Raw genomic sequence first — 57,671 nt, 5'->3', positions numbered from 1 at the left:
GGACACCGCAGCCAGGATATCCAGATCCGGCTGATTAAGCGCAGTGGCGTTATCAACCAGTATCGTCTGGGTGCATGGCTCCAGCCCAACCCCCTGCCCCAGGCTGAGGGTTTGCAGGGTGTGTTCCCTGTCGTAAGCAAACAGCGGCTTGAAACTCGCTGCTCGCCGATAAACCTTATCGCTGTGATCGTAATCCAGGTTCTGAGGTGCCAGCTGACGGTACAGCGTGAAGTCACGAGTGGCGTTGGATAATGCAATGGCGAAGCGCTGTACCAGATCCTGCCGGGTGACCTGCCCACGGAAACGGGCCAGAAAATCGATCTGCCACAGGCGTTCGCGCTGGTTGGGTGAAGCTTCCTGTGGGGGCATCATCGGTATTCAGCAAAGTCCTTGTCTACATCGCCAGGAAAGTCATGCTAAAAATGATGATAACAGCGAGGCTGATCTGGTTCTATAGCTCGCCACACTTACCTTGAGGAGCAACGAAAAGAATGAATAACAGGCCACACATGTGGCCTGCCTCCTAGTACCCGGCTATAAGAGGATCAGCGGGTATGACATTGAGGACTGCAGTGTGCGCATCCGTCAGCCCGGGAGTAGTACATTCTTGCCGCCTGAACTGCAGGGTAGCAGTTGGCGTGGTAGCCAACTGACTGCCGTGACAATGGCATCCATGAGCAACCCTCCCGATGGACTTCGTGATCACCATTGGGCTGAGCGAGGGTGTTAACAAAATACTGTTTCAACATAGGGATACCTCAACGTTTCTCGGTTTGAGTTGTGCGCGGGTTTCTCCGCACCGTTTTCTCGGTAACGAACCGTCCAGTAATAGAGCTCCGGTGTATGGTTCGCTTGGAGTTACCGCTTTTCTTCGCAGCCATGAGTTACCTCGACTATCAAGACAGCTAGCAGCGACTGGCCGAGAGACAGATCAAACCGATGCAATACGCTTGCGTAAGCTGCGATTGCCACGATATAGTCCCAAGCCCAGCTTCTGCCTAGCAGTCGTTGGGGTTAGTCCTCTGGCCTTGGTTTTGCGGCCCGACGCCAGAGAGACCATGTAGCTCCGGCCTCTCAAAGAGGGATCGGAGCTTTTTTATGGGCGTTTTTTACCCATGGCTGGATTTATAGACAGTCATTTCAAAGAAGTCAAGCGCAAGACACCACATACCGGGTTAACCCTGCCTTTCAAGCGCTACATATAGTGCCTGCGCAATTTCAGACTATGACTGGGAGAGCGTGAAACCAGCACCGCGCGCGACCATCATTCTTGTTGGAGCAACTCCAAGACGGCGCAGGTGGGCCACAATTGCTGGAAATGAGCGTCAGCATCATTGGAATACGCCCTTAGCCTCAGCTAGCCGCGAACGCCAGCGCCCATCACCATAAGACCTGGTAGCGGCCTTGCAAGGACAGCTGGCACGATAGAACAAGTCCGGCTGTTGAACAAACCAGGCTACTCAAGCTATCCAGTGCTATCTCATTCCGCTATTATTTCCTACTTCCCCCCATGCCATGATGCTGCTGCCCATAGTGCTTAGTAGCTGACTTGCAGAGATAACTGGCTCTATGAAACAAGCTTGATAAAGTCCTAGTAAAATCGTCCGCATTGCTCCTAAGGCGCCATGTCGCATTTGCAGGAAACTCTACCAAGCCCGACACATCATGAAGTTCCAGCCCCAACGCGCTTGCCCACGCCTCATCCAAACGCCTGACCATATTAACCCTATCAGATCCAAGGCGACCAACAGTATAATAGGCATCCATGTTGAGCAAAATTAAAACATGATAGTGCTGAACGTTTCCGGTAGACACCTCTCTAACCCAAAAGTATCTGACTTTTGTGTCATGCGCATAAGTTGCAGCAACCCTTGCTCTATGCCGGTCACTTTCTATCTTTGCCTTAAATGACTCGAAGAAACGACTGATAACTTTATTAGTATTAAAGTCATCAGCAAGCCCCAGCCTAGTGGGAATACGAAGATCTACTCTGAATGCTAGAACTCTTGAATAATCAGCCAATGCTGAGTTAATCACCCACCGAAGTCTTTCGAGATACTCCAAAATGAATGGTCCTTTATCAACCATTACTGGAAGACCATAAAAACTATCAACATTAGCAACAGTCAGATTTCTATTCACCAATGAATCAACCATGCATCACCCATACTTTAAATACCACTATTTGATTACCCATAAAGCATATTACCCACACCGAAGAACACACTTCATAATTGCGCCAGCAACTACTGAGCCGCACGAGAAAAAAGATCAATATTTCACTCCTGAAAAATAATCAACAAATATAAAACTGACAGACTCATCCTCTTTTGGAAATCAACATTTCAATCCAATCGTCTACCTCACTTTCAACCCATCCCACGCTGCCTTCCCCTAACTGAACAGAAACCGGAAAGCGTTTCTCAGCCATGTATTTGTATACAGTGGAACGTGCAAGCCCGGTTTTATGCATTACCTCTTTAAGACGAATTATTCGCATGAAGACGACCTCTGGTATTGGTTCAGAGGATTCGGGACATGGGTATATTTTTCCGAGGCTTTCTGCCCCGAGTGTGAGATAGCCGAAGGCGCCCTGGTAACCAGCACTGAACTACCAAAAAAGCGCCCGCCCAATGCTTGATAATGCCTGCATAAAATGCGATAAACAGGGAGGCCGTGTTACGAGTAACGAAACATGTAACGTTACCTAATAACGCGACAGGTAACGTTACAATGTAACGGGAAACTTACTACAATTCATAGGCGGGCTTGGTGAAAAACTTCGTTAAATACAAAGCTTTATTCAAATGGATCCATAAGCTTTCGGAAAAAGATCAGGAATGGGCCCTTAAATACCTATCGGACAAAGGATTAAAGCTAGGAATAGAATCACCAATAATATCAATGCCAGTTCCCGACACTGCAGAAAACAGAGAACTTAATATTAAGCTAAAGAACGCTTTCAGACAGCGCAAAATAAGAGAGCGAAGAACAGGAAAGAAAGCGTACAGCATTGTGCTTTCAAACACGGCAATAAAAGACTTGAATAAAATATCTAACCGAATGGCCAGATCTAGAACAGATACTCTCGAATTTCTGATAACCAAAGAAAAAGAGCTTACATCACGAGAAAACGAAATCAAAAAGCAAGGGAACATACGGGAGGAGTTGGAAGCCAACATCCAGATCAATAATTTATTGAAAAAAGAACTTTCGTTTGCATTAACACGCCTGGCAATTCATCAACTGCACGAGCAGAGCCCAGCAAGCCAACATGTTCCTCTGGCCGAAAAAAAAGACGACATAGAAGTCAAATTTAAAGAATTATTGGAAGAATCAAAAAAAAATATGAAACCATTTGAACCAGCAATAAGTCTATATCACACACTCTTTGATTCAGCTTGGAGCAAGCTAATTAACCTGCAGCCAGAAAGCAACCCCCAAAACAATACGAATAACGACAGCAACACCCCGAGCGGAGAAGCGGATTATATATACTTCTTCAATCTTGATGACCAACCTTGAATCCGGACTACCTTTAATGAATAAGAAAGCTTAGCGACGAGCTTAATAAGGATTCATCCTATTCCACTCTTCTTGTCATCGATACAAAGGTGGGCTATATAGCCGATGCGACTGAAGACATCAATTTTCAGCTATTTAAGACACCAAGGATCTGCTAATAACACCTTGACGAGGCTGATCTGCTTCGTGCTGCGTAATACACTGCCAGCCGGGGTCGCACTGTTAGCTACAAAGGTGCGATGAACCGGCTCGCGCCCCTAAGCGCAGATCGTTTTCTCAGGCCTTTGTAAGTGAAGCGCTCCCCAAGGCTAAAGAGCCGAAATACGAGAGCGAGCTTACCGTCCCGTACTGCCCGGTGCGCCAGAGAAAACGACCTTAGTCGGATGATGCGGATACAACCGGTAGATGACCTTAACTGACTTAGCTCACCAAAAAGTACACCAAAACAAAATTGAACCGACATCTTCACTTTTAAATCAATATGTTAGGAGTCCTGTTCAGAGGACCCCGGCTCCACCATTTAGAAAAGACAAACCCGTCTCTCTGGGGTCATTCTCCGGGGTGACGGGTTTTCTTTTTTCCCTTGTTTCTAAAGGGTTTGCGCCCGTTTCACATCTTTCCAAGGCACCTCTCCGCACCATCGATTCTCCTCATCTTCCAGCCTTTCTTTCTCTGTTTGGCCCCTGATTCTCTGTTTTCTCCGGACCAAGTCCGAAGCTCGTCCGAAAAGCTACATCCTTGATTGATATGGGTTTGCGGCTCGTTGCCGTTTTTAGCGGCTGTCTTAGGTCATCGCTTGACGCCGCAACCGGACGTTTTTTCGAACTCGCCTGCATCGGCCGTGAAAAGAAGCGTGGTCAACTCCAGTTTCCAGACCCCCAAAGTAGAAAAGCCGACTCTGATGGTCGGCTCTCTGGGGTGGTCTCCGGTCCGGTCGTCAGTCGGTGGCGAAGCCGAACTGGCGGCGCTGCTCGGCCCAGTCCTCGGGAAAGGTCTGGGTCAGCTTGGCCAGCGAGAGTCCGTTGGGTTCCTCGCCGTTGATCAGGGCTTCGACGATGTCGGGGGCCAGGGTCGCCAGCTTGAGGATGCGGGCCACATACGAGCCATCGACGTCGAGGGTACGGGCAAGCTTGCTGATTGACTTGATCTGGCCGGATTCGAGGATGTCGGCCCAGGAAAAGGCCCTTGCCAGTGCCTGGAGGACGGCTGACTGTACCGGCTCCTGCGCCCCGGGGATATCTCCATCCAGTGCCTGGGGAGCGATCACCGTCTTGCGGTCGCGCATGCGCCGGATCAGCATCGGGATGTGGATCTGCAGGTTGCCGTTGTCGGCTACGGTAATGGTCGGCTTCATTTTCATCGGTTTGCCCTCCGTTCAGTCACTTCGCATGCCAGACCGGCCAGCTCGGCTATGAGCGTTGTCAGCCCGTTGGCGCGAGCTGGAAGTGCCGCCCATGACCATGCTCACCATCCGCCACGAGGATGTGCGGGCTATCGAAAACAGCGAATTCCGCTTCATATCCCAGGAGCGCAAAGGGATACTGCCCGAAAGAGTGAATGCATGAACATTGGAGACACCGCGAAGCTGACAAATCCGCAGGACAGCGGATTTGGACGCACTGAAAGTGCGCCCGCAGGGCGAGGACCAGGGACGGCCCGAGTCAACACAAACCCGGAATACAGTCCCGAGACCATCCTCCGACTCTTCGTCTACGGCACCCTGAAACGGGGCTACTGGAACCATCAACGCTTCTGCGCCCAGGCTCGCAGCGTCGAACCGGCCGTGGTCTGGGGCAGGCTCTACCATCTCCACGCAGGGTTCCCGGCGCTCGAAATGCCGGAAGGGCTGATCCTGTCTCAGGGCACCGCGGATCCACTGGCCGACGCCCGCAGGCAGGAGGATATCGGCACACCAAGCTTCGGCCGCCCGACCGGCGACTGGGATCTGACCCATGGTGAATTGGTGACCTTCATCTACCCGCTACGTGACCTGCCGCCCATCGACCGGCTGGAAGGATTTCGGCCCGGCGGACACAGCATGTACCAGCGGGTGATGGTGGCGGTGCTACGCGGGCGCACCTCGATTCCAGCTTGGACCTATTGGATGCCATGCCCTGCTTACGGGGAAAGAGTGACAGAGGGTCAATGGATATCTCCTTGAGTCGCCTTTTGCGGTCTTATGCCGGTAAAACCATTTGACAATCGGCCCCTGCCTAAATATATTAGAGGATGTTTTAAGTTGGGGAAGCTGTGCCCGCATCCCTTTTGTCGCCTCTGGCGTGGCTATTAACCCAATCGCCCATGAGGAGCTAGAGAAATGGCCGAGATGGAAAACCGTTGGTTATCAGTAGACGAGATAGGCAAGTATCTCGGTGTCAGCAGTGACACCGTGTACCGCTGGATAGACAAGCACGGCATGCCCGCTCATCGAGTAGGCCGACTCTGGAAGTTTAAAAAAGAACAGGTCGATGCTTGGGTCGAGGCTGGCGGTGCTGCAGCAGACAAAAACAAAAACAATGAGGACTAAATGACAGGCGGCAATTTCAATGGATAAGCAGTTTTCAACTATCGGATACGGATTGCTTCTGGAAGAGACTCTCATGCTGCTCGACGCCGCATTGGAGAGCAATGACGCGCAAGCTGTGCGTGACTCCTGTATCCAACGTTGGCCTCAGAAGTCCGAGTCCAACAAGGAAAAGCTGTGGCAACACATGAAATATCGCTTCCTGGAAATCGAGAACAACTCGATCAAAAACACTTCATTCCTGAAGATGTTTCGAAAGATTCGCAGCAATGATGAAGCGGTTCAGGATCTGGTGTTTTTCCAGCTATGCATTACTACTCCGATTCTTTTTGAAACCCTTTCACTTTTGGTTACAGACAGCTTCCTGAATACCGGCGAGGCCGTTTTCTCTCGCTACCACCTTGACCAGCTCCTGGAACGCAAATACGAGCGCATGCCTCAGTCAACTCGAGATCGAGTGCGGTCGATCCTCGTTAAGGCTGGACGCCTGAAGCTTTCGAAATCCAATTACTCGGTGACCACTTACTGCCCAACCGAGGCCGTTTTGGGCTACGCGCTCTATCACGACGCATCAAAAAACGGTTGGCGGGCACCATCGACAGCCACAGTCATCAACGAAGGGACCATAGCTCCCATCTTCATGTGCAACCGCGCCTTGCTGATTGCCGGGGTCAACAAACTCGCAACCAAGGGACATTGTGAATATCACCGGCACGGAAGCACGGACCAAGTTCAACTGATTCATCAATCGCTGGAGGAGTATGTCGATGCCTGGAGATAACAAAACGACTCCAGCTCAGGCCAAGGCGCTCAATGAGCTTATAGGATTGGTCGGCGAAAGCCACGTTGGCGGACGGACTCTTTGCTGCCTGATTGGCCGTCAAGGTTCCGGAAAAACATGGCTTGCGGAACACATGGCATCGCTGGGCGATTTTGGGCAGGTCCGATATGTGAGCGTGAATGACATCGTTCTCGACCTTCTGGCTAAAGATCCCATGTTTGCCGAGGTGTTCGATTTCAATGCTACGACCGTCCCGGCGGATCTTAAACGCTACGGAAACAGACTTCGGAAGGCGGTACACGACCTTGTAGCCGAACAGCTATTACCAGAGGGACTGACCATCCTCGATCACCTGGAACTGGTTTTCGCGCTCGGCATGGACCCCATGACCACTTGGTACAACGATGCCGTGGGAAAAAGAAGAATTTTACTGGTGCTGACAGGACGAATGGCTGGTCAGCTTTGCCGCTGCGGGCGGTACACCCTAACTCGCGGAGATCAACCAATTGTGGAGCTGGAGGCCTGATATGCCACTCATGAAGGATATGTTTGATTTCACGCCCGTCAGTAGCTGGGTGGAAAACTTCAACGAGTCGACTCACGATTCGGCCAGCAGGACGCGGATTTTCGAAAGCTTCGTCATGCTGCCCGAGGTTGAGGAGTCGGCCCGAATTATCCTGGACCGAATTCACCGTAAGCAAGGTCGCGGCTTCTTCATCACCGGTCTATACGGTTCCGGTAAGACCATCTTCATGGCATGGCTTTCCGCCATTCTGACCGAACCGACGCTGCGCAAACAGCTCCTCGATACCAAGCCTGAATGGGGCATGGATGCGCTCGCACCACGAAAATTTCTCACGATCAACTTTACCGCCATTGAAGTGCCTGACGAGACCCTCGAGCAGGCTTTCTGGAACTCGGTTACTGACCACTTGCGCCACCTCTCGCCGCCAGTAACGGCGACTCTGTCCAACACCGACGCCTATCTGGATACCTTTTTCAATCACACCGCCAGCGGTACCCGCAGCGATGTCGAGAACTGGATTCGTGACAACCGGAGTCTCTCCGTCGATCAGCTTCGCTCCTATGACAAGGAATATCAGAAGACCATCATTGAGCAGGCTGTTGCCGCCCTGAACATTCAACTCGTCCAGGACCGCACCACGGTCACAGAAAAGGTCAAGAAGCTGGTCGAGATCGCCAAAGAACGCGGCTATGAAGGCGTCCTGGTCTTTATTGACGAGTTGTATCTTCACCTGATCCAGAGCGACGAACACTTCAACCGGGGCACTGCTTTCCTTGGACAACTGGCCGAAGCTGGACTGGCCGGGGATCAACCGTTCTGGATTTTTGGCGCGGTCCAAGAGGAAATTCAGGCCATCGCTCGCCAAGCCGGGCGCAATTACGATACAGAGCTGATGGGCAAGCTTTCCGGACAATCCGGCCGCTTCCAGTCCATCAACATCCCGGTCACGCAATTTCATCGCATCTACAATCACCGGCTGTTTCGTGAAAACTCCAAATGCGTTCACAAGCTCGCCGATGCCTTCAAGGCTGAAATTCAGCCGCATTTCCGGGGAGCCTTTACTGACTTCCTGAAACGGTACTTCCGCGAACGCGAACCCATCACCGACGAGGCAAAACACTTTGCCGACGTTTATCCGATGCATCCCTTCGGGCTGTACTGCCTCACCGCGATCACCAACCGGGGCGGCAGATCCCGTGGCGCACTGGGATTTGTCCAGGAATTCATTGAAAGACGCCTGCAGGATACCAGCGACTGGAAACGAATCGCGGTGCTCGACGATGTGTTCGACTACGAGGACCTGCGTAACAAGATCATCCAGGACGATCCTGAGATGGCCAAGTATTACGGGATGTTTGAGCGCTTCTGCAGCACGGCCAGGGACGAGGTCCTATCCCGCGTGCCCTACAAACGCTGGTCGGACGCCGATCAGGCGGCCGCCAAGGTAGCGAGCGAGCGCCTGATCAAAGCATTGATCGTCCTCTCCATGGTCAAGGAAGAACTCACCGTTTCGAAGCTGAATGACGCGCTCTTGCTGAGATGGCCCGGCAAGGAAAGTGACCCCGCTGGAAGCGACCAGGAAACGGCCCGAATCCTGGAAAAGATTGCCCAAACATTTCCGCCCCTACGTCAGAAAGGCAGCGGGGATAATCTGAGCTTTTTTCTCTCGGTTGAAGGTGACGGGGGCGAACGCGAAGAGCTGTTGGTTGAAGTCGAGCGGGTCAAGAATGGGTTCGCACCGGATATTCAGCTTGAGAGCGCCTACCGCTCCCATCTTGAACTGTTCCTCCGCTTCCCGGGCAGTCCGCTGGGCGGCACTGTGCCGCCACAGCATGGTTTCTCGACCCAGGTGGATGTGGATTGGCAGCGAACCCGCCGCTCCCTGGACTATCGGCTTGAACCGGTGACGGCGCTCACCAACGACCATGCAGTCATCGGCTTTGTTAAGGACGTGCCCGCCACTAAGGCGTTGCACCTGGCCGTACTCTACCCGTCAGCCTCGCCGCTCGATGTCGAGATGGACGCAGTCCGTCATGGCAACGGACGGACCCTCGTATGGCTACCGGCCACATTGCCAGCCCAGGATATCGATGAGCTCAAACGTAGCATGGCTTTGGTCAAACTCTTTGGCGACTACCAGTCCCAGGTTAACGCGGGCGGTGCTTCGCAATCCGTCCGTCGCAAGCTGGAGCTGCTGGGCGAATGGATTGACCTTCCCGCCGGAACCAAATCGGCCCAGCCTGCCCGCAAGGCCACGGAGATTTTGCTCGAATCCTTTGTGAACGGCGAAATCCGCCAGTGGAATACCAAGGACCAAGCCTGGGAAATCCTCTGCGAGCCCGCAGAACTGCTTTCCCTCTACCACAGCATTCCGCAGAGTGAACGCTCTCTGGAACGGCTCCTGGAAAAGGTCGCCACCAAGGCTTTAGCCAAGGTCTTCCACTTCCACCCGGATTTCCGGGAGGCCTATTCCTTCAGCGCGGACTTGAGCAATCAGATGCGCAAACGCATCCTCGAAGCCATCTGGAAAGGCCGCGTGACCGACGGGGATGGGACTGCCAAGGCCGATCTTGAAAAGCACCTTGCGCCGCTTGGTTTGCTCAACACCGGTGTGCCCGGGGAGGTCTCGGTCACACTGGCCGCCAGCAGCGTGGAAGCCTTCAAAAAGGCGAAGGAGCGGATTCGGGACAATATCCGCAAGGCCAACCCGCCTGCCACCAGCATCGCGGAAACCCGCAAACGGCTGAAAACCACGGACCTGGGATTGACCGACACCTGGGTGGATATCCTGATCACGCTGCTCATCAGCACCGGGGAGATCAGCGGCTTCACCATTCACGGCAAGACGGTCTCTCAGGATGATCGCACCATTGGCAGCCCGGTTGACTGGCTCCAGGAGCTGGATGAACTCCGTCCCGGGACGCGTCCGGATGAAACCCTGTGGCACGACCTGACCGAGTCGCTTCACGCCCTTGGCCTTTGGAAAGAAGGCACCGGTTACAGCCCGGCAGCCGCCGAGCGCCTTCTTGACCTCTTGAAAGAGACGGAAACCCGTGCCCGGCACGAGTTCCGCCAGGCCGAACAGGCATTGCAAACCTGGCCCGGAGCCTCGGTTCCCGACCCCATTTCCGAATGGGCCGACATCTTTGCGCTGCCCGAGGATGGTAGAGAAAGCCGGGTTGCCTGTTATGCCTCGGTGCGTGGTGCCCTGCGCGACATGCTGGGGCTTGCCGAGGACGACGATATCGAGGCGGCCAACCGTTACACCTGTGTCGAGGAATTCGCCCACCGCGTGCGGGAAGCCCGCGATTTCCTGGATCGCATTTCCGAGCTGGCGAGTCTTACCGGCAAACTGCGCGAATTCAAAGCACTGGGCGCCCCGCCCACCATTGAAAAGCCATGCCAGGAGCTACTCGACAGCATCGAGACCTACGTCAAATCCGCTGGCGCGTCCGGTGAAATGAGCCGTATTACCGCCGAATGGAAGGATCTGCACGAGCTCTATCTCAACCAGTACCTGAGTGAACACGCGGGCCTGCACAAAGATCTGAAAACCCTCCGTGATGCCGTGCTCGGCAGCCCAAGCTATCAGGTGCTGAAGGACCTCTCACGGGTGGAAGGGCTTAGCGCCCATTTCAGCCCGACCTTTATCGAAGCCCAACTGACCGATCTGCTGACTCAGGTTGGTGTGCAGCAGGTTTGCGAACAGAGCCTGGATGACGTGAAGAGCGACCTGTCCCACGGCTGGGTGTGTTCCGCCTGTGGCTACAAACCAGGCAAGCGTCTGGAACTCAAGTCTGACCATTTCCTAGGGTTGGTCGAGCGCGGCATCAAGGAATACCTAGATCATGTGCAAGGCTGCGAAGCCGAGCTCCGGGATTACGTCAGTGACACGCCCGCCGCTAATCCTTTGCTGGGGTTGCTCAGCGATCCCGCAGAGCAAAGCGCTCTCGATGCACTGCAAGACGCCGCCATGCGCCAACACCTGGCGGACGCCCTGGCCGAGGCGGAAGCGGTGAAAGTGAATGTCGACGAATTGCTGGATCAGCTCAAGCCGCGACTACTTGGCTTCTTCAAGGGCGGGCGGCGCGAATTCGAGCAGTATGTGCAGGGCGCACTGGGTGAGCTGCTGAAAAAGAACGATTCGGAAGAAGAACAGCCTTGGAAGGTGGAATAGCCTATGAATGCCATGGAACAAGCCCTGGCTGGCATGTGGCGCAGCCGTGAAAAGCAGAAGTTGCCCTATCTGCTGGTGAATGACGTTCGCGGCTATTTTGCCGAAGCTCCCGCCGAACTGCTGGTCGATGGCCAAGCGATTCCCGTCCATGTCTGCGCCAATGAGTTTGGATTGCGCCGCCATACCGAACCCGAGCGTCAGCAACCGAATCCACCCGCTCGTATCATCATTTCGCGCCAGCAGCTTCAGCCGGATCATCTGCCGGACTTGCAGGCCCGCTCCAGCGTGTCGCCCCGCACCGTAACAGGTTGCGACATAGCCAAGGCGCTTGGCGTGCAGAATCCCCGGGCCTTGCTTGACCGGCTTCCCATCCCCGCATTCTGGAACCTGGCCCCGTACCTGCCGCAGCTCGGCGCTTACAGTCTGGAGCGCGTGGTGCTCGCCTCGCTGCTGAACGATCCCAGCGTGTTATCTGCAGGCTGGGAGCCGGATCGGATTCTCGACAAGCTTTGGTACGAGAATGCGCTGGCACGGGTACGCGAGGTGCTGAGCTCGGTCGATGCGGATGAACGCCGGGCGCTGGAACAGGAGTTTCTGGACGTGGTTCGCACCTGGCTCGATGGGCCGCGTTTCGCTCTGGTCGAAGCCGCCGTGCTGGAAAACGACCCGCCGCCGGTGCTGCCAATCTGCCTGCTCGCCTCCATTCTGGATGGCTGGAAGATGCTCTCGCCGGACCGGATGCGTACCTTCCTCGATGGCAGCGAACTGGGCGACCTATTTGTTGACGTGCTCAAGGACGGGCAAAGCCTGCATGGTCTTGCCGAATGGGGCCGCCGCATCACCCTCAAAGACGATGCGCCCTGCAAACAGGCGCTGCATTACTTGCAGCACGAAGTCTTTCCGAAGCACCCCAGTGCCGTCACCGAGTCCCTTGCGACAGTGGTCAAGGGCGTTGGCGGCAAAGGCTCGGAGCGCCTGCTGAATCAGCTCATCCAGGTTCTGGAGGCCGACGGTGGCATCCTTGCCCAGGGGCTGGCGGTCACCCTGCACGCGTTGCTCGATGTGGTGGTCAACGGAGAACGGGCCGATACGCTTCCGCTTGAAAAGGCTCCCTGCAAACTGACCGATGCGTTGGAAACACCGGATGCCCTGGAATGGGAAGAACTCCTGGAAGCCCTGCGCCGACATCAGGCTCGCGAGCAGTACGAGGACCACGTGTCGCTGTTGGAAGCGATGGTCACGATTCACCGGCTTACGGACAAGGCCGAGGCGGCGGTGAAGAATCTCGCCAGCCTGGATTGGAAGGCCTGGCTGGCGCTGGTGGATTCAGTGTATCTGCCGCTCTCCACAATGGCGCTGGAGGCGGAACGGCGATCTAACCAATTGCCGGAAAAGGTCAATGTCTTTCGTATCACTCAGCGGGCGAAAAAGGCCTGCGATTCCATTCGCATCGCTTGGGCGGATTTCTATGTACAGCCGAACCGTGGCCTGCCGAAGTGGCTGAACGAGCGCAAGTTCGCGGCAGGAACCTGCAGGCCGTGGCTGAACAGCGATGTCATGGAGTCTGCGGTTAAGCCATTGCTGCAGGATTCGGAGATCAAGCAGGTTTATCTGCTGGTCTTTGATGGAATGAGCGTGGCCAACTGGACGTTGCTGCGTGACCGCTTCCTGATGATGCCGGGGCGCGAGCTGTTTCGCCCTTACCAGTCGCTGGGGCCTGAGTTCCGCGCCTGCACTTATCTGCCCAGCATTACCGAATATTGCCGACAAGCCATTTTTGCTGGCGCTGCCCCGTTTGAATTCCGCACATGGCCTAACGGCCGCAGTGAGCCTGATTTGGCTGAAAAGGCACTCACCAATATGGGCTTAAATCCAACTTCTTGGTGGGACAAAAACAAAGGTTATGTCTGTTACAACGAAAAAGACGCAAACCCGGATACTTTAAACAAAAAGGTAAGACAGCTAATCGAGTCGCCACTTCGCTTTAAATCAATAGTCTTCAATTTGCAGGATCGGCTGCTTCAGAAAGGCATGACCAGCCTGCAAGAAATTATGCTCGCCTACGTCAAAGAGGTTGCTTTGCCTCATTTGCGACGTATTGCTGCTCAGGAAAAGACGGCGGTAGTGATTACCGCCGATCACGGCTTTACCTGGTACAACAAACAATATGTGATTGACGACCTCAAACCGAAAAATCCAGGTAGAGAGGTGATAATTCACAATCGCTGCCTTGAATATATGACTTCGAGTGTTTCCCGTGACGGTCCGGACTCTGTCAAAAGAGTGGCTTCATCTGATGTTGGACTGCCCAGCAATATCGATACCGTTGAGCTGCTTATCGATCATGACAGTTATGGGTGGCCAGGCCCGGGTCGAGTGGCAACCAATAACCCATACAACGTTCAGGGCAATGACCATGGAGGCCTTACACCAGAGGAAACGGTAGTTCCTGTCGCAGTATATATTTCAAAAGGTTAATCATTGCATGGCAACTTTAGAAAATTTCAAAGAGTTTCTAATATCAGATCTTGGCTTTAAAGCTCACCAGATCAATGACGGTGATGGTTCTGGCGTTGCCACAACGGTTGAAGGGCTGGACGAGAAAGCCGCGTTTCTGGTGTCAACCAGCGTCGGCAATTGCTATGCCGCCTTCAAGCATGAAGGCTCGGCAACGCTAAGTGAATCCGAGGCTAACCGGTACAAAGCGCTTAGCATTCTTATGCCCAATGGTCCGGCAGCCTATTGCGTCATCGAGGTGGCAGGCCATTTACGCATCTATCTCGTCGAAAAAGGCAATGAGATTCATGACGAGATGCAGGACTGGGACGATGTTCGCGATGCGGAGGACATGGTACGTGAACTCAAACCAGACGTAGTCAAGGGCCTGCAGCAGTGGGCGCAGAAAACCCTCCATACGGAAAACAGCCTCTCCCGCTTTGTGCAGCTCATGAAAGGCTGCTGGCAGGACATCTGGGATATCGAGAACAAGCGCAACGACTGGATATTCGACGAGTTCACGCGCTTCCTGTTTATCAAGCTCAATGAAGACGCAAAACCCAGCGGAAGCTTTACCACCGCCAAGCTGAAGTCGTATTGCGAGCAAAACAAACACATGGGCGACAAGGCTGCACAGAACTTCATCAACAACCTGTTCGATGACCTGAAGGGACACCACCCCGAAGTCTTTACTGACGAGAATGAGCGAGTGCTCAGCAAGGCGGCCACCATTGAAAGGGTCATTGCACGTCTTGAAGGGATCAACCTGAAAGACACCCAAGGCGATGTGCTTGGTCGTGCCTTCGAAATCATGCTGTCTGATACCTTCAAGGGTAAAGACCTCGGTCAGTTCTTTACACCACGAGAAATCGTCGCCTTTATGCTGGACCTTGCCCGGGACAATCCAGACGGTCCGGCCTTGGACATCGAAAAAAGCGAGCGCTTTCTCGATGCATGCGCAGGGTCAGGTGGTTTTCTGATCGCCACTTACGAGGACGTGTACAAGCACGCACTCTCCAACGGCATGGAGCCACGCAAGAAAGATCAACTCCTAAAGCGCCTCGGCCAGGAAACCTTTTTCGCGTGCGAGATTGAAGAGAAAGCGGCTCGCCTTGGAAAACTGAACATGATCGTTCATGCCGTCAACGCGCAGAACGCTCAGTGGCTTCACCAGAACTACCTCTACAACGAGGAGTACGGCGGCTTGAAGCCGTTAATTGAATACGAGGTCGACTTCGGCGATGGCAAGAAAAAACACTGCATAGGACCGGACAGCATCGATCTCATACTGACTAACCCGCCATTCGGCAAGTCCGTCAAGACCCAGGGCATCCTGCTGGACTATCAGTTCGGACATGAGGTCAAGGTCTTCAAGTCCAAGGGCCGCCCACCGGAAAAACGGCCGAAAAACAGCCAGGACAGCGAGGTCCTGTTCATTGAACACTATCTCCGAGTTCTTAAGCCGGGTGGGAAGTTATTAATTATACTGCCAGATGGGATTCTCTCGACAAAGACCGGCGCTGCCGTGAGGGAATACATACGAGAAAACGCATTGATCGACGCTGTAATTTCTCTGCCAATTGAAACCTTTATGTCAACGGCGGCACAGATTCCGACTTCGATAGTAGTTCTTCGAAAGAAAAAGCCGGGAGATATTCAAGAAAAGACTTTCATGGCTAAGGCTAGCAATGTCGGGCGGAAACCAAACGGGGAGCCATGTGATGGCTCAGAACTTCCCCAGATTGTTGATCGATACCGGCTGTTTAAAAAGGAGAAAAGCTTATCCGGCTCAAACCGAACCGGTTTCTTGATATCTCCTTCATCCACTGACCTTACATCAAGACTTGATGTTGATGCGTTTTGGAAAGGCGATGCTTTTGATGTCCTTTCTAATGATCATATCAAGTCCCTTTCACTTGTGAATTCCAGCCTTGACACAGCATTAGAAGAAATAAGGACACTTTCATCTAGTATTGCTAAGGCCTACCAGGAAATGGAAAGCATTGTACTGGACTACTCTTCCGGGATCGCTCTGGAGCCATTAAATCGTCTGCTAACATCAGTGTCCCGGCCCATAATTGTTGATGACAATTTGGAATACAGACTGATCGGAGTGAAATGGTATGGCGAAGGTGCATACATAAAAGACATAAAAAGCGGGAGGTCAATAAAGGCAGGAAAACTATTCAAAGCAGAGCTTAGTGATTTAATTGTCAGTCGCCTCTTTGCGTGGAAAGGATCAATTGCCGTAATAGATTCAGATTGTCACGAAGCAGTAGCGTCAAATGAATTCCCTATGTATACAGCCGCTACGGAGATTGGTACTGATTATATAGGGAGCATCCTGCAGACTCCTTCAATATGGTCTGATATCAACAAGCTTTGCACTGGCTCAAGTAAGCAAAGCCGCAACAGGATTCATGAGGATGACTTTGGACAAATACAAATACCAGTAATTGATTCAGTGGATGGTCGTTTGTTGTACCTTTCACGAGTGAATAGCATAAAGGCGCTAGTTGCTGAAGTAAGACGTCTATCTGAGGTTGCTAACGTCTTAGGATTTTTGCAGCGAGCAAATGACTTTAAGGACATGAACCTTAATGCCGTAGAAACAGGTAAAGATAATGGCTGATCTTTACATAGGAAAACATCTCGATCTCAATGGGATGCCGGGAGAGCTGTACCGCCACAAGCTGAGTGATCTGATTACTCACACCTTTATTTGTGGCGGCTCAGGCTCCGGTAAAACGGTAATGGGCAAAGCCATCATTGAGGAAGCAGCCCTTAAGGGGGTTCCCTCGATTATCGTGGATCTCAAGGGTGATTTGTCTTCCTTGGCGCTTGCTTTCGGAGAACTGACAGCCCAGGCTGTTGCGCCATGGGTCGAGGTGGAAGACAAATCAACGCTTGGCCGCGCCGCCCTGGCAGAAGCCAACACCTTCCGGAAAAGGCTATGGGATTGGGGGCTTGCCGAAACCAACGTGCGGGAGTTTGCCAACCAGGTCGCCGTTGAAATTTTCACTCCCCGCAGCGAGCTCGGCCGTCGGGTATCCATTCCGCTCATTTCTTCCCCGCCGCCGGACATCAATAAGTTATTTGACGAGGACCCGGATACGGCTTCGGTTATGGTGACCAGCATGGCGGAAGCACTGGTACGCCGGGTGATTCCCTCGGGACAGCGGGACCGGGAAACGGATTTTGTTACCGCTCTTATCGAGCACGCCTGGCGCACGGGGGTTGATCTGACTGGCGAGGCAGGTCTTGGGCAATTGGTCTCTATGATTTTGGAACCTCCCTTCGCCACCATTGGCGTGCTGGCAATCGATGACCATATCCCCGAGAAACGACGTCAAAAGCTTGCACAGGCGGTAAACGGGCAGCTCGTCGGCGCGGCCGCTAACTGGGTCCGGGGCGAGGAGATGAGCATTGAGAAGCTGGTGGGAGCCAACCGCGTTGACGGTAAGACGCAGATCAGCGTTATCAGCCTCGCTCACATCACGGACTTTGAAGATCAGAGCTTTGTTGTTGCCCAGATTGCCTTTGCAATTAACGCGTGGATGCGTAAGCAAGGTAGCGCTCCCGGTGGAAACAAGCCGCGTCTTTTGTTCTTCCTGGATGAGATCGGCGGTGGTGGTGGAAAGACAGCTTTCTATCCGACTCACCCTTATACATCTACTTGCAAACCTGCACTGAATATACTGGTCAAGCAAGGACGTGCCTTTGGTGTCGGTTGTATCCTGGCAACACAAAACCCTGGAGATATTGACTATAAGGGGCTTTCGAATTGTGCTACTTGGATCGTCGGCAAACTGCAGACAAAACGAGATCGCGATAAAATTCGCGAGGGCTTAACCGACGCAGAATTTTCGCCTTCCGACTTGGCAAAGAAGCTCGCACGACCCAAGACAGGCGAGTTCATGCTCCTGAACAAGGAAGGTGATGTCCATTTCATCAAGGAACGCTGGCTGCTGACCTATCACTGCACGATGAGTCCGGAGCAGCTTCGCCGCTATAAAGCCAAGGGGTTGGCTCCCTATGAAGGCTCACTGAATACAGACATTGCCTCCGAGGACTTCGAGGACTTCGAGGAGACCATCAAGTCCGACGAGCAGGAAGAAATCCAATCGCTTTGGAACGATGCCAAGGACGCTATCGGGCAAGCCTGCAACCTGCTCGAAAAGATTCTCGATCACGACATCAACTCCGAGAAAGCACGCCTTTGGATATCCATCCTGCGTGACCCGGATGGATTCAATCGCCGCCTCCAGGAAGCCCAAAGGCAGCTTGCCGAGTATGCAGAAGCGGCTCCCAGCCCCAAGGCTGGCAAAGGCCACGAACCCAGCGGCCTGATGACCTTGCTCGCTGAAAAGAAGAGTGCGAGCCAAGGTCCTTCGTTCAACGACACACGCCCGGTGACGAGTCCTGCTTCCACGCCGCCACCGGGCGATAGCGTCCTTGTAGAGGATGATGGCAGCGTCACCTACAAGGGACGAACATTCCAGCTTTACCGGAGATATGCTGGCAAATCGGTTGCGTTCATTGAGGAAGATGGCGAACTGAAATTTTCCATCGAAGGCAAGGTTCTCTCGAAGAGCTTCAAGCTGTAGGGAAAATGGAGGCTGACATGCAAGACAGATCACAATATTCGGCGGCAGCATCTCTGCTCGGGTATATCTACCAGTGCCGTCTTGCCTTGTTGGAATCTCTAAAACGTTTGAAGTCTGACCCGGATATCGCTGTTGCAATCGAGACTCTCGACGACGTTGTGTTCGAAAAGGACGGCAGCCCCACCGAAGTCATCCAGGTTAAACATCACATTGCCCGGAAGGCCAGTCTCACCAATGCGAGCACTGACCTTTGGAAAACCATCAGGATCTGGTGCGACCTGTTTTCCGGAGGACTGTCTGAGGAAAATTCAATTCTGTGCCTGATGACGACAGAAGAGTCAGTGCCGGAGCCATCAAGGAAGCAGCTCAGCCCGACAAGACTCCCATCGCCCTGATGAACGGGGAGCAACTCGTGATGCTGTTGATGGAACACGGCATCGGCGTCCATCGCTCCACACCGGATCTGTTCGAGATCGATGAGGACGCTCTGTTAACCGGGGAAGGAAAATAATTATGGAGACCTGGATATGAGTTCAAAACCTGAAGGAGCCGGAGCCCGAGCCTGTTGGTTTGTCGGAGCCACATACGGCGGAACTGATGACCAGACCCCCCGTTTTTTACAGGAAGGCATCTGGGAGAATGGGTATCAGGACAAATACCTCGACGCAGTAAAGTCCATCCAGGTTGGGGATCGCATTGCGATCAAGTCGTCCTATACGCGAAAGCACGATCTCCCCTTTGATAACCGAGGCCAAACCGTTTCCGTCATGGCGATCAAAGCCATTGGCACGGTAAAAGAGAACCTCGGCGACGGCCGCACCTTGAAGGTTGATTGGACACCTTTCGATCCTCCGCGTGAGTGGTACTTCTACACCAATCGAAGCACGGTCTGGCGGGTCTTACCTGGGGACTGGACCACAGATGCATTGATCGGATTCACTTTCGAGGAAAAGGCACAAGACATCAACCGGTTCCGCAATGCTCCTTACTGGCGTGAACGCTTCGGTGATAGTGCTGTCGACAAGCGCCGTTTCAATTGGACTCGCTTTTACGAAGCGGTAGCAGACAAGCTCCTTACCTTTCGGAATAGGCGGGATGAGTTGATTGCCGGAATCCACGTTATTGCCTCGAAGGTGGATGGCCTCTCCAACCTGCAGGATCAATTCGCGGATGGTTCCTCTGGTCCCCTGAAGGACATCTGCCCATTTACGGCCATGGGCATATTCAACAGGGGGATCACCGATGCAAATCGCAAAGCTATTGCAAGCGAGCTTGCCAGCCTGCTTGGAGTATCTGAGCCGGTTCCGGATTCCTTTGAGGGGATTCCTATTCTCAACAACCAGAAGTCATGGTTTTTCGGGTTCGACAACAAACGCCAACCAGACGACATTGACATCCTCTGGGAGACCTTCGCCCAGGCAATTGCTTTTGCGGAATCGGATGACGCGGAGGCGCGGTCGGCATTTGTCTCAGCCTACGACAACGCGACGCAGCGCTATGGTGTGGGATGGAACCTTACCATGGGACTGTACTGGATTCGTCCCTGGAATTTCCCGACCCTTGATGGTCAGTCCCAGCGTTACATCAGCAAGAAGCTCAACATTCAGATTGGTATGAACGGTCCCAAGGGCCGCTGCAACGCCACTGATTATCTGGCGGTGCTGGACACCCTTGAGGCTCGTTTTCAGGAGGATGCTTATCCCGTCCACTCATTCCCGGAGCTGTCGCTTGCCGCCTGGCTTTTCAAGGATAGTGGGACATCTGCTCACCCGAATGCCACAGACCCTGATGCGCAGGATGACGAAGCGGATGCCACACCCGAGGCGGAGGTCACGGACGCACCCATCGAACCGTACTCCGTCGATGACATCCTTACGGATGGATGTTTCATCGCCCGGGGAAAACTCGAAAAGATTCTCGAGCGCCTTCGGACCAAGAAAAACCTGATCCTCCAAGGTCCGCCGGGCACCGGAAAGACTTGGCTGGCCAAGAGATTGGCTTTCGCTTTGATGGGGCAGCGCGACGACAGCAAGGTCCGAGCGGTGCAGTTTCATCCGAACCTTTCCTACGAGGATTTTATTCGCGGCTGGCGGCCGGTGGGAGACGGCAAACTCACGCTGGTTGATGGGCCTTTTGTGGAGATGATGAAGGCCGCCGCGAAAGATCCAACGTCAAGGCATGTCGTTGTCATTGAAGAGATCAATCGTGGAAATCCCGCACAGATTTTCGGCGAAATGCTGACGCTCCTCGAGGTCGACAAGAGAACGCCAAACGAGGCTCTGGAGCTCTCCTACAAACGGTCAGATGGAGAGCGTGTTTTCATCCCGGACAACCTCTATGTCATCGGCACGATGAATATTGCCGACCGCTCCCTCGCTCTGGTCGATCTGGCGTTGCGTCGCCGCTTTGCCTTCATCGATTTGGAGCCCACGCTCGGCAAGCCCTGGCACGATTGGGTTCAGTCCCAGTGCGGCATTGATTCGGAAATCCTTGTTGAAATCGAGAAGCGTCTCATTGCCCTGAACAGCGAGATTTCAGCCGACGCCGGTCTCGGGCCTCAGTTTCGCGTGGGACACAGCTATGTCACACCTCCGTTCGGCATTCCCATCAGTGATGCCAGGGAATGGTTCCGTCAGGTGGTCGATACCGAGATCGGTCCGCTGCTCGATGAATACTGGTTCGATGCGCTCGAGAAATCCCAGAAGGCGAGAGAACGCATGCTGGAAGGATTCTGATCGTGACACTTGCCGCAGCCAACTTGATTTCAGACGCTCATGAAGGGATTGGCCGTATCGGCCGCATCCCGGTGCGCAACCTTTGGCTGCTCATGCTGTATGCTTCCGATTTGTTCAGGGATCTCGAAAAGGCAAAGGTCGCCGTAGAGGACAACCCTGATGACATCCCAAATCTAGTCGCAGAAATGCTTTGCCGCCGCGTCGAGCGTCGTATCCAGCGCAACTTGAGTTATGGCTACCAATCGCGTGAGGCTGTTCTTGGCCGTGTGCGCGGCCGCATCGACCTACTGAACACGGAGAGGCATCGATTACTTGATCGTGGAAAAGTTGCTTGCCGATTCCATGAGTTGACCATTGATACAGCCCGAAACCGCTATGTACGAACGGCCCTGGAGGAAATTTCCAAAATCGTTCCCCAGGGGACGCTGGCACACCGATGTCGGTCGTTGGCGGCAAGCTTGAGACGCATGGGCGTAACCGGGGAACGTCCGAATCGTGGCGAGGTCTCCATCGACCGCTTCGGGAGGCACGATGCAGATGATCAGCCTATGGTTGCTGCGGCTCATTTGGCCTTCAATCTCGCCCTGCCTACAGAGGCCGCAGGCGCAAAGCAATTGTCTTTGCCGGATAGAGAAATTACCTGGATTCGGAAGCTCTACGAGAAAGGAATCGCCGGTTTCTATGATGTCGTGCTTTCAAAAAACGGATGGCGCGTCGATGCCGGGAAAACAATCGGCTGGCAGATTGAAAGCAAGAGTCTGGGTATAGACAAAATACTACCCTCGATGCGAACCGACATCATCCTCGACCACTCGGACGCGGGACGCCGTATCGTCATTGACACGAAGTTCAACTCCGTTGTGACACGAGGCTGGTATCGAGAAGAAACACTGCGCAGCGGATACATCTATCAGATCTACGCCTATTTGAGGTCCCAGGAGGGTAATGGTGATCTTCTCGCTGAAAACGCCTCGGGTCTGCTCCTTCATCCTTCGGTGGGCGATATGGTTAACGAGGCGGTCGTGATCCAGAACCATGAGATTCGATTTGCCACCGTTGATTTGGGAGGGACGGCAAAGGAAATCCGGGAACAGCTTTTACAGGTTCTGGAATGACATCGGCAACGCCGCAATGCGTATGGCTATGAATGTAATCACTTCACCGCCGACAATGACGCAGCCGACGAAACCTCGGTCTGAACCGTCATGCGGACGCGGGTTCGATTCCATGTTTGGGAATTTAACTGGCGCTGGAAAGCAGATGGCTTTGATGTCCGTTTCCGGTGACAACCAAGGTTGGAAAACCTGTGTGCAGGTCTACAATCCAGCAGGCTTTTCGATGGAGTTCGCAGCAGCCCGCAGGAGTTCGAAATAGTCCGCACGGCCTGACGGTAAGCTGTTGATTTTGAACAACCCGCTTGATCAGTCCGAGCTTGTGGACTGCAGACTTTCAATGCGGCCCATTACGGCCGTCGAGAGCCCCTTCATGTTGCAAAACGTCGGCACTTATCAATAACTGCCGACAAAACCGAACACATCAGCCAGCACTGGCTTGAGCCGTTGAGGTCTTGGTCGACGTCGCCAGGCACGACTCCTCGTAGGCTTCGATGTCGACCTGCCTGTACAGCACGCGCCCCTTCAGCTTCATGAATTTCGGCCCGATGCCTTCGCTGCGCCAGCGCTCAAGGCAGGCCTCGCTGAGATGCCAGCGCGCGGCCAGTTGTTTCTGATTGAGGTGAACGACTTCCATTTTGGTCTCCTTCCGAATGAGTTGGCAGGAGTCCATGAAGGCGCTGTTCCGCGCGTGAGCCAAGCGATATGTGGCGCAGCCCCCATTCGCCGCAAAGAGGAATTCGTGGCGCAGTTTTGAAAACCGCGCCACATTGGGTGTAAATGGGTGTCAATTTGGAATTGAGAGCGGTTCATTATTTCCCGATCGGGAAGCAAAGGCCCGAATCATGCCCTAAGCACACCGAACATTCCCGATCGGGAAATATCTCTTGCACTTAGTCCGGTTGTGCCCGATAATTTCCCGAACGGGAAACTGAGCAACCATGACATCCATTCGATCTCCTCAACAACTAGGGCGTGCACTGCGTGCCGCTCGCAAGCAGCTCGGGCTGACCCAGCCCCAGTTGGCGCTGGCGGCTGGGGTGGGTGTGCGCTTCATTGTCGACCTTGAAGCAGGCAAGCCCACCTTAAGACTGGAAAACGTACTGCGGGTCATTGATGCATTGGGTGGAGAAGTCCAGTTGAGCGGGTTGCCATCATCTGTGACCAATGATCAACGTGAGGGTGGCGACCATGGCGCATGAGCTGGAAGTCTGGCTATTCGCAGATCGTGTCGGCACGCTGGCGCTGGTCGATGGGCGGCTAAATTTTTGCTACGCCCCCGGTTGGCTGTCACACAAAGACGCCGTTGCCTTGTCCGCCTCACTCCCCCTGCAAGCAGAGCCGTTCGACGATCGCAAAACGCGTCCCTTCTTTGCGGGTCTTCTACCTGAAGGGCAAATGCGCCGCCTGATTGCGCAGCAGTTCCAGGTGTCTGGCCAAAACGACTTTGCGCTGCTGGACCACATCGGCGGCGAATGCGCCGGGGCCGTGACCTTCCTCGAGCCCGGCCAGGCTTTGCCTGTGCCAACACGCAGCGATGACGTTCAATGGCTGAGCGACGACGAAGTCGTTGCCATCCTGGATGAATTGCCGCATCGACCTATGCTGGCAGGCAAAGACGGCTTGCGGCTGTCCTTGGCTGGCGCCCAAGACAAGTTGCCAGTGGTTTTCGATGGTGCGCGCATCGGGCTGCCCCTCAACGGCACGCCTAGCTCGCACATCCTGAAACCGGCCATCCACGCTGTTAAAGACAGCGTGATCAACGAAGGATTTTGCATGGCACTGGCTGAGGCCATGCAGCTCAAACCGGCAAAGTCAAAAATTCACCAGGTATTGGATCGCTCCTTTCTACTGGTTGAGCGCTACGACCGACTGATCGATGCCCAGGGGCAGCGGCAACGTCTTCATCAAGAGGACTTTTGCCAGGCACTGGGCGTGGTGCCGGAAATGAAATACCAGAATGAAGGTGGCCCGGATCTGGTGCAGTGTTTTGATCTGGTGCGCAGTGCGACGCGTCCCAGTGCGCCGCAAGTCCTGCGACTGCTCGATTACGTGATCTTCAATGCGCTGATCGGTAACCATGATGCGCACGCCAAGAATTTCTCTCTGCTGTACTCAGGCAAGACACCCGTTCTGGCACCGTTTTACGACACGCTCTCGACGGCGGTGTATCCAACCCTGACGCAGAAGATGGCGATGAAAATCGGCAGCAAGTACAAATTCAGCGAAGTCCAGGCGCGGCATTGGGGGCAGTTTGCAGAAGGCGTAGGGTTTACCAAGGCGCAGGCCAAACGGCGCATTCTGGAGTTGGCAAAGTTACTGCCGGCGACGGCGCGCAAGCTCCAGTCTGACCCCGGACACCGTTTTGCTGGCAATGCCGTGGTTGAGCAAATCAATACTTTGATTGAGCAACGCTGTGCCCTGACGATTCGGAGGCTCACCGACCCCGCCGCCGACAATGACGCAGTCGCCGAGCCCTCCGTTTGAACCACCATGCGGACGCGGGTTCGATTCCGGGTTTGGGAATTGAACCGACCTCCAATCGCAGACGAGTTTGACGCCCGCTCCCGGCGACCAGCATGGCTGAAAAACCTGCTTGCAGGTCTACAATCCAGCAGGCTTTTCGATGGAGTTCGCACTGGTTCGCGGCAGCCCGCAGCGCTTCGATTGCGTACTTTCAAATAGCAGTTTGGTGCGGGGTGCCATCACCCGACCACAGAGTTCCAGGAGTTTCGGCCCAATTCCCACGCTACGCCAGCGTTCGAGGGTGGCTTCGCTGATACTCCAGCGGGCGGCCAGTTGTTTTTGATTGAGGTGAACGACGTCCATCTTGGTCTCCTTCCGCATGAGTTGGCAGGAGTCCATGAAGGCGCTGTTCGGTCCGCCAGCCAAGTCAATTCAGAAGACGCGCGGTTACTACGGGAGATCGTTCAGCTCGTAGCTGGTGCTGCGCCCGCCTGCATCCGATTTCCGCAGCACGCCGCGCGCGAGCAGGTCGTTGATGTCGCGCAGCGCCGTGTCTGGCGAGCACTTGGCGATCGCCGCCCACTTGCTGCTGGTAAGCTTGCCTTCAAAGCCATCGAGTAGCCGGTTGAGCAATTTCACCTGTCGCTCGTTCAAAGGTGTGGCTGCCCAGTGCTGCCAGAAGCGTGCCTTGGTCAGCACGGCATCAAGGGTGTGCTGCGCCTGATCGACGGCGCGATGCAGGGTATCGAGGAACCAGGCCAGCCACTCGGTGACGTCCATGGACCGCTTCTGGGTGCGCTCCAGAATATCGTAGTAGGCCTTGCGCTCCCGCTGGATCTGCGCCGACAGGCTGTAGAAGCGCTGCGGGCTGCCGTCGGCGCGCGCCAACAGCAGGTCGCCGATGGCCCGGGCGATACGGCCGTTGCCGTCGTCGAACGGGTGCAAGGTCACGAACCACAGATGGGCAAGCCCCGCCTTGACGAGCGGTGGCTCACCCGAGTCCGCATTGACCCATTCGAGGAAACGACCTGTCTCGGTCTCCAGTCGATCGGCGGGCGGCGTCTCGAAATGCACGCGCTGGCGACCGATGGGGCCGGAGACCACCTGCATGGGGCCACTGGCGTCGTCGCGCCAACTGCCGACCTTGATCCTGGAGAGGCCGGAGTAACCAGTGGGAAAGAGCGCCGCGTGCCAGCCGAACAACCGCTCGCGGGTCACCGGCGCCGCGCAGTTGACCGTGGCGTCGAGCACCATCTCCACCACGCCTTCGACATGACGATCGACTGGAGCCAACGCCCCGATGTCGACGCCCAGCCGGCGAGCGATGCTTGAGCGCACGGACTCGACGTTGAGCTGCTCGCCCTCGATTTCGCTGGTCTTGACCACGTCTTCGGTGAGCGCCGCCAGGCTGGCCTGATCGCGCAGCGCCATGCCCACGTCGGCCAGACGCCCCAGCAAGAGCCCTTGAGCACGACTCACATCCGCCATAGGGCCAGCGAGCGCCGCCAGGTCGAAGCGCCAGTCCGGCCAGTCACTGGCCTGCCAGATGTACTTGTAATCGCCGCTGTTCATGCGGAGATTATGGGCTTCATTCTCCGCATGCGCAAGTTATTCACCGCATATAATGCGGCGATAGAAGGTGCGATTCCCCGCACCCCGGGCTGCCTTACCCCGGAATGGGTGTGAATGGGTGTGCTCTTGGTCGGGGGGACGGACGCGGGTTCAATTCCCGATTCCGGAATCGAACCGGACCAGAGAAGCATACGAATTTGAACGGCCATATCGGTGACCGATCCACGGGAAAAACCGCTTGATCGTCCGCTGCCTCTGGCCTGTCAACCCCCGCTTTTCGCAGCAGCCAGCAGGACTTATCAACTTGCCGGAACGCCGGTATCGCGTACTTTCAACGGTCGTTTGGCGCGGGCTGCCGCCCCACCACCAAACACACAAATCCCATCCGTTCGCGGTAGGTTTTTTTTGTGTTCCGCTCTCCCCAATCAGCCGCCCCACTGCGGCATGGCCCTGCCTATCAGCAGATCCACCGGATCTCCGGGCTGCAGACAGCCCAGCGCAAAGCCGCGCTCGGCGCCCAGTCGGGCGCGGCAGAATGCGTCACCAATCTCGGGCTGGTTCGAGCGCAGCAGCAGGGAGGCCTGAAGGGCCATGCCGGTGCGCTCGACCAGCAACCGGGAACGCATTTCCAACTCGTTCGGATCAGCAAAGCCCTGCGCCAGCCAGTCAAGCTGGCGGTCATAATCGCTGTTCAAGCCTCTGGCTGCGGTCAGTTCGGCAAACAGGGCATCCAGGGTCTCCGGCTCCCGGCGCAGGGCACGCAGCACGTCCAGGCACTGCACGTTCCCGCTGCCTTCCCAGATGGAGTTCAGCGGCGCCTGGCGGTACAGGCGCGGCAGGATATTTTCCTCCACATAGCCCAGACCGCCGAGGCATTCCTGCGCCTCGTTGGCCACCAGCGGGCCGCGCTTGCAGATCAGATACTTGCCGATGGCGGTGGTGATGCGCGCAAAGGCGGCTTCCTGCTCGTCCCGCGGCGAGGCATCCACCGCTGCGGCAACGCGCATGGTCAGTGCCACCGCAGCCTCGTTCTCCAGCGCCAGATCGGCCAGCACGTTACGCATCAGCGGCTGGTCGATCAGCAGGCGGCCGAAGGCCGCGCGCTGGCGCACATGGTTCAACGCCTGGGTAAGCGCCTGCCGCATCATGCTCGCCGAGCCTATCATGCAGTCCAGTCGGGTCAGCGCCACCATTTCCAGAATGGTGGCCACGCCCCGCCCTTCCTGCCCTACCAGCCAGGCGGTAGCGCCGAGAAACTCCACTTCGGAGGAGGCGTTGCTCCAGTCGCCCAGCTTGTCCTTGAGGCGCTGGATCCGCACCGCGTTCAGGCTGCCATCGGGCAGTACCCGGGGCAGCAGGAAGCAGCCGATGCCCTGCCCGGTCTGCGCCAGCACCAGATGGGCGTCGCACATGGGGGCGGAGAAGAAGAATTTGTGGCCGATCAGCCGGTAGCTGCCGTCGGGCTGCTGCAGTGCCTGGGTGGTATTGCTGCGCACGTCAGAGCCCCCCTGCTTTTCCGTCATGCCCATGCCAATGGTGCAAGCACGCTTCTGCTCGGCAGGCAGGGTGCGCGGATCATAGTCGGAGGACAGCAGACGCGGGACCCACTGTGCGGCCAGTTCAGGGCTGTGGCGCAACGCGGGAATGGAGGCGTAGGTCATGGTCAGCGGGCAGCAGGTGCCGGCATCCGCCTGGCCGTAGAGATACATCAGTCCGGCCCGGGCCACGTGGGCTCCGGGACGCTCGGCGTTGTTCCAGGCGAAGCTGTGCATCTGGTTGGCCATGGCCGCGGCCATCAACTGGTGATAGGCCGGGTGAAACTCGACTTCATCGATGCGCCGACCATAACGGTCGAAACTGTGCAGCTCGGGCCTGTGCCGGTTGGCCAGTTCGCCGGCCTCCATCAGCTCATGCCCGACCTGCTGGCCCATGGCATCCAGGTTGTCCGCCGCCCACTCGGCACCGTGCCGGGCAATTGCCTGTTGCAATGGCAGATCACTGCGCCAGAGGTTGTAGCCGGGCATGGGCTCAGGCTGGTTATGGACTTCATGCGTACGGAACTGCGCTTCGACTGACATTGTTCTTATCCTCCGCAGGGTATGCCCTGACAGTACCGCCACCCCGGTAAAGATGCCACCGCCAGAACCCGAGGGTCAGATCTGCCCCGAGAAGGTATCGCACTGACGCATGTCGCCGCTGTCGAAGCCGCGCTTGAACCAGGTCACCCGCTGCGCAGAGGTGCCATGGGTGAAGCTGTCCGGCACCACGTCGCCGCCGCTGCGTTTCTGCAGCCGGTCATCGCCGATGGCGGCGGCCGCCTGCAGGGCCTCTTCCAGATCACCGGGTTCGAGCATGCCGCTGAAGCGGTGGGCGGAATGGCCCCACACCCCGGCAAGGCAGTCGGCCTGCAGCTCCTGACGCACCGACAGGGCGTTGACCACAGCGGCGGACTTGCCGCGCCCGGCATCACGCACCTGCTGCGAGATGCCGAGCAGTGTCTGCAGGTGATGCCCAACCTCATGGGCGACGACATAGGCCTGGGCAAAGTCCCCGGGGGCACCCAGCTGGCGATCCAGATCGTGGAAGAAGCTCAGATCGAGGTACACCTTGCGATCGGCGGGGCAGTAGAAGGGACCTACCGCCGAGCTGGCGGTGCCGCAGGCCGAGGCCACCCGCTGGCTGAACAGCACCAGCACCGGCTCCTCGTACCGCTGGCCCTGCTCGGCCAGGATGCGCTGCCAGGTCTGCTCGGTGTCCGCCAGCACCACGGAGACGAATTCCGCCAGCTGCTGCTCCTCGGCGGAGAAGCTGGCGGTCTGCTGGGGAACAGGGCCGCCCAGCTGCAGCAGATCTATGCCCAGCATTCTGGCGCCGAAGAAGACCACCACACCCACCGCCAGCACGATCCGACCCAGGCGGGTGCGCAGTAACCAGGGCAGGATGCGCAACAGAAGCAGGATCAGTCCGCCGCCGCCAGCGCCAGCACTCAAGGGCTGCCCACGCCGATCTTCGATATTGCTGCTCTGCCGTCTGCCTCGCCAGTCCATGCCCTGCTCCCGCCATGTGGTCAATTGCAGTTAGTGTAGCCGGCTGGAGGCCAAACATGCTGCACGGCATTGGCTATCATGGAGAGTGCGAAACCTCTGCCGGCATACAGGTTCAAACAGCCGACCCCTTCAAGATCAGAACAGGAGCGACCATGCCCCGTTTTCGCCATTCCCTGCTTTTCCTGGCCATGCTCGGGCTGCTGTCCGCCTGCGACAAGGCCAGCGACACACCGGACCAGGCCAGCACCACTACGGCCGCCAGTGAATCGGCGGGCCCGACCGACCGTCAGGATGAAGCGGCTGTCGCCGAGCAAGCCGAGGAGACTGCCGCCCGCCTGGCCGAGGCTGGCGAGCCCACGGCCAACCCGGGAACAGCGGATCTGCCCTTCGAGGTAGCCGAGATAACCCGCTTTGATGCGCCCTGGGCCATGACCTTCCTGCCTGACGGGCGCCTGCTGGTGACGGAGATGGCCGGCGCCCTGCGTCTGCACGACCTGACCGACAACAGCACCGGCAGCATCAGCGGCGTACCCGAGGTTGAACTGGTCAGTCAGGGCGGTTTGGGTGATGTGATACTGCATCCGGATTTTGCCAGCAATCAGATGATCTATCTGAGCTATGTGGAAGCCGACGACAGCGGCCGTGGGGCCGCTGTGGCCCGTGCCCGCCTGGTGCTGGATGACGACGGGGGCGGCGCCCTCGAGGACCTGCAGGTGATCTGGCGTCAGGTACCCAAGATGAGAGGTGGCGGTCATTTCGGCTACCGACTGCTGTTCGACGATGCGGGCAAGCTGTGGATCAGCTCCAGCGAGCGCCAGGAGTTCGATCCGGCACAGGATATGAACAGCAACCTGGGCAAGATCATCCGTCTGAATGACGACGGCAGCCTGCCTGAGGACAACCCCTTTGTTGATCAGGGTGAGGTGGCGGCCCAGATCTGGAGCCTCGGTCACCGCAATATCCTCGGCATGGCCTTTGATACCCGGGGTCGTCTCTGGGCCCACGAGATGGGTCCCAAGGGCGGGGACGAGCTGAACCTGATCATCAAGGGCGAGAACTACGGCTACCCGTTGGTCTCCAACGGCGAGCACTACGACGGCACCCCCATCCCCGACCACGACACCCGCCCCGAATTCAGGGCGCCGCTGATCACCTGGACCCCGGTGATTTCCCCCGCCGGGCTGGTCATCTATGACGGCGAACTCTTCCCCGACTGGCAGGGCAACGCCTTCATCGGCGGCCTGTCCTCCCGGTCGCTGGTGCGGGTGGCGCTGGAAGAAGAGTCCGCCCGGGAAGCGGGGCGTTATGACATGCAAAGGCGTATCCGCGAGGTGGAACAGGGCCCGGATGGCGCTCTGTGGCTGCTGGAGGATGGCATGCGTGGTGGCAACGGCGCCCTGCTAAAACTCACCCCCCGGTCCTGACAGCGGCAGTCACTGTCATCTGCGTGACAGTCGCAGGCGATGACCTCATCTACACTGCGATGAATGTCAGGCCGGCGAGATGCCGGCCTGATGACCTATCATCACGAGGGAACAGCCAATGAATGCAGTGCAGAAACAACCGGTGCTGGACGTCCGCAATCAGGTCAGCGCCGAAGAGTGGCAGACCCGGGTAGATCTGGCCGCCTGTTACCGTCTGGTCGCGCTCAACGGGTGGGATGACGTGATCTTCACCCACATCTCGGCCAAGATTCCCGGTACCGAGCATTTCCTGATCAATCCCTACGGGCTGATGTTCGAGGAGATCACCGCCTCCAATCTGGTGAAGATCGACCTGCAGGGCAACAAGGTGATGGACTCGCCCTACGAGATCAACCCGGCCGGGTTCACCATCCACAGCGCCGTGCATGAGGTACGTCACGATGCGGGCTGCGTCCTGCATACCCATACGGCGGCAGGCGTCGGCGTCTCGGCGCAGAAGAACGGCATACTGCCGATTTCCCAGCAGGCGCTGTTCGTACTCAGCAGTCTGGCCTACCACGACTACGAGGGCGTTGCCCTGCGCGAGGACGAGAAGGCGCGTCTGCAGCAGCATCTGGGCAGGGCCAAGAACATGGTGCTGCGCAACCACGGGCTGATGACCGTCGGCCGCGACGTCGCCGAGGCCTTCCTGGGGATGCACACCCTGCAGCGCTGCTGCGAGATCCAGATCAACGCCCAGGCCGGCGGCAGCGAGTTGATCCCGATTCCCCAGAGCATTCTGGACGGAGCCATCGAAAGCATGCGTCAGGTCACCAAGGGCGCAGGGGCCAATCTGGCCTGGCCGGCGCTGCTGCGCAAGGCACAACGGGACAGCCCCGGCTTCGACAGCTGATCCTCCCGGCCCTGTCGCCGCCAGGCGACAGGGCCGCCCTCGGGCATTCCCTGCGCAGAGGCATTACACTGATGCCAATGTTCTGGCCGGAAGATGCCCATGCAAGTCGAACTGATCGAGATCCGCGACCACCTCAGCCGTTTCGCGCCCTTTGACGAGCTGCCTGAAGAAACTTTGGACGATATTGCCCGCCAGACCCAGGTGCGCTACTTCAAGGCAGGCTCCCCCATTCTGGACAAGGACGCTCCCCTCAACGAGCTGCACTATATCCGCAGTGGCGCGGTGGAGATCTACCGACCCAACGGCGAGCTGTTCAACCGTCTCGGGGAAGGTGACATCTTCGGCCAGGCAGGCCTGCGCCGTAACCGTCGGGTACGCTTCCCCGCCAGGGCACTGGAAGACAGTCTGATCTACTTCATCCCCGGCGAGCTGTTCTTCCGCTTGTCCGATGAGTACGACAGTTTCGCCGACTTTGTCGATACCGAGGGTGCCGGGCGACTGCGTTCAGCGGTACAGTCCCAGGGCCGGGCCAGTGAACTGAGCAAGGTGCGGGTGAACAGGCTGATCAGCCGGCCACCGGTGATGCTGGATGCCCAGTGCAGCATTCACCGCGCCGCTGCAGTGATGACCGAGCAGAGCGTCTCGGCGCTGCTGATTACCGAGCCGGATCCACAGCAACCGGAACTGCAGCGCGTGGCGGGCATCATTACCGACCGCGACTTCCGCACCCGGGTGGTGTCCGCCGCCTTGCCGCCGGAAACTCCCCTGCACAGCATCATGACCCCCGAGCCGATTACCCTGCAGGCCAATGCCTCGGTACTGGACGCCATCCTCTGCATGTTGCGGCACAACATTCACCATCTGCCTATCCTCAGCCGCCGCCGGCCGGTGGGGCTGATCAATCTGGCCGATGTGATCCGCTATCAGTCCCAGAACAGCCTGTATCTGGTCAACGACATCTTCAATCGCCAGTCGGTCAGTGAGCTGCAGGAGCTGCTGCCGGATGTACGGGCCACCTTTGTGCGCATGGTCGAGGACGAAGCCACCGCCCGGATGATCGGCAGCGCCCTGTCGAGTATCGGACGCAGCTTCATCCAGCGCCTGATCGATCTGGCAGAGAAGGAGCTGGGACCGCCGCCAGTGCCCTACAGTTTCATGGTGCTGGGCTCCATGGCCCGTGACGAGCAGTTGATTGTTACCGACCAGGATAATGCGCTGGTGCTGGACGACCGCTTTGAGCCGGCTGAGCATGACGACTATTTTCTGCGGCTTGCGACCTTTGTCAGCGATGGGCTGGCCGCCTGCGGCTACAGCTACTGCAAGGGCGAGATCATGGCCACCAACCCGAAGTGGCGCCAGCCGCTGGCGGTCTGGAAGCGCTATTTCAGCGAATGGATCGAAAGACCCAACCCCAAGGCCCTGCTCAACAGCAATATCTTCTTTGACCTCGACTCGGTCAGCGGCCAGGCTGATCATGTGGAGCAACTGCGCGAACTGATCGCCCACAAGGCCAGCCGCAATCCGAACTTCCTCGCGCTGATGGCGCGCAATTCCCTGAACCGCACCCCGCCGCTGGGGATATTTCGCACCTTTGTCATGGAACAGGATGGCAAACAGCGCAACATCATCAACCTCAAGGGCCGGGGAACGGCGCCGCTGACTGATCTGATCCGGGTACACGCACTGGCCATTGGTTCCACTGCGCAGAACTCCCACGATCGACTGGATGATATTGCCCAGACCCGTCTGATGCCCCGGGAGCAGGTGGAGCGCCTGCGCTATGCGCTGGAGTTCCTGTCACTGGCGCGCATACGTCATCAGGCGCTGGATATCCAGGAAGGCCGCGAACCCAACAACTATATCGAACCGGAGAATGTCTCCGCGGCCGAGCGTCACGGCCTCAAGGACGCCTTTCAGGTCCTGAGCCATGCCCAGAAATTCCTGCGCTTCCGCTATCCGCTCACCGCGCCGGGACGGCCCTCATGAACCGTCCGGCCTTACGGCGACCGACGGACTGGCCGCAGTATCTGGCCAGCCGCGCGGAGACGGCACGGCACCCGCTGCTGCGCGACTTCTACCGTGCCGACTGGCCGGGTGCCGACACCCCCCTGGCCGAGCTGGAGTTCGCCGCGCTGGATATCGAGACCACGGGCCTGGATCCCAGCCAGCATGCCATTGTCAGCATTGGGCTGATCCCCTTCACTCTGGAGCGGATACGCAGCCATCAGGCCTGGTACCAACTGGTACGGCCGCAGGGGGATCTGACCGCAGAGTCGGTCACCTTTCACCAGATCACCCATGCCGATATCCAGCGCGCGCCGCGCTTCGAGGACATTCTGCAGGCGTTGCTGGAACAGCTTGCCGGGCGCATCGCCGTGGTGCACTTTCGCAATATCGAGCGGCCCTTCCTGGATCGGGCCACTACCAGGGCGCTGGGCGAGGGGCTGCAATTTCCGATGATCGACACCATGCAGATCGAGGCGAACCTGCACCCGCGCCGGCGGCTGGGCTGGTGGCAGCGGCTCGCCGGCAAACAGCCTTTATCCATTCGCCTGGCTGACAGCCGCGAACGCTATGGCCTGCCGCTGTATCAGGCGCACCACGCCCTGACCGATGCCCTGGCGACCGCCGAACTCTTCCAGGCCCAGGTGGCCACCCACTTCTCACCGACGCATCGGCTGGGCGACTTCTGTTGCTGAAGCCGCCACGGGGCGTCTAGCGCGGTTCGCTCATCAGTCCCTTGATGATGGCCACGCAGCCGGCCAGCAGTACCAGGGTAAAGGGCAGGCCGGTGGATACCGCCATGGCCTGCAGGGCCACCAGGCCACCGCCGAGCAGCAGGGCAATGGCCAGCACCCCTTCGAGAATGGCCCAGAACACCCGCTGACCGACCGGCGCGTTGATCTTGCCGCCGGCGGTGATGGCGTCGATCACCAGCGATCCCGAGTCGGAGGAGGTGATGAAGAACATGATGACCAGCACCACACCGATGAAGGAGGTAATGGCCGACAGCGGCAGCTGACCGAGCATGGTAAAGAGTTGCAGCTCCAGTGCCGCATCCCGCACCCCGGTGAAGTTGTCGCTCAGCAGCTGATCAATGGCGGTGCCGCCGAAGGCTGTCATCCACAGCACGGATACCAGCGAAGGCACCAGGGTCACCGCGATCAGGAACTCACGCACCGTGCGGCCACGGCTGATGCGGGCGATGAACATGCCGACAAAGGGCGACCAGCTGATCCACCAGGCCCAGTAGAAGGCGGTCCATCCCTGACTGAAGTTGGCATCCTCCCGGCCGATGGGGTTGGCCAGCGCCGGCAGGTAGCTGGCATAGGAGCCCAGGTTGCTGAAGAAGCCCTTGAGGATGCCCAGCGTCGGCCCGCAGATGATGACGAACAGCAGCAGCAGGAACGCCAGGCCGATGTTGATCTTGGACAACTGCTGCACACCCTTGTCCACCCCGGACACTACCGACCAGAGCGCCACGGCAGTGATGGCGATGATCAGCAGCACCATGGTCAGGTTGCCGGTGGGTATGCCGAACAGCAGGTTCATCCCTGCCCCTGCCTGCTGGGCACCCAGGCCCAGGGAGGTGACCAGACCGAACATGGTGGCGAACACCGCGAGAATATCGATCACATGCCCCGGCCAGCCCCAGACCCGCTCGCCCAGCAACGGATAGAAGATCGAGCGTACGCTCAGCGGCAGCCCCTTGTTGTAGGCGAAGATCGCCAGTGACAGGGCAACGATAGCGTAGATGGCCCAGGGGTGAAGCCCCCAGTGGAAGATGGTCGCCGCCATGCCCAGCCTGAAGGCCTCGCGGGCATCCCCTTCGGCACCGCCGAGTGGCGCCCAGTCGGTGCGCTCTCCGGAGGCGCCCAGGGTCACACCCTCGAAGGCGGCATTGAAATGCCCCAGGGGTTCGGCTACCCCGTAGAACATCAGGCCGATCCCCATGCCGGCGGCAAACAGCATGGCGAACCAGCCCATGTAGGTGTAATCCGGTACCGCTTCCCTGCCGCCGATCCGCACCTTGCCCAGCGGCGAAACAACCAGCGCCAGGCACAGCAGTACGAAGATGTTGGCGGCACTGATGAAGAACCAGGCCAGATTGCTGGTCAACCAGCCGCGCAGGCCGGTGAAGACCTCCGAGGCCTGCTCCTGCAGTGCCAGGGTCAGCAGCACGAACAGCAATATGCTGCCGCCGGAAATCAGGAAGACCTTGCTGTGGATGTCCAGACTCAGGGTGATCTGCCCGGAGAAGTTGTCCTGGCCGATCACATAGTCGGTATCGATCAGGTTGGCCTCCCCGGTCGGTGCAGGAATGCCGTCGTCATTGGTCGGCTCGGATGGAAGATCTTTCGGAGGCTGGATTGCCATGACGTACTCCTTGTAAAACGTTCTGCTTGCCGTGCTCACCTATTACTGTAGCTGCTGACGGCGAAGCCTGTGCGCCAGCTATGGTAACGCAACTTCCCGGATGGTCCCGGAAAAGGTCCCGGAACTGCGCCCAGCGCAGCTCAAACTTGAATTATTCTTGAGACGAACACAAATGGAATGAGTTTGTTTCACCATCAACCCCTGCGCACAATGCTCTCCGACTTTTTCAACGGAGAGAACCATGACCCTCGCCCATTCCCTCGGCTTCCCCCGGATCGGCCGTGACAGACAACTGAAGAAAGCACTGGAGGGGTTCTGGCAAGGCACCCTGACCGAAGCGCAACTGCGCGAGACTGGTCGCCGCCTGCGCGCAGAACACTGGCAGCTGCAGAAGGACGCCGGCATCGAACTGCTGCCGGTCGGTGACTTCGCCTGGTACGACCAGGTACTGACCCACTCGCTGATGTTCGGTGTGATACCCGAGCGCTTCCGTCCCGCGGACGGGGCCCGAGCCGATCTGCACACGCTGTTTGCCATGGCCCGCGGCGCTACCGACAGCTGCTGTGGCCATGCGCAGGAGATGACCAAGTGGTTCGACACCAACTACCACTATCTGGTACCCGAATTCACCGCTGATCAGCAGTTCGCCCTCGGCTGGGACCAGCTGTTCGAGGAGGTGGAGGAAGCCCTGGCCCTCGGGCACAGGGTCAAGCCGGTGGTACTCGGTCCGCTGACCTACCTGTGGCTGGGCAAGGTCAAGGGGAGCGACTTCGACCGGCTGGACCTGCTCGAGTCGCTGCTGCCGCTGTACGGCGAGATATTCCAGCGCCTGGCGCAGCAGGGCGTGGAGTGGGTACAGATAGACGAGCCGGTACTGGTGCTGGATCTGCCGCTGGCGTGGCGCAATGCCTTCGAACGGGCCTACAACCTGCTGCAGAAGGAGCCGCTGAAGAAGCTGGTCGCCACCTATTTCGGCGGGCTGGAGGACAATCTGGGGCTGGCCGCCGGGCTGCCGGTGGACGGTCTGCATATCGACCTGGTACGGGCGCCCGAACAGTACCCCGCCATCCTCGACCGGCTGCCGACCTACAAGGTGCTGTCGCTGGGGCTGGTCAACGGCCGCAATGTCTGGCGCTGCGACCTGGACAAGGCTCTGGCGGTGCTGCACCATGCCCACGAGCGGTTGGGTGATCGGCTCTGGGTTGCGCCATCCTGTTCGCTGCTGCACAGCCCGGTGGACCTGACCCGGGAGGACCAGCTCGATGACGAGCTGAGGAGCTGGCTGGCATTCGCCGTGCAGAAGTGCGAGGAGGTAGCTATCCTGGCCCAGGCGACCCGCAATCCCGAGGCGCCGGCCGTGCAGGCAGCGCTGGCGCGCAGTCGCGCAGTGCAGGCCGGCCGCGCAGCCTCGCCTCGTATCCACAGACCTGAGGTGCAGCAACGCCTGGCCGCCGTGAGCCGCGCTGACAGTCAGCGCACCGCGCCTTTCGCCGAACGGATCCGGCGCCAGCGTGCCCATCTGCAACTGCCGCCCTTCCCGACCACCACCATAGGTTCCTTCCCGCAGACACCGGCCATCCGCCAGGCCCGTCTGGCATTCAGGCAAGGCAGGCTCGGCGCTACCGAGTACACCGAAGCCATGCGCAGCGAGATACGCCACGCCATCCGCCTCCAGGAAGAGTTGGGACTGGATGTCCTGGTACACGGGGAGGCCGAGCGCAACGATATGGTCGAGTATTTTGCAGAACAGCTGGAGGGCTACGCCTTTACCCGCTTCGGCTGGGTACAGAGCTACGGCTCGCGCTGCGTCAAGCCGGCCATCATTGTCGGCGACCTGAACCGTCCCCGGCCCATGACGGTGGACTGGATAAGCTATGCCCAGAGCCAGACCCGACGGGTGATGAAGGGCATGCTCACCGGCCCGGTAACCATGCTGATGTGGTCCTTCCCGCGGGAAGACGTCAGTCCGGAGGTACAGGCCCGGCAACTGGCCCTGGCCATTCGCGATGAAGTGCTGGATCTGGAGGCAGCCGGGATCAGGATCATCCAGATCGATGAGGCCGCGTTTCGCGAAGGTCTGCCGCTGCGACGCGCCAGATGGCCGGTCTATCTGGACTGGGCCACCGAGGCCTTCCGCCTGAGCGCCAGCGGGGTGCGGGACGAGACGCAGATCCACACTCACATGTGCTACAGCGAGTTCAACGACGTCATCGAATCGATAGCGGCGATGGATGCCGACGTCATCACCATAGAGACGTCACGTTCGGACATGGAACTGCTGGCCGCCTTCGAGCGCTTCGCCTATCCGAATGAGATCGGCCCGGGCGTGTATGACATCCACTCGCCCCGCGTACCGAGCACGGAACAGATGGTCAGCCTGCTGCGCAAGGCAGCGCAGCGGATTCCCGCCGAGCAGCTGTGGGTCAACCCGGACTGCGGCCTGAAAACCCGCGCCTGGCCGGAAACCCGCGAGGCACTGGCCAACATGGTGGCTGCGGCTCGGCAACTCAGGACGGAACTGGAGCGCCGCTGATGCGGCGCCCCCCCTGTCAGCGGGCGCGGCTCAGGGTGTTTCGGGAGTAGCGTTGAGAATATTCAGCACATCCGCTGCGGACATGCGGTATTCCTTCATCAGGGTCTTGAGTTCGTCGGCAAATTCCCGGGTCTCGCGCTGACGCTCGGTTTTCTTGGTCGCCTCAAGCTGCGCCAGGCTGTCGGCCAGCTTGCGCTCGATTTCCCGGAACGCATTGATCTTGGTCATGCTTAACCTTCAAAGAATGGATACGTGCCTGCGGCGCACAGGGAGGCGCGGCGCGATCATGGCCACAGGAGGCCACAGGCAGTGGCAGGCGGCGATCAAGCTTGAGCAGGCAGTGATGTATTCAGAAAACAGGGCACCGTGAACAGCGGTGATCCACTTGCGGCAGCCAGGCAGGCTACCCTGATAACTGACCCTCTGTCTGCCTCCGAGTTCAGTGACATCGGGGCAGCGGGGATCGGCACAGGGATGACGTCAGAGGTGAGGCGTCACCGGTCACACGGGCTCCGGCAGACCTGCAGGAGCCCGTCGAGTCTATCATGAAAAGTCGCCGGCAAGTCAGCCCCACTCCAGCGCCAGACCACTGATACGCTGCACTGGCTGGGTCACCGCCGCCTCGAAGATGCCGCTGCGGGTTTCCACCAGTGTGAAGTGCCCGCTGGCCCGGGTGATGGCGGTGTAGACCAGCTCCTTGGTCAGCAGCGGGCTGCGGCTGTCCGGCAGCACCAGCAGCGCGTGGGCGAACTCCGAGCCCTGGGACTTGTGCACCGTCATGGCGAATACCGACTCCACGGCGGTCAGACGGCTGGGCAGCACGAAGCGCACTCCGCCGGAGCCATCGGTACGGGGAAAGGCCACCCGCAGCACCATGCGCTCGCGCTCCCCCGGCTGCAGCGCCGGCTCCCTGATCCTCAGGGCGATCCCGATGTCCCCATTCATCAGGCCGAGGGAATAGTCGTTGCGGGTGACCAGCACCGGGCGCCCCTCGTACCAGCCCACCGGCTCGGGCAGCCAGCCGCGCCGGTGCAGCAAGGCAGCGATCTGTTGGTTGAGCTGCTCCACGCCCCAGGGACCCTTGCGCACCGCGCAGAGCACCTGGAACCGATCGAAAGCCGCCAGCACCCGCTGTGCCCAGCACTCCCATTCAGGGTCCGTCGCCTCGAGGGAGTCTGCCGGGCGCTGGCGCAGCTCCTGCAGATAGGCCGTATAGCCGGGCTGACGCCCTTCCCCCAGTATCAGATCGGCCCAGCCAGCATCACCCTGCCCCTGCACCAGACGCGAACCCACATCGGCAAACCCGGAGTCCGCCAGCACCGCTCGGGCCTGCTGCGGGTCCAGCCGGTTTACTGCCCGGGCCAGCCGGCCGATACCGCTGCCGGCGCCGAACCTGTGGGAGTAGCGCAGCATCACCGTCTGCTGGGCCAGAGGCTGGCGCTGCTCATCGCCTTCCTGCAGGCCGGCCCCGGCCAGCGACTGGCCGCTGACCTGCTCCAGCCACTGGAGGGTGTTCGGGCTGTAGCAGCCCGCTTCGGCATCACGGCACAGATCACCGAGCACGGCCCCGGCTTCCACCGAGGCCAGCTGATCCTTGTCCCCGAGCAGTATCAACCGCGCCCGGGGCGGCAGCGCGTCAAGCAGACAGGCCATCATCTCCAGGTCGATCATCGAGGCCTCGTCCACCACCAGCACATCCAGCAACAGGGGATTGCCCGCATGGTGGCGGAAATGGCGGGTATCCGGCAGGCTGCCGAGCAGCCGGTGCAGCGTGGTGACCTGGCGGGGGATCTGCGCACGCACTGCCTCGTCCACCTGCAGATCACCGACCTGCCGCCCGATGGACTCGGTCAGCCGCGCTGCCGCCTTGCCGGTGGGAGCCGCCAGATGGATACGCAGCGGTTGCCCGGCAGCCACCGCCGGCGCCTGCAGCAGCGCCAGCAGACGTACTACCGTGGTGGTCTTGCCGGTACCCGGGCCACCGGTGATGATGCTGAACGCACCTCGGGCGGCCAGGGCACAGGCCAGGCGCTGCCAGTCCGGCTGCTGGGTGCTGTCGGCAAACAGGCGCTGCAGCTGTTCCGGCAGACCCTGGGGCAGCGGCAGTCTGGTCGCCAGACGTTGACGCAGAATGCTCGCCACCTGGCGTTCATAGCGCCAGTAGCGACGCAGGTACAGGCGCCGCCCCTGCAATACCAGCGGCCGCTCGCCCTGCTCGGCGGCCTGCGCATCGACCAGCGGGCTTGCGGCCAGCTGTCGGCACCAGTGGTCGGCCTCGACGCCTTGCAGCAGGTCCGAGGGCAGCAGGACGTCCCGCCCGGCCTGCTGGCCCTCCGGGGGCAGTGACAGGCTCAGGTCGGGGCTGTCCAGGGTGGCGGCCAGGTCCAGGCAGACGTGCCCATGGCCCAGCTGATGGCTGGTCAGGGCTGCGGCCAGCAGCACCAGCGGATGGGTATCCGGCTGGCTGTCCAGCAGAAAGAGTACCAGCGCTCGATCCAGCGCCCGCAGCCAGCCCACCTCGACCCACTGCTGCAGCTGATGCAGCAGCTGATCCAGAGTCAACTGCGGCGGCTCGGCGGCCACGGCATCGAGCAGATCCAGTTGCTGCCCGGCCGGCAGATCACTGCGCGTCATGATTGCACCTCCACCTGCGCCTGGCCGGTGAACAGCCGGTCCAGCGCCTCGATCAGCGCCCTGGGTGGACGATCGTGCCACAGCCCGGTGCCTTGCCCGCCGCTGCCGCGGATGAACCAGTAGAGCGCGCCGCCGACATGGCGGTCATAGTCGTAGTCCGGCAGTCTGGCGCGCAACTGGCGGTGCAGCGCCAGCAGGTAGAACACGTACTGCAGGTCATAGCGGTGTTCGAGCACCGCGGCGGTCATGGCGTCCTGGGTATAGGCCGTCGCGTCGGCCCCCAGCCAGTTGGATTTGTAGTCGACCACGTAATAGCGCCCTTCGTGCTCGAACACCAGATCGATGAAGCCCTTGAACAGGCCGTTGAGCCGATCCGCGACCAGCGCGGCCCGGGGTTGTCCTGCCAGGGTCGCACTGCACACCAGCTCATCCACCTGCTGCACCTTCACCCGCCGGGCACTGAACAGAAATTCCATCTCCACCTGATATTGCCCCGGCCGCAGATCAGCCAGCGCCAGCGCGGTGCCGGGCACCAGTCCGGGACGGGCAATCAGTGCACTCAGCCAATCCGCCAGACACTCGCTCCAGTCACCCCAGCCGCGCCTCTGGCAACGTGGTCGCAGCCGCTCCCGGCACAGCTGGGGATCGGCGAAGCGCTCGAAGCCCTCGGCCCCCGCCAGCTCGAGCAGCCCGTGGAGGAAGGTGCCCGGCTGCGGGCCCCGGGGGAAGCGGTGAATGCTCGGCGTCTCCCCCGCCCGCAGCGGCAAAAACTGCGCCCGGCGCTCGTCGTCGCCCATCTGCGCGGACAGGGGCGAGTCCGGGGTTTCTCCACCTATGGCCAAGGCGCTGTAGGAGCTGATCCACCAGTGCTCGAAGGGAGCGTGGGCCGGTGTACGCTCATGCAGCTCAACCTGTTCGGCCTGCACGGGCTGATAGTGCTGATCATCCGGCTCGGGGGCGGCTACCACATTGATGCCGTCAATCTGCTGCCAGGCGGCCAGCCAGCGCGCCAGGCCTTCCGGCTCCTGCAGTTGCTCGCCTCCGCCGAGCAACCAGGCGATGGCACTTTCATGCAGCACCGAATCCCTGGCCTGGCCCCGGCGCAGATCGGCCAGCCCCAGCCAGCAGGCATGCTGGGCTCGGGTCAGGGCCACATAGAGCAGTCGCAGATCCTCGCCCATGCGTTCCCGGTCCGCCTGCTGCAGTTGCTCGCTGTCAGGCTCCAGCACCCAGCGGGGCCGCCCGCCCTGCTGCAGGCGCACCGGTTCACCGGCACGCACGGGTCGGCTGCCGGCGATGAAGGGCAGGAATACCAGCGGGTATTCCAGGCCCTTGGACTTGTGAATGGTCACCACCTTGACCAGATCCGCGTCGCTTTCCAGGCGCAGTATCTGTTCATCGCCCCCGGCGCCATCCAGCGCCCGCTGGATGGCCTCGCTCAGGTAGCGGATCAGCGCCTGCTCGCCGTCCAGCTCGCGGGCAGCCTGCTGCAGCAGCTCGGCCAGATGCAGCAGGTTGGTCAACCGCCTTTCCCCATCACCGCGCTGCACCAGCCTGGCCGGCAGGCGGAACTCGTGCAGCAGCCGGTGCAGCATGGGCAGTACGCCCTGGCGCATCCAGCACTGGCGATACTCGCGGAACTGCTCCACCCAGCGCTCCCAGCGGCGTTCGTCCTGGTTCAGCTGTTCCAGCTCGGTCCAGCTCAGCGCCAGGGTTGCGCTGGCCAGGGCGGCGCGCAGCAGTCGGTCATTGCCCGGCTCGGCGCAGGCACGCAGCCAGCGCAGCACATCCGCCGCCTCCTGGGTGGCCAGTACCGAGTCCTTGTCCGACAGGTAGACGCTGCGTACCCCCCGTTCCGCCAGAGCCTGGCGGATGATCTGTGCCTCGCGGCCGGTGCGCACCAGCACGGCCATGTCCGCCGGACGTACCGGCACCAGCCGCTGTTCCGCATCCATGAAGCCGGTATGCCCGGCCTGGCCGCCGCGCAGCAGCGCGACCATGACACTGGCGCAGCGCTGGGCCATGTCCTGACGGTAATCTTCGGACGATATCCGCTCACCGGAGCGGTGCCACACGGTCAGGGCCGCGCCGGGACGGCCCTCGCAGGTCCAGATCTCCCGGCGCCCCCGGGCATGGACCGGCAGAAAGGGCAGCGGATTGCCGTGCCCGTCGCGGAAACGGAAGGCGCCCTCGGACCATTGCTCCTCGGCCAGTCTGAACACCCCGTTCACCGCGCTGACCATCTGCTGGCTGGAGCGGAAGTTGGTATCCAGGTTCTCGTGCCGGTCATGGGTGGCATCGCGGGCGCGCAGATAGGTATGGATGTCGGCCCCGCGGAAGGAATAGATGGCCTGCTTGGGATCACCGATCAGCAGCAGGGCGCTGTCCGGATCGTTGAGTCCTACCCGATAGATGCTGTCGAAGATACGGTACTGCAGCGGATCGGTATCCTGGAACTCGTCGATCATGGCCACCGGAAACTGCTGACGGATCACCTCGGCCAGACGCGGCCCGTTGGCACCCTGCAATGCGGTATCCAGCCGGCTGAGCATGTCGTCGAAGCCCATCTGCGCACGCCGCTGTTTTTCCTGCTCCAGCCGGCGGCCGATCCACCAGGCGGCATGCTCCAGCGCATCCTGCGCGGGATCCGGCAGCTGCGCCAGCCGCTGTTCGAGGGTAGCCATGGCGTCCAGAGCAGCACAGACGCCCGCCGGCAGCTCCAGCTGGACGCCCTTGCGGCAGGCATCCTGCAGCCCTTCGTGGGTAAAGCGCTTGAACTGCTCGCCCTTCTTGAAATCCAGAGTGCCACGGCCTTCGCACCAGGCCCGCAGCTGCTGGATACGGGGCTCGTAGATGGTCGGCTTGAGCTTGTTGCCATTGAAGCTGCCGGCCTCGCAGGCCTGGGCCAGAAAGGTCTGCAGCTCGTCCAGCCAATCGGCCCAGGGCTCGCGGATCTGCGCCAGCTGCTCCTGCGCCTGTTCGAGACGGCTGGCCAGCAGCGCCTGCAGGTCCTGCTCGACCGGACTGCCCGCCGTATCCAGCCATACCCTCACCCGCCGCGCCAGCTCGTCCGGATGGCCCCAGTGGCTGTTGATCCAGTCCAGCGCGCTGCCCTGCAACGGGTAGCAGTGGGTACGCCAGTAATCGCGCACGACCTCGGCCAGCAGTTCGCTCTGATCAGTCTCCAGCGTCTGCTCGAACAGGCTGCCGCTGTCGAAGGCGTGCTCGCGCAGCATGCGCTGGCACCAGCTGTGAATGGTGGAGACAGCCGCCTGATCCATCCATTGCCCGGCTATTTCCAGTCGATGCGCGCAGGCGGCGTGCTGCTCGGGATCCATGTCCTGCAGCAGGCCCGAGAGTATCGGGTCTGGGTCCTCCAGCTCGCCACGGAAGGCCTTGGCCGCCTGGACCAGACGGGCGCGGATGCGGTCACGCAGCTCCTGGGTAGCCGCGTCGGTGAAGGTCACTACCAGAATTTCCGGGGGCAGCAGCGGCCGCACGAAGCCGTCCACACCACCGTGGCCGATGACCAGGCGCAGATAGAGGGCGGAAATGGTGAAGGTCTTGCCGGTGCCGGCGCTGGCTTCGATCAGGCGACTGCCACGCAGCGGACAGCGCAGGGCCAGTGGTCGCTCCATGCTCATGCCGACTCCTCCACGCTCATGCTGTACTCAAGCAGTCGGTCCTGGCCGGCCTGAACCAGCGGTTGATACAGCTGCCGCGCCCAGTGCTCGAACTCCCCGGTTGCCCAGAGGCTGGCAAAGTCGGCATGGGTGCGCTGCAGCGCCGGGCTGCGTTGCACCTCGGCCACGGAATAGCCCGAGCCCTGATAGCACTCCCGGGCCCGCTGCTCGGCCTGATCTTCCCTGGCGCAGAGGTAGGCGAATGCCGTCTCCAGAGCAACCGGCAGAGGCCGGCGCATACCCTCGCGCCAGGCCGACAGCCAGGCGACGACAATTTCTTCGGCCCGCTGCGGGTCCAGCGGTGCCATCTCGACGGTGCCATTGGCGCCCACCAGACAGCTGCGCACCGTATGACCGCTGGCCGCCGCCAGCACATGCAGGCACCAGTCAGCCATCAATCGCGACCAGCGCAGCTTGCCCTTTGCATCCAGCAGCTTGCCGGGCGTCAATACCAGGCGGGTCAGGCCGTCACGGCTGGATGAGCTGCGCACCTGGCCCAGCGCACCGGTCAGCTGGATGACAGCGTCCGAACAGGCCAGTGTCAGGGGCTGCTCCAGCGGCTGATCCCATTGCTGCCGCTGCAGGCTGTAGCGCTCCAGCTGCTTGCGCAGCGGGCCGATAATCTCCTGCTGCGCCAGGCTGCCGAAGCCGGCCAGCGGCAGTTGCCCCCGCGCCTGCAGGCGGGCGGCAGCCTGCGACAGCTGCTGCTCCCAGGTCGCCCCTCCGTCAACCAGAGCCTGTTGGAGCAGCCACTGGCTGAGCTGATACCTTTCCAGCCCATCCAGGGCGAAGGGCTCGTCGTCCTCTATGCTGTCTTGCTCCTCACGCAGGAAGGCCTTCAACCGCCAGGCGAAGAACTGCTCCACCGGATTGCGCAGAAACCGCTGCAGCAGGCTGGCATCCAGGGGCGCGTCCGGCAGCAACTCCTCCAGCGGCACATCCGCCTGCTCTTCACCCGCCTCGGCCCGATGCAGCAGGCGCCACTCACCCGCATAGCTGAACAGATCACTGCGCCCCTCGAAGTAGCGCCGACTGAAGGGTTGCAGGGGGTGTTCGGTAGTCAGCGCGGCCAGCAGGTCGCCGCCGCCGTCCAGCTGCCAGCCGGCCGCCAGATGATCGCGCAGCTGCCCGACCAGCACCGAGGGCGGACGCTCGGTGTTGTCGCGGATGCTGCGACCGACCCAGCTGATGCTCAGTACATCCCGTGCCGACAGCAGTGCTTCCAGCAGCAGATAGCGGTCATCCTCGCGCCGGGAGCGGTCACCGGGGCGATAGTCGCGGGCCATCAGATCGAAATCCAGCGGCGGCTGGGCGCGCGGGTAATCGCTGTCATTCATGCCCAGCAGATAGACATGGCGGAAGGGAATGGCGCGCATCGGCATCAGCGTGCAGATGTTGACCGCCCCCGCCAGAAAGCGCTGACTCAGCGAGGGCTGCCCGACCGCCGAGAGCCAGGCTTCGGCCACCACGTTCAGCGGCAGCGGCTCATCCAGCCCGACCGAGTCACAGAGCTCGAGCCAGTGCTCCAGCGCTTCCTGCAGCTGCGCCAGCAGCAACTGGTCCCGCTCGCTCTCGGCCAGGAAGAAGTCCTCGAGCAGGCGCAGCAGGCGCTCGGCCCACAGAGCCGGCGACAGGGACTCGCCCAGCACCTGTTCATGCCGATCCAGCCGCTCGAGCAGCTGCGCCAGCGGGCCGACCAGTGCCGCGTCCAGCCCACCGACCTCGTCATAGGGCTCCACGCCCTGCCAGGCGGGAGCATCCCCGCTGACATAGCCCAGCAGCATGCGCCGCAAGCCGAAGCGCCAGCTGTTGGCTTCCAGCCCGGCCGGCAACCCCCGGGCGGCCCGCCGCTGCTGGTCCAGGCCCCAGCGCACGCCGGCCCCACGAATCCAGCGCTGCAGCACCGGCAGGTCGGCTTCGGTGAGCTGCAGTCGATGCCGCACGGCCGGCACATCCAGCAGGTCCAGCACCTCGCTCACGCTGAGGCGGCTGTCCGGCAGCCGCAGCAGGTGCTCCAGGGCGATCAGCACGGGCTCGCGACCACGCTGGCCCTGATCGGCGAGGGTAAAGGGGATATGCCGGCGATCGTCGGTCGGGTACTGGCCGAACACCGCCTGCACGTGGGGCGCGTAGGTATTCACGTCCGGCACCATGACGATCACATCCCTGGGTCGCAGCTGCGGGTCCCGGGCGAAGGCGTCCAGCAGCTGGTTGTGCAGAATCTCCACCTCCCGCTGGGCGCTGTGGGCCACCTGGAAACGCAGTGAGCCATCATCCGCCGACACCGGCGGCCAGCGTTCCCGGGTCTCGGCCAGGGGACGCAATTCGAGGATGTCCTGCTGCAGCTGCTGCAGCAGGCTGTCACCTGGGGGCGGCTCGAACAGATCCACCCGGCCGCCGTTGATGGCCGCGAACCGCGCTTCGTAGCTGGCGCGCTCGTCATGCTGGTCAAGCAGGTTGATATAGTCACGCCCCTGCTTGCCCCAGGCCGCCAGCAGCGGATGGGCATGCTGATGCAACAAGGCCTCATCCAGCTCGAGCGGCACCCCCGGGCGCCGCTGCTGGCGGCGATACTGATGCCGCAGCAGGTCCTGGTCGGCAACGATATCGCCCCAGTGGTACTGGCAGGGGTTGAGCACCGCCAGCAGTACCTGACTGAAACGCCCCATGACGGCCAGCGCCTCCAGTGTCTGGGCCGGCAGGGAGGAGATACCGAAGACCACTACCCGCCGGGGCAATCCCGCCGGACGTTGATCAGCGCCGAGCATCTGCTCGACAAATCGCGGATGGATACCGGCGCGGCTGTCACTCAGGCGCTCGGCACCGACATCCGCCAGCACCGCCCGCCAGAGCGCAGGCTGCCAGCAGGACTCCGCCTCCAGCGGCAGCAGGCCCTCCCTGGCCAGACCTATGCGATCCTGCCCCTGAGCCCAGTCGTTCAGCCAGTCGGCCCGGTACACCTGATACTGGTCGAAAAGATCCGCCAGACGCTGGGCCAGCTGATAGCGCTTGCGACAATCCGCATCATCGGCGAGGAACCGCTGCAGCGGAGCAAATGATGGCTGCGACAGCAGGCCCGGCAGCAGCCGCATCAGACGCCAGGTCAGCGGTTCCTTGTCCAGCGGGGACATCTCGGGCACGGCTTCCCGACCGAGCACGTTGCGGTAGGCATCCCAGAGAAAACGCGCCGGCAGCTGCACATCCAGAGCCGCGGCAATGCCGCAGCCACCCTGCTCCGGATCCGCCGCCAGCGCCATCTGCAGCCACTGGGCGATGCCGTTGCTCTGCACCAGCATCACCTCGTTCTCCAGCGGCCCCAGCGGGTGGGCGCGCAGCCAGTCGACGACCAGCTCACGCAGGCTTTCCAGGCGATTGCCGTGGATGATCATCAGACCGGGAGTCAGATCCGGGGTGTGTGACATGGAGGCTCCGTTGATTCAGTCCATGGACAGGGCGCTTTCCACAGCCTACCAGCAACCTGCGACATTGTGTGTCGTGGGGGCATTGCCCCTGAAAGCTACACCTGGCTCAGATATCGCCGCTCCCACGGACTGATCTCGTCCAGAAAGCTCTCCAGCTCCAGTTGCTTGCAGGCCAGGTAGCCGTCAATGAATTCGGGGGTGAAGAAATCCCGGGCCACTTCACTGACCTGCAGACGGCGGATGGCCCGATGCAGGGTGCAGCTCAGGCGCAGATCGTCCGGGACCTCGAAATCACCCTGGGCAGGCAGATCGGGATGCAGCTGGCGCTCTATGCCGTGCAGTCCGGCGGACAGGGTGGCGGCAATCGCCAGGTAGGGGTTGGCATCGGCCCCGGGTACGCGATTCTCCACCCGCCGGGCAGCAGGGTCGCTGGAAGGCACCCGCAGACCGGTACGCCGGTTGTCCTGGGACCAGCACAGGTTGTTTGGCGAAGCATAGACATGGCAGTAACGCTGATAAGAGTTGACGTTGGGCGCCATCAGCAGGATCAGATCGCCGAGCCCGGCCTGCAGGCCGCCCAGGTAATGCGCGAACAGCTCGCTGGCCTCTCCGGTATCGGGATTGGTAAAGATGTTCTGTCCCTGCCCATCGACCACACTCTGATGGATATGCATGGAAGAGCCTGGCATCTTCGACAGCGGCTTGGCCATGCAGACCGCAATCAGTCCATGTTTGAGGGCAATTTCATGGAGCATGAACTTGAACAGGAAGGTCTGATCGGCAATCAGCAGCGGGTCGTCATGGATGAAATTGACCTCGTACTGGCTCAACCCCATCTCGTGCATCACCGCCTCACAGGGAATGCCCAGCGCGGCCATACCCTCCTTCAACTCGGTGAAGAAAGGCTGCAGTGCATGCGCCGAACCCGCAGCAAAGGCCTGATTGCCCACCTCCCGACGACCATCCAGTCCTACCGGCGCCTGGAACGCCTGCTGCACATCGGGATTGTGCTCGAACAGGTAGAACTCGATTTCGGTAGCCACCTTGGGGAACCAGCCACGGCTCCGATAACGCTCGACCACCCGCTGCAGCATGCTGCGGGAAGACAGGCGCGAGGGCGTTCCATCCATTTCCAATGCTTCGCACAGCGCCAGGGCGCGGGGCTGGGCGGTCCAGGGGGTCACATGCACCTGCTCCGGAATGCTGTGCAGGATGAAGTCGCTGTCATCGTATCCGTAGTAGCGCGGCTCCGGGTACTCCCCGGTCAGACACTGCACCAGTACGCCGTGGGCCATCTGGACCCGCCGTCCCTGCAGATAGGGCTGGGCGTTGACCAGCTTGCCGCGCGGAATTCCGTTCATGTCGGGAATCACGCACTCGACCTCAGCAATACCAGCCAGACGCTCGGACAGCGTCGGCGCCACGGATAGGGACGTCATGTGAAAGAACCTTGTTGCGACAGCTACCTGCCCGGAAAGTCGTCGATATTACCCCATCAGGCCGCCGGTGAATAATCCGACCATCCCCCTGCTCCGTTTTTTCCGCACATCCGCGGGTTGGGCTGAGCCTCGGATGCTGACGGCAATCTGCTGGATGTACGCCAGAAACCCAGGGACTGGACTGACAGTCATAAACGACAATCCCCGGCCGAGGCCGGGGATTGTTCAGGTTACACGAGCGCCAGGGCTCAGTAGCTCAGCGGGCGATCGCCCTCCTCGTCCTTGATGCGGGTCGGCAGACCGATGTCGTTGAGCAGATTGATGAAGGGCTTGCAGTCCAGCTCTTCGACGTTGACCATCTTCTGCACATCCCATACGCCCTGGGCGATGAGGATGGCCGCAGCCACCGGCGGAACCCCGGCGGTGTAGGAAATACCCTGGCTGCCCACTTCCTCGTAGGCTTCCTTGTGGTCGGCCACGTTGTAGATGAAGATTTCCTTGTCCTTGCCGTCCTTCTTGCCCTTGAGAATGTCACCGATGCAGGTCTTGCCGGTATAGTTCGGGGCCAGCGAGGCCGGATCGGGCAGCACGGCCTTGACCACTTTCAGCGGCACCACTTCCAGACCTTCAGCGGTGGTCACCGGCTGCTCGGAAAGCAGCCCCAGGCTGTTGAGCACGGTGAAGACGTTGATGTAGTGGTCGCCGAAGCCCATCCAGAAGCGGATGTTGGGTACATCCAGGTTCTTGGACAGCGAGTGCAGCTCGTCGTGACCTGTCATGTAGCTGGTACGCTTGCCCACCACCGGCAGATCATCGGTGCGCTTGATCTCGAACATCTTGTTCTGCACCCACTGGCGGTTCTGCCAGCTCCAGACACGACCGGTAAATTCGCGGAAATTGATCTCCGGGTCGAAGTTGGTAGCAAAATAGTGCCCATGATCACCGGCGTTGATGTCGATGATGTCGATATCACTGACGCTGTCGAAATATTCCATGCCCAACGCCGCATAGGCGTTGACCACGCCCGGGTCGAAGCCCACACCGAGAATGGCCGTCACCTTGTTCTCTTCGCAGAGCTCCCGGCGCTTCCACTCGTAGTTGGCGTACCACGGCGGGGTTTCGCAGATCTTGTCCGGGTCCTCGTGGATGGCAGTATCGAGGTAGGCCGCGCCGGTCTCGATACAGGCCTGCAAGACCGACATGTTAATGAAAGGCGATCCGACGTTGATGACCAGCTGCGACTGTGTCTCGGCGATCAGGGCCTTGGTCGCTTCGATATCCAGCGCGTCCAGGGCATGAGCCTGCAATTCACCAGCAGTTTTCAGGCTGCCCTTTTCCCGTACGCTGTCGACGATCTTCTGACACTTCTCGACAGTACGTGAGGCGATGTGGATGTTACCCAGTATGTCGTTGTGCTGAGCGCACTTGTGCGCCACCACCTGGGCAACCCCTCCGGCACCAATAATCAGAACGTTTCTTTTCATTACTTTTCCTCTATACGCCTCCTTGGGCTTGGGGACCATGACCTCAGGAGAGGCCGCTTTCAAAGTCGTCGTAGCCAAACTCGCGTACCAGCTCAACTTCTCCGTTGAGGTGGCGTACGGCAATGGATGGCATCTTCACACCGTTGAACCAGTTCTTCTTGACCATGGTGTAACCAGCTGCATCAATGAATGACAGACGGTCACCCACTTGCAGTTCCTGGTCAAACCGAAACTCGCCGAAGATATCCCCGGCCAGGCAGGACTTGCCGCACACCATGTATTCATGGGGACCATCGCAGGGGGCCATCTTCGCCGACTCGCGATAGATCAGCAGGTCCAGCATGTGAGCCTCGATGGAGCTGTCGACAATTGCCAGCTGTTTGCCGTTGTACAGCGTATCCAGCACCGTCACTTCCAGCGAGGTGCTGTTGGTGATCGCCGCTTCACCCGGCTCCAGATAGACCTGTACACCGTATCTCTCGGCAAAGGCCTTGAGACGGACACAGAGGCGATCCAGCGGATAGCCTTCGCCGGTGAAGTGGATACCACCACCCAGACTCACCCACTCGACTCGCTCCAGCAGCGAGCCGAAGCGCTCCTCGATCTTCTGCAGCATGCTGTCGAACAGGTCGAAATCACTGTTCTCGCAGTTGTTGTGGATCATGAAGCCGGAGATCAGAGGCATCACCTGTTCGACCTTGTCAGCATCCCACTCGCCCAGACGGCTGAACGGTCGTGCCGGGTCGGCAATCAGCCAGTCGGAACTGCTGACCTGGGGATTGAGGCGCAGGCCACGCACATGGTTGGCAGAGGCGTCCGCAAAGCGCTGCAGCTGACCGATGGAGTTGAAGATGATCTTGTCCGAGTGAGCCAGCACTTCTTCTATCTCATCGTCGGCATAGGCGACGCTGTAGGCATGGGTTTCCCCGCCGAACTTGCGCTTGCCCAGCTTGACCTCGTACAGGGAGGACGAGGTGGTGCCGTCCATGTACCGGCTCATCAGATCAAACACCGACCAGGTGGCAAAGCATTTGAGAGCGAGCAGCGCCCTGGCCCCGGAGTGCTCGCGCAGATAGGCGATTTTCTCCATGTTGCGCAGCAGCTTGCTCTTGTCGATCAGGTAATACGGCGTCTTGATCACGATGATTGGCCCTCAATCGGTCCGGCGCAGGGGCCGGGCATTACGCAAACGCGCGATTATAGAGCAAAGGGGGAACGTATTGGGGGAATTTCGACCGCCAGCGCGGTAGCCGGGGGCCGGATGATAAGACAGCCCGGGCGCGCACCCGGGCTGCTGGACATCAGAAGTTGTAGCGCAGGCCGATGGAGGCGAAGTCTACATCGTATTCGTCAGCCACGTCCTGATAGCGCTCAATCTCGGCCGCCAGCTCAACCTGGGGAGTAAATGCGTAGGAAGCACCTATGCCGTACGAAGTGACCCATTCCTTCTCGGAGTCACTTTCCTTCATTGAAAAACCGCCATCAGTAACTTTCAGAGAAGCTTCAGTTTCCAACTTGTGATAACCCACCTTGCCGAAAAGCTTGAAGCGATCAAAAGGCAGCGAGCCAACCAGGTTCATGCCGTAGCCATCGGTTTTACCCGTCATTTTCAGGCTCATGGTATCAACCCCGTCGGTGATGGAAGCCTTGTACTCAGGAGTCCCAAGGTCGATATATTGAAACTCGACCGCGATATGCTGATTTAACTGAATACCGGCACCGATCTTGAAGGCAGTATCCTTGTCATCCCAGGATGATCGGAACCCAAAGCCAAAGTCGTCAGCGAAGGCTGCTGCTTCAGCATCGAGATCTTTTATAAATCCCGGTTTATCAGCTTCAGCCTGACCGATATTACCAAACAGATAACCGTTGACCTGATTATCCGCCGCCTGTACTCCCGTCACCATCAACCCGGAAACCAGTACCGCCAACAAAGATTTACGCATCATGCATTTGCTCCAAAAACTCCTTTGTGGCCGTCCCCATGACAGCCCCCTTGCAACGCACCGAAAAAGAGCGCCCTGCCATGGTAGCACCGGAAAAAATAATGTCATCCCGATGACATTCCAATATCACGACTGGTTCATATCATCGCGGCGGGGTCGTCCATCTCCCCCGCTTCCCAGCGAAGGGTATGGGGTGTATGGGCATCGACCTCGATAAGGTGGGCGACCTGCGGCACAGCGAAGCATTGGTCGCCACGCTGGGGCTGCCAGGTATTGAACTGGGCGTGGGTGATGCCCACCTCCCAGGGTTCTTCACTGGACCAGCCAACCGGGGACAGCTCCAGCCGAACCTCTGCGCCGACCAGACTGACCGATTCGATGCGCAGCGGAAGATGGGCGTGTGCGGCGGGAGTCGTCTGCAATCGCACCTCGTGGGAGCGCATGTACAGCTGCAGGCTGGTGGCGCCGGCTGCGTCCGGCAAGCGAACCCAGGCATCCCCCTGGCGCAACGTGCTGTCCGATCTTTCGCCGCGGAATACGTTGACCTGACCCAGAAAGTCGAACACGAAGCGACTGGAAGGTTGGGCATACAGTTTCTGCGGGGTGTCCACCTGCTCGATCTTGCCCGCACTCATGACCGCGACCTGATCGGAGAGCTCCAGTGCCTCCTCCTGATCATGGGTCACGAACACGCTGGTGAAATGGAATTCCTCATGCAGGGTACGCAGCCAGCGGCGCAGATCCTTGCGCACCTTGGCGTCCAGCGCGCCGAAAGGCTCGTCCAGCAGCAGTATCTGCGGCTTCATGGACAGCGCCCGAGCCAGGGCAATACGCTGCTTCTGTCCGCCCGACAGCTGCGCCGGGTACCGGTCGGCCAGATGTCCGAGCTGAACCATTTCCAGCAGCATCTGCACGCGCTTGTGTATTTCGGCGGCCGGCGGCCGTTCGCGGGATGGCAGAACATCCAGCCCGAAAGCCACGTTCTGCGCAACCGTCATGTGGCGGAACAGGGCGTAATGCTGAAATACGAAACCAACGCGCCGCTCGCGCACGTGCAGCCGGGTGACATCCTCGCCATGGAACAGAATGCGCCCCTCATCAGCCGATTCGAGCCCGGCGATGATGCGCAGCAAGGTCGTCTTGCCTGAGCCTGAGGGCCCGAGCAACCCCACCAGCTGGCCATCCGGGATCTCGAGGGAGATGTTCTTCAGCGCCTGAAAGGAACCGAAGTTCTTGGTGATACCTTCAATGGAAATACTCATCAGCGACCATCCGATAATTCAGCCAGGGGGGCACGCTGTCGGGCCTGGCGCCACTCCACAAAACTCTTGACGACAATGGTGATCAGGGCAATGCCGGCCAGCAGAGAGGCGGCGGCAAAGGAACCCACCACGTTGTAATCCTGGTACAGCAGCTCGATGTGCAGCGACAGGGTATTGGTCTCACCGCGGATATTGCCCGACACCACCGAGACCGCACCGAACTCACCGACCGCACGCGCATTGGTCAGCACCACGCCGTATAGAAGTGCCCACTGGATGTTGGGCAGGGTGATACGCCGGAACAGCTGCCAGCCGGTGGCACCCAGTACCACCCCGGCCTCTTCCTCCTCGCGGCCCTGCTGCTGCATCAGCGGGATAAGCTCCCGCGCCACGAAGGGGCAGGTAACAAATACCGTGACCATGACGATGCCCGGCCAGGCAAACATCAGCTGCACCTCGTTGTCCATCAACCAACTGCCGATCCAGCCGTTGCTGCCGTACAGCAGCAGATAGAGCAATCCGGCCACAACGGGCGAGACGGCAAAGGGAATGTCGATCAGCGTGATCAGCGCCTTGCGCCCGGGAAACTCGAAGCGGGTTACCAGCCAGGCGAGGAACACCCCGAACACCAGATTGATCGGCACCGTGAGCGCTGCCACCAGCAGCGTCAGGCCGATGGCATGTCGGGTGTACTGGTTGGTCAGATTGTCCCAGTAGTTGCCGGCACCGGCGGAAAACGCCATATCAAAAATCAGCACCAGCGGAATTACCAGCATCAGCAGCGTAGTGATGATGGCCAGACCGATCAGCGTCCATTTCACCAGCGGCTGATCGCCGGCACGCATTGTTCGACGTTGCTGCATGATTATCTCCCGTGCAACCGGCGCAGATAACGCGCCTGCCAGAGGTTGATCGCCAGCAGCAGCAACAGCGACGCCATCAGCACCACGGAGGCAATGGCGCTGGCCGCGGCATGGTCGAACTCCTGCAGCCGCACGAAGATCATCAGGCTGGTGATTTCGCTGACGTAGGGCATGTTCCCGGCAATGAAGATGATCGCGCCGAATTCACCCAGGCTCCGGCAAAAGGACAGGCCGATGCCGGTCAGCAGCGCCGGCCAGATAGCAGGAAAGAGGATGCGCCGGAATACCGTCCAATCGGATGCACCCAGGCTGACGGCCGCCTCCTCGTCCTCCGGGGCCTGATCCTCGAGCACCGGCTGCACCGTGCGCACCACGAATGGCAGGCTGGTGAAGGACATGGCCACGATGATACCCAGCGGCGTAAAGGATACCTTGATACCAAGCAGATCAAAGTACTGGCCATACCAGCCATCCTGAGCAAAGAGCGCGGCCAGTGTGATGCCGGCCACCGCCGTGGGCAGCGCGAAGGGCAGGTCTACCAGCGCGTCCATGATGCGCTTGCCGGGAAACTCGTAGCGCACCAGCACCCATGCCAGCAGCAGCCCCACCAGGGCATTGATCACCGAGGCCAGCGCGGCGGTCCACAGGGTGACCTTGTAGGAAGCGACCACCCGCTCGTCGGTGATGACGGCCCAGTACTGGTCCCAACCCATCCCCGCTGTATGAGCGATAAGGCCGGTGACCGGCAGGATGAGTACCACACTGATGAAGAACAGCGAAATACCGAGGCTCAAAGCAAAACCCGGCAAGACACGCTTGCCGGGTTGGCTGGAACGGCCTGGCAACAGGCCGGATAAAGATCGATTCATCTGAGGAAGGCTAATTACCGACGTTGGAGTTGGTCAAGTTTACCACCGCTGGCGAAATGTTCCTTCATCACGTTCTCCCAGCTGCCACCGATCTGCTCGACGGACACCAGTTCCAGCTCCGGGAAACGGTCAGCAAACTCGGTCTTGACCTTCTCATCATGCACCCGGTAGTAGAAGCCGGCGATCAGACGCTGGGCCTCCTCGGTGTACAGACCTTCAAGGTAGGCCTTGGCCAGCTCCTCGGTACCGTTGTGCTTGACGCTGCGATCCACCCAGGTAACCGGGAATTCAGCCAGGAAGCTGATCTTGGGTACCACTACCTCATAGTCCGGGTTCTCGGCGGCAATGTTGTTGACCTCGGATTCGAAGGTCAGCAATACATCACCGATACCGCGCTCGATGAAGGTGGTGGTGGCACCGCGACCGCCGGTGTCGAATACAGCCACGTTGCCGAGGAAGGTACGCAGGTAGTTGTCGATGGCAGCCTTATCCTCGCCAAAGGCCTTCTGAGCGTAGGCCAGGGCTGCCAGGTAGCTGTAACGGCCATTACCCGAGGTCTTGGGGTTGGGCAGTACCGAGCTCACGTCATCACGTGCCAGGTCGTCCCAGTTCTGGATGTTTTTCGGGTTACCCTTGCGCACCAGGAATGCCATGGTCGAATAGTAGGGCGAGCTGGCATTGGGCAGACGGTCACGCCAGTCTTCCGGGATCAGGTTGCCGCGCTCGTGGAGGATGTCCACGTCGGTCACCTGGTTGTAGGTCACCACATCGGCCCGCAGGCCCTGAATGATGGCCTGAGCCTGACGGGAGGAGCCAGCATGGGACTGCTTGATCTCCACGCTCTTGCCGGTCTGTTCTTTCCAGTTCTCCACGAACAGTTCGTTGTAGGCAGAGAACAGCTCACGGGCAATATCATAGGAGGAATTGAGCAGCTCCTGATCAGCCGCCTGGGCTTGCCCCATCGACAGACCAGCACTCAGCATCAGGGCTCCACCCCAGCGGCTGGCTCGCTTGAACAGGGAAAGACGACTTGTCATAAATATTCCTCCAAGTGCTGGCAACAGCATGATTCAACTGAAGGAAGAGCATAACGAAGGCACCTTCTTATAACAATATCTACCTTATACCGTTTTGCTTAGCATCTAAAACGATAAAACATAAGCCGCACGCGTCGAATCGACAAAGAAAAAACCCCGACCTGTTTCCAGATCGGGGTTTTCTATTTGGTGCTTGACGATGACCTACTCTCACATGGGGAAGCCCCACACTACCATC

The 57,671-nt window shown here is 59.4% G+C and carries 41 protein-coding genes (1 of these 41 running past the window's edge); 19 read left to right on the top strand and 22 right to left on the bottom strand.

Going from position 1 to position 57,671, the window contains the following annotated elements; translation table 11 throughout:
- The 3 genes from BM046_RS11610 to BM046_RS11595 form a co-directional block, all read right to left on the bottom strand.
- Positions 1-372, bottom strand: partial view of a WYL domain-containing protein gene (locus BM046_RS11610; RefSeq protein WP_090539680.1) — the 5' end (the start) only. 516 nt of this gene lie to the left of the window's left edge; 372 of the gene's 888 nt are visible here — the first part of the coding sequence; the start codon lies at positions 370-372; its stop codon lies off the left edge, out of view.
- Positions 373-1,491: 1,119 nt separating this feature from the next.
- Positions 1,492-2,157 carry an inovirus Gp2 family protein gene (locus BM046_RS11600; protein ID WP_090539677.1) on the bottom strand — a complete coding sequence of 222 codons (666 nt, stop codon included), beginning with the start codon at positions 2,155-2,157 and terminating at the stop codon, positions 1,492-1,494.
- A 163-nt stretch (positions 2,158-2,320) separates the two neighbouring features.
- Entirely contained in the window at positions 2,321-2,500 is a 180-nt protein-coding gene (locus BM046_RS11595) for an AlpA family transcriptional regulator (protein WP_074777301.1), read from the bottom strand.
- A 272-nt stretch (positions 2,501-2,772) separates the two neighbouring features.
- Between BM046_RS11595 and BM046_RS16150 the strand changes: the two genes are divergently transcribed.
- Positions 2,773-3,525, top strand: a complete 753-nt coding sequence (locus tag BM046_RS16150; protein WP_143084187.1) for a hypothetical protein — start codon at positions 2,773-2,775, stop codon at positions 3,523-3,525.
- 937 nt (positions 3,526-4,462) lie between these two features.
- On the opposite strand, the gene BM046_RS11590 is transcribed toward BM046_RS16150, so the two are convergent.
- Positions 4,463-4,885, bottom strand: a complete 423-nt coding sequence (locus BM046_RS11590) for a hypothetical protein (protein ID WP_090539675.1) — start codon at positions 4,883-4,885, stop codon at positions 4,463-4,465.
- A gap of 201 nt (positions 4,886-5,086) precedes the next feature.
- Between BM046_RS11590 and BM046_RS11585 the strand changes: the two genes are divergently transcribed.
- From BM046_RS11585 to mcrC, 11 genes are all read left to right on the top strand, one after another.
- The gene (locus tag BM046_RS11585; protein ID WP_090539673.1) at positions 5,087-5,686 is read left to right on the top strand and encodes a gamma-glutamylcyclotransferase family protein; all 600 of its coding nucleotides are present in this window, start codon (positions 5,087-5,089) and stop codon (positions 5,684-5,686) included.
- Between the two features lie 156 nt (positions 5,687-5,842).
- On the top strand, positions 5,843-6,052 hold the full coding sequence (locus BM046_RS11580) for a helix-turn-helix domain-containing protein (RefSeq protein WP_090539671.1): 210 nt from the start codon (positions 5,843-5,845) through the stop codon (positions 6,050-6,052).
- Positions 6,053-6,071: 19 nt separating this feature from the next.
- A complete protein-coding gene (locus tag BM046_RS11575; protein WP_090539668.1) occupies positions 6,072-6,830 on the top strand; it encodes a hypothetical protein in 759 nt (252 codons plus the stop codon).
- Entirely contained in the window at positions 6,817-7,356 is a 540-nt protein-coding gene (locus BM046_RS11570) for a hypothetical protein (protein ID WP_143084186.1), read from the top strand. The genes BM046_RS11575 and BM046_RS11570 overlap by 14 nt, the downstream gene beginning before the upstream one ends.
- Before the next feature lies 1 nt (position 7,357).
- Positions 7,358-11,533 (top strand): hypothetical protein, encoded by a 4,176-nt coding sequence (locus BM046_RS11565; protein ID WP_090539664.1) that lies wholly within the window; start codon positions 7,358-7,360, stop codon positions 11,531-11,533.
- A gap of 3 nt (positions 11,534-11,536) precedes the next feature.
- On the top strand, positions 11,537-14,011 hold the full coding sequence (locus BM046_RS11560) for an alkaline phosphatase family protein (RefSeq protein ID WP_090539662.1): 2,475 nt from the start codon (positions 11,537-11,539) through the stop codon (positions 14,009-14,011).
- A gap of 7 nt (positions 14,012-14,018) precedes the next feature.
- Entirely contained in the window at positions 14,019-16,661 is a 2,643-nt protein-coding gene (locus BM046_RS11555; protein ID WP_090539660.1) for an HsdM family class I SAM-dependent methyltransferase, read from the top strand.
- Positions 16,654-18,636 carry an ATP-binding protein gene (locus BM046_RS11550; RefSeq protein ID WP_090539658.1) on the top strand — a complete coding sequence of 661 codons (1,983 nt, stop codon included), beginning with the start codon at positions 16,654-16,656 and terminating at the stop codon, positions 18,634-18,636. The genes BM046_RS11555 and BM046_RS11550 overlap by 8 nt, the downstream gene beginning before the upstream one ends.
- A gap of 316 nt (positions 18,637-18,952) precedes the next feature.
- Positions 18,953-19,147, top strand: coding sequence for a hypothetical protein (locus BM046_RS11545; protein WP_177197849.1), 195 nt, complete (start codon positions 18,953-18,955; stop codon positions 19,145-19,147).
- Between the two features lie 16 nt (positions 19,148-19,163).
- Positions 19,164-21,371: an McrB family protein gene (locus BM046_RS11540; protein ID WP_090539656.1), complete on the top strand. Its 2,208-nt coding sequence runs from the start codon at positions 19,164-19,166 to the stop codon at positions 21,369-21,371.
- Positions 21,372-21,373: 2 nt separating this feature from the next.
- Entirely contained in the window at positions 21,374-22,486 is a 1,113-nt protein-coding gene (gene mcrC / locus BM046_RS11535) for a 5-methylcytosine-specific restriction endonuclease system specificity protein McrC (RefSeq protein WP_235818639.1), read from the top strand.
- 421 nt (positions 22,487-22,907) lie between these two features.
- Here mcrC and BM046_RS11530 read toward each other — a convergent pair whose 3' ends face one another.
- Positions 22,908-23,120, bottom strand: coding sequence for a helix-turn-helix transcriptional regulator (locus BM046_RS11530; RefSeq protein ID WP_090539654.1), 213 nt, complete (start codon positions 23,118-23,120; stop codon positions 22,908-22,910).
- Positions 23,121-23,424: 304 nt separating this feature from the next.
- On the opposite strand from BM046_RS11530, the gene BM046_RS11525 reads away from it, so the two are divergent.
- The gene (locus tag BM046_RS11525; protein WP_090539652.1) at positions 23,425-23,685 is read left to right on the top strand and encodes a helix-turn-helix transcriptional regulator; all 261 of its coding nucleotides are present in this window, start codon (positions 23,425-23,427) and stop codon (positions 23,683-23,685) included.
- Entirely contained in the window at positions 23,675-24,970 is a 1,296-nt protein-coding gene (locus BM046_RS11520; protein ID WP_090539650.1) for a type II toxin-antitoxin system HipA family toxin, read from the top strand. The genes BM046_RS11525 and BM046_RS11520 overlap by 11 nt, the downstream gene beginning before the upstream one ends.
- Positions 24,971-25,087: 117 nt before the next feature.
- Here the strand turns inward: BM046_RS11520 and BM046_RS16325 are convergent, their stop codons facing one another.
- From BM046_RS16325 to ypfJ, 4 genes are all read right to left on the bottom strand, one after another.
- Entirely contained in the window at positions 25,088-25,312 is a 225-nt protein-coding gene (locus BM046_RS16325; protein ID WP_218150035.1) for a hypothetical protein, read from the bottom strand.
- 87 nt (positions 25,313-25,399) lie between these two features.
- Positions 25,400-26,521 carry a Fic family protein gene (locus BM046_RS11510; RefSeq protein ID WP_090539648.1) on the bottom strand — a complete coding sequence of 374 codons (1,122 nt, stop codon included), beginning with the start codon at positions 26,519-26,521 and terminating at the stop codon, positions 25,400-25,402.
- Positions 26,522-26,946: 425 nt separating this feature from the next.
- Positions 26,947-28,599, bottom strand: a complete 1,653-nt coding sequence (locus BM046_RS11505; protein WP_090539646.1) for an isovaleryl-CoA dehydrogenase — start codon at positions 28,597-28,599, stop codon at positions 26,947-26,949.
- A 75-nt stretch (positions 28,600-28,674) separates the two neighbouring features.
- Entirely contained in the window at positions 28,675-29,568 is an 894-nt protein-coding gene (gene ypfJ / locus BM046_RS11500; RefSeq protein ID WP_090539644.1) for a KPN_02809 family neutral zinc metallopeptidase, read from the bottom strand.
- Positions 29,569-29,720: 152 nt separating this feature from the next.
- Between ypfJ and BM046_RS11495 the strand changes: the two genes are divergently transcribed.
- The 4 genes from BM046_RS11495 to BM046_RS11480 all read left to right on the top strand — a co-directional run bounded on the left by BM046_RS11495 (position 29,721) and on the right by BM046_RS11480 (position 34,583).
- Positions 29,721-30,992, top strand: a complete 1,272-nt coding sequence (locus BM046_RS11495; RefSeq protein WP_235818638.1) for a PQQ-dependent sugar dehydrogenase — start codon at positions 29,721-29,723, stop codon at positions 30,990-30,992.
- A 118-nt stretch (positions 30,993-31,110) separates the two neighbouring features.
- Positions 31,111-31,884, top strand: coding sequence for a class II aldolase/adducin family protein (locus BM046_RS11490; protein ID WP_090539642.1), 774 nt, complete (start codon positions 31,111-31,113; stop codon positions 31,882-31,884).
- 99 nt (positions 31,885-31,983) lie between these two features.
- Positions 31,984-33,870, top strand: a complete 1,887-nt coding sequence (locus tag BM046_RS11485; protein WP_090539640.1) for a DUF294 nucleotidyltransferase-like domain-containing protein — start codon at positions 31,984-31,986, stop codon at positions 33,868-33,870.
- A complete protein-coding gene (locus BM046_RS11480; RefSeq protein ID WP_090539638.1) occupies positions 33,867-34,583 on the top strand; it encodes a 3'-5' exonuclease in 717 nt (238 codons plus the stop codon). Before BM046_RS11485 ends, BM046_RS11480 begins: the two co-directional genes overlap by 4 nt.
- A 16-nt stretch (positions 34,584-34,599) precedes the next feature.
- On the opposite strand, the gene BM046_RS11475 is transcribed toward BM046_RS11480, so the two are convergent.
- Positions 34,600-36,261 carry a BCCT family transporter gene (locus BM046_RS11475; protein ID WP_090539637.1) on the bottom strand — a complete coding sequence of 554 codons (1,662 nt, stop codon included), beginning with the start codon at positions 36,259-36,261 and terminating at the stop codon, positions 34,600-34,602.
- Positions 36,262-36,502: 241 nt separating this feature from the next.
- Between BM046_RS11475 and metE the strand changes: the two genes are divergently transcribed.
- Positions 36,503-38,794: a 5-methyltetrahydropteroyltriglutamate--homocysteine S-methyltransferase gene (gene metE / locus BM046_RS11470; RefSeq protein ID WP_090539635.1), complete on the top strand. Its 2,292-nt coding sequence runs from the start codon at positions 36,503-36,505 to the stop codon at positions 38,792-38,794.
- 30 nt (positions 38,795-38,824) lie between these two features.
- Here the strand turns inward: metE and BM046_RS11465 are convergent, their stop codons facing one another.
- The 12 genes from BM046_RS11465 to cysP form a co-directional block, all read right to left on the bottom strand.
- Positions 38,825-39,022 (bottom strand): hypothetical protein, encoded by a 198-nt coding sequence (locus BM046_RS11465; protein WP_090539633.1) that lies wholly within the window; start codon positions 39,020-39,022, stop codon positions 38,825-38,827.
- A gap of 336 nt (positions 39,023-39,358) precedes the next feature.
- Positions 39,359-41,428: an exodeoxyribonuclease V subunit alpha gene (recD, locus tag BM046_RS11460; protein ID WP_090539631.1), complete on the bottom strand. Its 2,070-nt coding sequence runs from the start codon at positions 41,426-41,428 to the stop codon at positions 39,359-39,361.
- Positions 41,425-45,072: an exodeoxyribonuclease V subunit beta gene (gene recB, locus BM046_RS11455; RefSeq protein WP_090539629.1), complete on the bottom strand. Its 3,648-nt coding sequence runs from the start codon at positions 45,070-45,072 to the stop codon at positions 41,425-41,427. Before recB ends, recD begins: the two co-directional genes overlap by 4 nt.
- Positions 45,069-48,533 carry an exodeoxyribonuclease V subunit gamma gene (gene recC / locus BM046_RS11450; protein WP_090539627.1) on the bottom strand — a complete coding sequence of 1,155 codons (3,465 nt, stop codon included), beginning with the start codon at positions 48,531-48,533 and terminating at the stop codon, positions 45,069-45,071. The genes recB and recC overlap by 4 nt, the downstream gene beginning before the upstream one ends.
- A gap of 95 nt (positions 48,534-48,628) precedes the next feature.
- Positions 48,629-49,972, bottom strand: coding sequence for a glutamine synthetase family protein (locus BM046_RS11445; protein ID WP_090539625.1), 1,344 nt, complete (start codon positions 49,970-49,972; stop codon positions 48,629-48,631).
- Positions 49,973-50,220: 248 nt separating this feature from the next.
- Positions 50,221-51,456: a saccharopine dehydrogenase family protein gene (locus tag BM046_RS11440; RefSeq protein ID WP_090539623.1), complete on the bottom strand. Its 1,236-nt coding sequence runs from the start codon at positions 51,454-51,456 to the stop codon at positions 50,221-50,223.
- A 43-nt stretch (positions 51,457-51,499) separates the two neighbouring features.
- Positions 51,500-52,597, bottom strand: coding sequence for a carboxynorspermidine decarboxylase (gene nspC / locus BM046_RS11435; protein WP_090539621.1), 1,098 nt, complete (start codon positions 52,595-52,597; stop codon positions 51,500-51,502).
- A 160-nt stretch (positions 52,598-52,757) separates the two neighbouring features.
- Positions 52,758-53,405 carry a porin family protein gene (locus BM046_RS11430; RefSeq protein WP_177197848.1) on the bottom strand — a complete coding sequence of 216 codons (648 nt, stop codon included), beginning with the start codon at positions 53,403-53,405 and terminating at the stop codon, positions 52,758-52,760.
- A 134-nt stretch (positions 53,406-53,539) separates the two neighbouring features.
- Entirely contained in the window at positions 53,540-54,664 is a 1,125-nt protein-coding gene (locus BM046_RS11425) for a sulfate/molybdate ABC transporter ATP-binding protein (RefSeq protein WP_090539617.1), read from the bottom strand.
- Positions 54,664-55,527: a sulfate ABC transporter permease subunit CysW gene (gene cysW, locus BM046_RS11420; protein ID WP_090539615.1), complete on the bottom strand. Its 864-nt coding sequence runs from the start codon at positions 55,525-55,527 to the stop codon at positions 54,664-54,666. Before cysW ends, BM046_RS11425 begins: the two co-directional genes overlap by 1 nt.
- Before the next feature lie 2 nt (positions 55,528-55,529).
- Positions 55,530-56,396 carry a sulfate ABC transporter permease subunit CysT gene (cysT, locus tag BM046_RS11415; protein WP_090539613.1) on the bottom strand — a complete coding sequence of 289 codons (867 nt, stop codon included), beginning with the start codon at positions 56,394-56,396 and terminating at the stop codon, positions 55,530-55,532.
- A 14-nt stretch (positions 56,397-56,410) separates the two neighbouring features.
- A complete protein-coding gene (gene cysP / locus BM046_RS11410; RefSeq protein WP_407920442.1) occupies positions 56,411-57,433 on the bottom strand; it encodes a thiosulfate ABC transporter substrate-binding protein CysP in 1,023 nt (340 codons plus the stop codon).
- Between the last annotated feature and the right edge of the window lie 238 nt (positions 57,434-57,671).

This window comes from Halopseudomonas formosensis, assembly GCF_900115905.1.
GTDB lineage: Bacteria > Pseudomonadota > Gammaproteobacteria > Pseudomonadales > Pseudomonadaceae > Halopseudomonas > Halopseudomonas formosensis.
This window is presented reverse-complemented; position numbering and strand designations above follow the sequence as displayed.

Excerpts from the sequence above, each read along its gene's own strand:
- BM046_RS11600 (WP_090539677.1), bottom strand. The coding sequence starts at position 2,157 with ATGGTTGATTCATTGGTGAATAGAAATCTGACTGTTGCTAATGTTGAT.
- BM046_RS11595 (WP_074777301.1), bottom strand. The coding sequence starts at position 2,500 with ATGCGAATAATTCGTCTTAAAGAGGTAATGCATAAAACCGGGCTTGCA.
- BM046_RS11590 (WP_090539675.1), bottom strand. The coding sequence starts at position 4,885 with ATGAAAATGAAGCCGACCATTACCGTAGCCGACAACGGCAACCTGCAG.
- BM046_RS11585 (WP_090539673.1), top strand. The coding sequence starts at position 5,087 with ATGAACATTGGAGACACCGCGAAGCTGACAAATCCGCAGGACAGCGGA.
- BM046_RS11580 (WP_090539671.1), top strand. The coding sequence starts at position 5,843 with ATGGCCGAGATGGAAAACCGTTGGTTATCAGTAGACGAGATAGGCAAG.
- BM046_RS11575 (WP_090539668.1), top strand. The coding sequence starts at position 6,072 with ATGGATAAGCAGTTTTCAACTATCGGATACGGATTGCTTCTGGAAGAG.
- BM046_RS11570 (WP_143084186.1), top strand. The coding sequence starts at position 6,817 with ATGCCTGGAGATAACAAAACGACTCCAGCTCAGGCCAAGGCGCTCAAT.
- BM046_RS11565 (WP_090539664.1), top strand. The coding sequence starts at position 7,358 with ATGCCACTCATGAAGGATATGTTTGATTTCACGCCCGTCAGTAGCTGG.
- BM046_RS11560 (WP_090539662.1), top strand. The coding sequence starts at position 11,537 with ATGAATGCCATGGAACAAGCCCTGGCTGGCATGTGGCGCAGCCGTGAA.
- BM046_RS11555 (WP_090539660.1), top strand. The coding sequence starts at position 14,019 with ATGGCAACTTTAGAAAATTTCAAAGAGTTTCTAATATCAGATCTTGGC.
- BM046_RS11550 (WP_090539658.1), top strand. The coding sequence starts at position 16,654 with ATGGCTGATCTTTACATAGGAAAACATCTCGATCTCAATGGGATGCCG.
- BM046_RS11540 (WP_090539656.1), top strand. The coding sequence starts at position 19,164 with ATGAGTTCAAAACCTGAAGGAGCCGGAGCCCGAGCCTGTTGGTTTGTC.
- BM046_RS11530 (WP_090539654.1), bottom strand. The coding sequence starts at position 23,120 with ATGGAAGTCGTTCACCTCAATCAGAAACAACTGGCCGCGCGCTGGCAT.
- BM046_RS11525 (WP_090539652.1), top strand. The coding sequence starts at position 23,425 with ATGACATCCATTCGATCTCCTCAACAACTAGGGCGTGCACTGCGTGCC.
- BM046_RS11520 (WP_090539650.1), top strand. The coding sequence starts at position 23,675 with ATGGCGCATGAGCTGGAAGTCTGGCTATTCGCAGATCGTGTCGGCACG.
- BM046_RS16325 (WP_218150035.1), bottom strand. The coding sequence starts at position 25,312 with ATGGACGTCGTTCACCTCAATCAAAAACAACTGGCCGCCCGCTGGAGT.
- BM046_RS11510 (WP_090539648.1), bottom strand. The coding sequence starts at position 26,521 with ATGAACAGCGGCGATTACAAGTACATCTGGCAGGCCAGTGACTGGCCG.
- BM046_RS11505 (WP_090539646.1), bottom strand. The coding sequence starts at position 28,599 with ATGTCAGTCGAAGCGCAGTTCCGTACGCATGAAGTCCATAACCAGCCT.
- ypfJ (WP_090539644.1), bottom strand. The coding sequence starts at position 29,568 with ATGGACTGGCGAGGCAGACGGCAGAGCAGCAATATCGAAGATCGGCGT.
- BM046_RS11495 (WP_235818638.1), top strand. The coding sequence starts at position 29,721 with ATGCCCCGTTTTCGCCATTCCCTGCTTTTCCTGGCCATGCTCGGGCTG.
- BM046_RS11490 (WP_090539642.1), top strand. The coding sequence starts at position 31,111 with ATGAATGCAGTGCAGAAACAACCGGTGCTGGACGTCCGCAATCAGGTC.
- BM046_RS11485 (WP_090539640.1), top strand. The coding sequence starts at position 31,984 with ATGCAAGTCGAACTGATCGAGATCCGCGACCACCTCAGCCGTTTCGCG.
- BM046_RS11480 (WP_090539638.1), top strand. The coding sequence starts at position 33,867 with ATGAACCGTCCGGCCTTACGGCGACCGACGGACTGGCCGCAGTATCTG.
- BM046_RS11475 (WP_090539637.1), bottom strand. The coding sequence starts at position 36,261 with ATGGCAATCCAGCCTCCGAAAGATCTTCCATCCGAGCCGACCAATGAC.
- metE (WP_090539635.1), top strand. The coding sequence starts at position 36,503 with ATGACCCTCGCCCATTCCCTCGGCTTCCCCCGGATCGGCCGTGACAGA.
- BM046_RS11465 (WP_090539633.1), bottom strand. The coding sequence starts at position 39,022 with ATGACCAAGATCAATGCGTTCCGGGAAATCGAGCGCAAGCTGGCCGAC.
- recD (WP_090539631.1), bottom strand. The coding sequence starts at position 41,428 with ATGACGCGCAGTGATCTGCCGGCCGGGCAGCAACTGGATCTGCTCGAT.
- recB (WP_090539629.1), bottom strand. The coding sequence starts at position 45,072 with ATGAGCATGGAGCGACCACTGGCCCTGCGCTGTCCGCTGCGTGGCAGT.
- recC (WP_090539627.1), bottom strand. The coding sequence starts at position 48,533 with ATGTCACACACCCCGGATCTGACTCCCGGTCTGATGATCATCCACGGC.
- BM046_RS11445 (WP_090539625.1), bottom strand. The coding sequence starts at position 49,972 with ATGACGTCCCTATCCGTGGCGCCGACGCTGTCCGAGCGTCTGGCTGGT.
- BM046_RS11440 (WP_090539623.1), bottom strand. The coding sequence starts at position 51,456 with ATGAAAAGAAACGTTCTGATTATTGGTGCCGGAGGGGTTGCCCAGGTG.
- BM046_RS11430 (WP_177197848.1), bottom strand. The coding sequence starts at position 53,405 with ATGATGCGTAAATCTTTGTTGGCGGTACTGGTTTCCGGGTTGATGGTG.
- BM046_RS11425 (WP_090539617.1), bottom strand. The coding sequence starts at position 54,664 with ATGAGTATTTCCATTGAAGGTATCACCAAGAACTTCGGTTCCTTTCAG.
- cysW (WP_090539615.1), bottom strand. The coding sequence starts at position 55,527 with ATGCAGCAACGTCGAACAATGCGTGCCGGCGATCAGCCGCTGGTGAAA.
- cysT (WP_090539613.1), bottom strand. The coding sequence starts at position 56,396 with ATGAATCGATCTTTATCCGGCCTGTTGCCAGGCCGTTCCAGCCAACCC.
- cysP (WP_407920442.1), bottom strand. The coding sequence starts at position 57,433 with ATGACAAGTCGTCTTTCCCTGTTCAAGCGAGCCAGCCGCTGGGGTGGA.